We start from the raw sequence: 56,027 nt of genomic DNA on the forward strand, positions 1-56,027 counted from the left end.
TTACGGAAACCAGGCGCCATCTTCCCGACGAGGCGCCGAGCAGGAAACTTCCGCTCGCGAGATGCGCGCGGAAGACCTTCTCGTCCGGTGCTGCGACCGCCATTGCGTCAGCCCTCCACCCGCTTCCGCGGCACAAGATCGAGCTCAACAGAACACACCTTGCCACTGGTAAGAGCACCGATATGCACGTCGCGGTCAGGACGCTTTTGCGTGCCGCGGATTTCCAGCACGTGTTCCGCAGCGTCGCGCGGGGAAAGGCCGAATTTTCGTCGCGCCGCCCAGTGATGGACCCGCCCGATCGTGGCGCTCGGCGGGAATTTGCGCTTGGCAACTTCCCCGTTGAACCGCACCGATACCTCGACATGACGGCATCGCGTCACGTGGAGCTTGAGCGGGATGAGGATCGCCTCCTCATCGGTGCAAAGGGGGAGCAGCTCCTCCACGATGGTCTCCAGACCGAGCGGCGCGTGCGCGTCCTCAGCGAAGACCAGGAGCTCCTCAGGATTGCCGAGAGAAGGTGCGAGGTTCGCAAGAATCTCGGCGATCGAGTGGATCGGAGCCGCCTGGCCGACCAAGATCTCGGAAAATTCTCCACCCTGGATGAACACGTCGATTGACTTCATTGTATGTCCCTTATTTTCGCGCCGCCCGGCAATCGGAACAGCTGCTCAAAGGGTAAGTCGCGGCGTGTTGAAAAAACCGGAAGTCGGGACGATCAGTCCGGGACCGCCCTGCAGATGAAATAATGGGGGCAGCGTGGGCAGTCGTCAGATGGCTTAGCGGGGAAGGCCCCTTGCCCTAAGCCCGACAATGCGGCGGACGCTCGCTCCAATCGGTCCTGCATAACGCCATCCAGCTTAACGGGCATCTCATCGTCGGTGGACAGATAGCGAATCCGGAAGTTGCCCTTTCCGCCAAGCGTTTGTTCCGCGGCTTCGAGCATCAGAGCATGCAGCAGCCGCTGGTCAGGCGTCGATGGTGCTCGTCCCGTTCGCAACCGTCGGACGATTAGATTGCGGCCGGTCTGTTCGATCTCATCGATTTCCAACCGCACCGAATGCCCGCCAACGTTGACGGACACGGTTTCCGCGATGCGTATTCCCGAACGCGACCTATGCCGTTCGCGCTCAAGCATCTGTTCGGCTGAGGTCCGATAAACCAGTTCCAGCGGATTTCCCACGGGACCAGTCTCGGCCCAGCGCGCGTCGAACTCTGCCTTGATCTGAGCGGCATCAACCGCGCCGGTCTGTTGCGAGAGCCAGCGCAGCACTCGGTAGACAGTGCGGTGAAAATGGACGAAGCCGTTGTCTTGGCGCGACCGGCTCAGTCCGAGCACGACTTGATAGAGATAGCGACGAGGGCACTCGTCGTACGTCTCAATGTCGCGGCCGTCGTGCTCACGCCCGTCTACCTTCAAATCGGGCCGCAGCGGATCTTGCGCCCGCGCTGGCAAGGTCGTTGTCCAAGTGGGAGCAGAGTTTGGAGGGCGCGGCAAATGGGACGCGATCGCTTCCAGCGCCAATGAAGGTTTAGAGACACCGCGCTCGTTATACCGCTCCGCGCGCGACAGAGAGAGATGATCTCTTCCGCGAGATAGTGCGACGAAGAACAGGCATTCCTCTTCCTCGGCTTTTGAGTCCTCGACCGGCGTTTCAAGCATTCCATCGGGGGCGGGACACACCGAGCCGCCGCCACCGCTGAGCGGAAACATGCCCCTTCCCAGGCCCGGAAGATGAACGACGTCGAACTCCAACCCCTTACTCAAGTGGACCGTCATCAGACGGACCGCGTCAATCCCATCGACCGCGGCCGGCAGTTCGCGCAAGGAGCGATCGTCTCCGAAGACCGCAAGCCTCCTGATCCAGTCCAGAAATTGCCGTTTCGGGTCGGTTTGACCTGATGTGTCATTCTCCGCCGCGAATTGCAGCAACTGGTGAATCGCCAGCCGTCGCTGCTGATCTGCGGGTGTCACTCCGGGGAGATAATCGCGTACCAGTCCTCGTTCGAATAGAAGATCGAACAGCATCTGGCCAGGTCCGGTCTTGAAGCCGATTGCATCGAGGTCAACGCGCAGCTGGTGCAGAGCCTTCTTGCCGTCCGACGAAATGTCGGGCATGGCGTCCAACGCCTTAAGCGCCGCCAGCGGCGTCTTATCCATCTCATCTGCTACTGCGAGAAACTTCTGCACGTCCGAAAGCATCATGCGATAGCGCGGCAAGGTTGCCGCACGCATCAGCCCCGCACGATGGGGCTCGGAGACAAATGAGATTAGAGACAAAAGGTCCCTGACTTCCTCCCGCTCGAATATGTCCCCGAGATTGAGGACTGGAACGCCTGCCGCCTCCAACCCCGCTGCGATTTTCTGCAAATAAGAGTGGCCCCGGCAGAGGATCGCTTGATTTCTGTAGTCACGCCCTTGCGCGCGGTATTGATTGATGATTGCCGCGAGCCCAGCAATTTCACCCTCGCGATCACGCGCCACGTTGAAGTTAACCGGCGCCGTTCCAAGCCCGCGCTTGGCTTCAAGACTATTACCGCGACACCGTCCGATCTCCATCTGGTCGGCATACGTCACGAACGCATCAACGATCTGCTTTCGCGAGCGGTAGTTTATAGCGAGCGCCTTTCGCTTGGCGTTCGGATAATCCTTCTCGAAGTTGGTGGTGTTGGTCGGCGCGGCGCCGCGGAACCGGTAGATCGACTGCCGCGCATCTCCCACGACCCAAAGGGTCTTGCCTTCGCCTGCCAGCTCTTTCAGGAGCAACGCACTGGCGCGGTTCACATCTTGATATTCGTCGACCAGGATGTGCAGATATTGACCGCGGATTTCATCGCGAATCTCCGGATGGTTCCGAAGGATTTCAATCGGGCGGTTGATTAGGTCTGCAAAGTCAACAATACCCTCTGCGCGCAGGCGATCCTCATAGTAGCGGTAGACACCAGCGACCTCGGCCGTCTTCTGCGCGCGCAGAATGCGCTTCTCGTCATGATCTGCCGCCCGGCCCATGCGTTCGGCCGCATCCGCATATTTCTCGGGCGAGAAAACCTCATCCTTAGCCCGCGCGATCGCGCCGAGAATGTGACGGAGCGCGAAGGCTGGCTCGGACAGCCAGAGGAAGTGGTCGAGTTTGAGGTTTGTGAGCTCCCCTTCAAGAAATTGAAGCTGGTCAGCTTGGTCGAGAAGCTTAACGGGCTCTCGGATGCCTTCGAGGTGGCCGAATTTTCTGACGAACTCCAGCCCGAATGCGTGGAAAGTACCGGCCCATATTTCAGCAGCAGCATCTGCCGAGGTGGTGGCGATGCGTTCCTTGATCTCGCGGGCTGCCTTGTTGGAGAAGGTGAGAACGAGGATGCCTGCTGGCGGAACTCCCTTAGCCAACAGATGCTCGATGCGCGCGACCAATGTGCGTGTTTTTCCCGTTCCGGGCCCGGCTTCGGCGAGCAACGGGGAGCCTTCATGCTCGGCCGCCTCCTTCTGCGACGGATCGAGATCAGGCGCATCAGATGCCTTCTTCGTCTTTTCAGGCGACTCCGGGAGCAACAGCGCGACCGCGAGCTGTTGGTTCACCAGGCCAAGCGGAACGCCGACCTCGTCTGCGATTTGTTTGGCCGACTCGCCGAGCATGAACAGACGTCGCGCCTCGGGTGTCGGCAAAAGAAACTCACGCGCGAATACATTTGCAAACCGCTCGCGAAGTTCCTGCGGGCTATAGGCCTCGACGCGGCGGATGCCGGTTGGCGAGTTCTCTTCTGGGGCACCAGGGTCCGAGCCGCGTGCTACCACCGCTGGATCGATCGGAGTCTCGATCCAGAAATGGCCAAACTCGTGCGCCTCGACGTAAGCGGCCATGTCTGGGGCCAACTCGTTCGAGACATATACCGAGGGCGTAGCTCCCGAGCGGTGGAGCGCACCATCGCCGCCAGCCAAAAGCGGATGCTCAGCGGGAACAGCCTGAACCTTTGCATTTGCCGCAATGCGCGCCTGGGCAAGCAGTGCAGTCGCACTGCTTGCGCCCGCCGCGCGCGCCTTCATTGCATCATGCTTCTCGCGCGCCAGCTTCCGAACCGCACCGAAACTATCCATGTAAACTATCCTGGAGCCCGGGATCCGGCGGTTCGCTCAGCCACCGGTCTTGTTCTGGTTTGGACAATTGCGAGTGTCGGACCAGCATCGCGAAATCGACTTGAGCCGGAGCCGGACGAGTACGGGACTTGTGAGCCCCGGCAAGCTGCGGTCCAAGCCGAAAAAAATCGCGCAACGCGTCAAGCGGCCGATTCAATGCCTCAGCGACCAACCGGATTAGCAACGCTGGAAGCGTTGCAGGCTTGGCCAGTCGCATGATTAGGCTGTCCAGCATCGATCTGTCGATCCCAATCGCCCGTTCAAACGACTCGAAGTCATGCCCGGCCGCACGGATGGCGGTTGGGAGATCGGTCAACGGCTCTGCGCGGGCAGTGTCGTCGAGCATCGTCTGCACACGGCTCATGGTGCGATTGACGACCCGGTTGACATCCTCAGCCCGGATGGTGCGTCGCGGCGCGGCGACATCCATCGCTATCCAGTCGGAGGCGAAGTCCGAAAGCTCTCGTGCGAACTGGGGGTAAGCCTCCTTCCAGGCGCGCAACGTCGCGGCGTCCGGCGGGCTCGCGAGGGCGGCGAACTCGTCGAGTACATCATCAAGGTCAGGCTTCCTGTTCGGCATGGCGGTCATTTCTCCTCTCCTTCTAGTCCGACGGCGGCGGCCGCTTTCTTCAGCCACTCGTGCACGGTGCGGACGCTCACCTCGTGTTCCTTGGCAATCTCTTCCTGGGTCATCTCAAAGAAGTGGTACTTGATAAACGCGGCTCGGTGTTCGGCGTCTTCAATACGGTCCATCTGGCGCTGGAGGAGGGCACGCGCCTCCGCGCTCGGAATGCGGTCCGGCACCTCGTCAATCGGGTCGATGTCGCCGTCGGGCTCGATCCGCGTCATCGCGCCCTCGATGCGAGCCTGGCGCTTTCGATATTCCGATATCGAGCGCCGCTTCGCGTAGGCCGCGAAGAAGCGTCCCGCGATGCCGGCCTTGCCGGCTTTAATCGCGACGAACAGCTGCGCGAATATCTCCTGCGCCTGCTCCTCCGCTTCGTCTTCGCTCAGGTCCCACGCCTGCGAAAGCAGCAGAGGCGTTGCGGATTTCACGATGGCCTCGAACGATAACTTCAGCAACCTCTCGTTGCCCTTGGCGGAGGCGTCGGCGCAGGTGCGGACCAAGGCCTCCGTCGTCAACTCCAGCGAGCCGGCAATCACATCGCGAAGCACCTTGTTCAGCTCCGCCGGGTCGAGGTTCTCGAGGTGCGCGGTCTCGGTATCCACGTGGGCCAAGTGGGCCTTGGATTTTGCCGCATCCGTGCTGGGTCTTAGGGCCGGAACCCCCGGCTCGCCACCGGCACCATCGAGATCGTCATCCTCGATCTCGTCCACGTCGTGCTGTTCTGCCATTCGCGTCTAGGCCTCCGATTCTCTTGGCTCTCTTGGGCGCCTGTCTCCTCAGTCGCGGCCGCCCGGAAAAACCGGAAGCGGGCCGGCAACAATTTTTCGACCGCTGCGCTGCTTGACCATCAGGGCGATCTAGGCCAGAATAGGTCCTAGTTCGTCCTATTGTCAAGGAGCGCCCATGGTTTCGCCTCAGCCAGCGTTGCGGCCGTCTCAGCCTCACCTCCACCTCAAGGGATTCCAGTGCCCGGTGTGCGAACAGCCGATCCCGAACGAGAAGGCCGAGCAGGTCCGCTCGAGGATGGAGGCGAGGGAGCGCGAGCTCGCCGACGCAGTGGGCGCCCGCCTTAAGGAGCAGTTCGCCGTCGAGCGCGTGAAGATCGAAGCCAATGCGCGCGCGATGGTGGAACAGGCCAAGAAGGAGAGCGCCGTGGCGCTCGAGGCGGTGCGCAACGAGGCGGCCGCAAAGGAGCTCGCCGCTCGCCAGGAGGGGGAAAAGGTAGGACAGGCGGCTGCGCAGCAGCAGATCAACGCGCTCAGGCAGGCGAACACAGAGCTGCAGGCATCAACCAGGCAGCAGATCGAAACCTTGACCCAGGCGAACGTCGACGTGCGCGCTGCCGCTCAGCAGCAGGTCGCGCTCGCGGAGCGCGGAAAGACGGAGGTGGAAGCTGCGGCGCGCGAGCGCATCGCGGCCGCCGAGACGGCAAAAATCACCGCCGAGAACGAAGCCAAGGCACTCAAGCACAATCAGGAGACTGTGCTCAAGGAGCGGCTCCAGGAGCAGCGCGAGGTACTCGAGAAGGACAAAGCCGCCGCGCTGAACGCGAAAGACGCAAAGCACCTTGACGAGAACCAGAAGCTCAAAGATAAGCTGGACGAGGCACTACGCAAACTTGAGCAGAAGACGGCAGAAGAATTGGGCGAGGGCGCCGAAGTCGATCTATTCGAAGAACTCAAGTACCTGTTCGAAGGTGACCGCATTCGCCGCGTGCCCAAGGGGGCGCCTGGCGCCGACATCATCCACGAGGTCATCGAAAACGGGAAGGTCTGCGGCAAGATCGTCTACGACTCCAAGAAGCGCAACGCTTGGCGCAGTGAATATGCGACAAAGCTCTGTGAAGACAAGATCGCCGAAGGGGCCGATCATGCCATACTCTCGCTGCTCAAGTTTCCAGCTGAGGAGCGCCAGCTTGCCGTCCGCGACGGGGTCGTCCTCGCGAACCCTGCGCGTGTAGCCGTCATCGCGGAGATATTGCGCGATGATATCGTGCGGTCACACGGCCTGCGTCTGAGCGGTCAGGAGCGCGAGAAGAAGAAGGGAGAGCTGTATGCCTACATCACCGGCGAGCGCTTCCGCCAGCATATGACCTCGATCGAAGCGCAGACCGACAAGCTGCTCGACGTCGATGTCGCCGAGGAGAAGGCGCATCGCAAGGTCTGGGAAACGCGCGGCGGTCTCCTGAAATCCTTGCAAAAGGCGCATGGAAACCTGCGCGCCGACGTCGCGCGAAACGCGGAATAGGACATGAACACGGCAGAAGAATCGGGCGAACGCGGCAGGATCATCGGCCTTCAGGAGCGAAGGCTAGGTGCTACCATTCTGCGCACTTACCGCGCCAAGGTCGACTTGGACGACGTGCTGCCAAACGAACGGCAGCCACGACTCGGTCCGAAAGAGGATGATGAACTTCAGCGTCAGATCGAGGCAAATGAAGGTGTATTTGAGCCGCTACTTGTCGAGCCGCACCCGGTAGCTCCGGGCAAGTTTCGAATCATCGATGGCGAGCGGCGCTGGACGAATTCGAAGGCGCTCGCCGCGCGTGGACGCGAGCAGTTTCGCCAGATTCCAATTGAAGTCACAGATAGAACCCTATCAGACGACGAACGCTTGCGTGTCTGGATCTACATTCACCGACAGCGCAAAGAATGGGACGCCAAAGAAAAAGAAATGGTTGCGTACCGTCTTGTCGAACTCATTGGCAGAGCCGGCGCGGCCAACATTCTTGGTATCTCCGTACGCGAGCTCGATAAGCTGACAGAAGTGTTCGAGTTGTCTGAACGCTTCAAGGGACTGCGCGATCCCTCAGCTGCGATTACTTGGGCGCGCGAGCTGATGGGTGTTAGCAAGAAGCTACTCACCCCAACGGTTATCGATGCCGTAGTAGAAAAGGTTGCGCAGAAGCGCATCACAAATTCGAAAGACCTACGCAAACTGAGGGCAATTTTACCAGACCCGGTCGCGCGCGACAATTTCTTGAAGGAGGAAGGCGATCTTGAAACTGCCTCGCTGCGTTTGTCAGCGCACAACAAAAAAGAGAGAATCGGTCTGTCAGGTGAGCTTGATGCTGCCGTCGAGGCTATGAAACGTGTGCCTTGGACCACGTTGGCCGAGCTCAAGGGCGACCCGGATATCCTCAAGAAGATCGATGACGCCGAAGCGCTCCTCAAGACCCTTCGGAAAACGCTTTCACAATAAAGCGGCCAATTTCAGCTTCTGATCGATGGCGGCGGTCTGCCGCTGCCCCAACAATACGTACGGCGCCGGAAGTTAAGCTACCCATGGCACTGACTGCTTATTTCGATGAAAGCGCAACGCACGGGGCGGAGTCGCCGGTGGTATTGGTTGCGGGATTTATCGCCTCACCGGAACAATGGCTATTGTTCGAGCGTGATCTCGCATCCCTCTTCGCGGAGCATGCCGTTAAGAAATTTCATGCGAAGGAGTTTCGGACCCGGAAGGGAGACTTCAAGGGATGGCCAACGGGAAAGCGAGCACACTTCAATTCGTGCTTCCTAAAGCTCGCAGACGATCACTTATCCTATGGATTGTCGACCGTACTCCGATCCGAGCAGTATGAGAGGATCTATCGCGCAACCAACTTTCCTCCGAACGTGCGTCCCGACACACAGTACGGGCTCTGTGTTCGACCTGCACTTTGGAAGGCAATTGTTCTGCACAAGAATCGCAGGGAAGATTGGCCGATTAATATCGTCATGGAGGACAGTGCCCGTAATGCGGGCGATTCCATTAGGGTATTCGCCGAGGTGAAGGATTCCCTGACGGTCGAATACGCTCCTCTGTTAGGAGACTTCAATTTCAGTTCGAAGGCCGATTTGCCCCTCGCTATTTCGGATTCACTTGCCTACGCAATTTTCAGGCTTTCGGCGGGCTATTCAGCCCATCCGTCCGAACCGAATGCCGCTGTGGTGGGACCTGCGGATCCTCCATACTATGTATCAAAGATCCCGCTGTCGCGAACCCAGATCGACGAGAACGCCCCTGGCGATACTGCGTGACGAGCTTTGGTTACAACTTCGCTAAATGCGTTTCCGAGTCCAAAAATGAGTTCTGTCAAAGTACCGACATCACAATACGAAAGCCTCCTAGCGGTTCTGTGGTCAGCACTCGGACCGGATCGAAAACCTCTACTTATCGGCATTGATGGTAGAGAAGGCGCCGGTAAGACATCCTTGTCGAATTGGCTGGCCTGGCAACTTGGAATGCCCGTCATTCATCTCGATCTATTTCTAAAGTCGAGCGAAGCACCCGGTCCCATAGCGCGCCGCATCGCGGAACTCGATCGCTGCATCAAGGCACGAGGAGATCGGCCTCTTATCGTCGAGGGCGCCTTTCTTTTGGACGCGCTGAACGAGGTCGGGCGGTCTCCCGATTTTCTAATCTTCGTCGAAGTGGATTGTGCTCCATCTGCGCCAGGCAGCGCCGACTCCGACGTAGTCGATCCACGCGAATTCTCGTTAGCCAATCAAGTATTGGCTTACCTTGCGCGATGTACGCCGCTTAATCGAGCTAACTTCAAACTTAAGGTTCACTAGGCGCGCAGCGGCGGGTGTGGCGATCGACCGCGGCGGTCAAAACTAGCCACCAGCGCGAATATTTCCGTGAGCTACGCGCTTTGATCACCTTTCAGTAGACGCCAGATTGTTGGCTCTCCGATTGCCAAGCGATTCAAAGTCTAGCCGGCGCATTTAGGTCGCATCGAGGCCAACTCACTTTGAAGAACGAGAATCCTTTGTTGCACTACTGGTTACCAATTCAAAATCATCAGGATGAGCTCCAAATGTAGCCTCGAACATCGCCTTTGCCCAGGCGACTAGGTCGTCATTTTCTCGTCGACCAGTCAGCCAGTGAAAATCGTAGCAAAACGCTCCGTCCTCAAGAATCCATTGTCGTGTTAGATGGTAGAGTAGCGTCGAGCCGAAAAAGACATTGAGCGTCTCCTGCACGGCAGCTTGATCTCGCCCAGGTACTTTCCGTGGAAAGATGCCATCATCGTCCGGGCGGTCCGAGAACAGGGAAAGATTCCGAATAAGAAGTTCGCGATATTTGTCGGTGGCATTACTCCCCCCAACATAGGCGCCGGGCCAGCAAAAGAATTCGGGATGCTCGTATTTGTCACGGCAAAACGAAAGGAAATGGGAAACCATCACCCTAATCGGCTGGTTGCTACGCGAGAAGCGGAAGGTTTTCCATTCGCGCATCAGCGCGGCCGCGCCGACATCGTCATCCATCAGATTGACGATGGTCTCGAGTGCGGCCATCGGATGGTCATAGCCGCAACGAGACGTTAGTTCTCCGGCTACATTGACGTAGTCTTCGAGACTACGGGTCTGTATCGCGCGCGCCAGCGCTGGGCTGTCTTTAGCTGCCGCGCAGAGGCGGGTGAATCGAGCGCCCGGGTCGATATCGATAATGATGTCGTTGGGTCCATCAAGTGGAAAAGGGAATCCGCGCGTTGGATTTATTGCAAGATCGCAGATTAGTAGGAACAACGAAACCAACGGATCGTCGATGTACGTTGGCCAGTCAAATCCAGTCAACCGCCGGAATTCCTCAAAACCGGATACATAAGCGCCTTTAAAGTAGCCTGCATTGCGATAGTACTCGCAGTCGGCCGGACCGCCGACCGTGTGAAGAAACTGGAGCTGGTTGAAGCGCGCCTGACCTTCGAAGATATCTAGCAGTCCGACGCGGGCTCGCCGGATTGGCGACCCGTGATAGAAGCCTTCTTTACGCGCTTCTCGCAGTGTATTGAGTGGCTCTGTCCACTCTTCTGGATCCGGAAGCGAGCTCTGAGAGAACCCGCATGAGTCAATTAGGGCATGAAGGGTGTTTGCATAAGCTACGCCATACGAATGGCCGACGCATTCAAAATAGGGATCTTGAAAAAGTTGCGCTGCGTTTAGGGGCGTCACGGTCAACACTTTGTAGAACTCGGTGTCGATGGTGTTGTTGACTGCGCGGTTTGCCTCAATGAGCGCCTCGTCAGAAGCAGGCGTTCCTGCACGGAGCTCGTTCTCGGCCCATGTCTTCACGGACTTTTTAGGCCCGATCAGCTTAACGACGTCGCGCAGATGTTCCATGTTGGCGACGCACTGGGCTGGGTAGCAGAGGCTAAGTATCAGGCCCGCAGTCGAACCAACATGTTGCCACCAATGTATCGTCTCGTGTAGGTAGGTCGAGTACGCTGAAAGCAATTCGTCGGGATCATACCCATCGGTTTCGCCGACAGTTATCGCATCGACCAGTTCATGAATTCGCGGGCTAAGGCGCAAGACAAACTGGGTCGTGTGGTAAAGGCCCCGCGCATTTAGCACGGCATTGAATTCACTGGGTGCGACCAGCGTGTCGGCAACGGGCTCAGTCAGCGCGTCTCGAAGTTTATGCAACTGAAGAGAGTCGATCGTCGGCGTCATACCTGTTCCCCACTGCTTTCCTCTAGCTGTCAGTTACGCGCACCACTTGTGGACCCCGCGGGCGACGCCCCATCGATGATGATCTTGAGTATCGAGGTTGGCGAGCCCATGCCACGGTGATGTCTTGGCTAGCCACTGCTGGCCGGATCTGTCCTGCCGTCCGTGGCATGCTGTCTCTTCTCCTGGCCGCGTGGTCGGTTGACGCTCAATCAGACCGGCTTCAGGGCTAGGACAACTTCCTGCTGAAACGGTTACAAAGATATAAGCCATTGAAAATAATTAATAATCGGGTTCAAGGGGCCTTCTTTGGTTAGAACGATTGTTTGACAGCATCGCCAGCCTTGTGGCTTACTGTCCGCAGTCCTAGGACAGAGGACGGCACGTAGCGGATGAAAAGCCAAGATATCGTCATCTTGCTCAAGCTTGCGAGCCTTGAGCTTGGAGAGCCGGAGAGGGGTGTGCATTCGGGGTTGGATGCCCACCACGACGATCCCTTTTCTGCTCGCGGCTTAGGAGCCTCACTCGGAATAAGCAAGACGGAAGTCAATGCCTCGATCAACCGGAGTGTCTCGTCTGGTCTTGCAATTAAGGATCGGAATTCCGGAAGGCCAAAACCCAACCGCCGCAACCTCTACAACTTCATTGTCCATGGATTGAAGTTTGTGTTTCCTGCGATGCCCGGCGCCATGACACGAGGCGTTCCTACGGCTTTCGCTGCGGCGCCGTTAAAAGGCCTATTGGTCAGCGCGGGCGAGTATATTTACGTCTGGCCGTTCGCCAACGGTAAAGTCAAGGGACAATCGCTAGATCCTCTTTTCAAGAGCGTCCCGGAAGCCACCCAGAAAGATGCCCGTCTGTATGAATATCTAGCCCTTGTTGATGCCATTCGAATTGGAAACCAGAGAGAAGCAGGGCTCGCCGTCGAACGCATGTCAGAAAGGCTTTTGAAAAAATGACCAGCGTTAAAGGCCAACTCCTTGTCATGTTGGAAACCGTCGCCACGGCGCTTGGCGACGATTTGCGCGAGCGGCTCGTCTTTGTTGGTGGATGCACGACCGCCCTTTTCATTACCGATGAGATTACCCTCGAAGGCGTGCGAGCAACAGACGACGTGGATCTGATTGTTGATCTTGTGGGGCGCGCGGAGTGGGCGCAACTGCAAGAGCAACTTCGACAAAAGGGATTCGCAGAATCTGCAGAGGATGATGTAATTTGCCGGATGCGGCTCGGCGACCTCAAGGTCGACTTCATGCCCGACGATGAAAGTATCCTGGGTTTTAGCAATCGTTGGTACGCCAAGGGCATTGCAACAGCGGTCAATCATGTTCTGACCGACACCATCACCATCAAATGCCTCACACCAGAATTGTTCGTAGCGACAAAGCTCGAGGCGTATCTCGGCCGCGGGAATAATGACCTTTTAGGAAGCCGCGACATGGAAGACATTCTTCTTGTCGTCGATGGCCGGGAGGAACTCGTTGCTGAGATTAAAGCCGCAGACAAAGACGTTCGCGGCTACATTGCAGAGCAATTTAAAGCTTTGCTGAAGCACGATGATTTCGAACATTTTCTGGCAGGTAACATCAAGGGGCCAGAAGGTCGGGTCGACCTTGTGCGAGAACGCTTCCTGGCAATCAGCCAAAGCGATAGCGGAAGCTAAAATGGAACTGCTGCTAAACTGGCGCAGTCAGCAAGGAACGAAGACCGACGACAACCGAGATTATGGGGGAGCCGGCGTGCGCGCCGACGGGGTGCTTTGTCTCGTCCTGGACGGTTCGACCTCAGGACCTAACAGCGGAGAGCTTGCTCGCCAGTTCGTTTGTGAGGTCGTCGATTGGTACGTCACCACCGATGAAGTCATATCGGCACAAGCGCTCACCACGCAATTACGCAAAGTTCACGCGACGCTTTCCAAGCGCTTTTCTCAGGATGCGGCCAGTTACGTGATCGTGAGTCTACCAGAAAATGGACCGATACTCGTTCTTCACGCAGGTGATTGTTTGCTGGGACATCAAGCAGGAGAGCGCCCTCCCCAGTGGCTCGTCAGGCCTCATACATTAGCCAATGCTTTTGACGATATGCCGATCGCGGAGATCGCGCGTAGTCACGCCAGGCACCGGTTGACCCGCAGCTTTCGAGCTCGAGAATTCATGCTGCCCGACGTCGCCGAAGTTCAGGCGAGGCAGGGTAGCTCCGTCGTAGCTGCGACCGACGGGTTTTGGGCAGAGCTTAACTACGAACAGCAAGCCATGTTTATGGGAGGCCAAGGTCTTCCGACGACAGGCGGCGCTGACGATCGTAGCGCCCTCACAATTCGGATGCTCGTTGACGAGCCCGGCATAAAAGTCAGTTTCAACGAGCTCCCGTCAAACAACTTCTACCTTAACGGTGCTTCGCTTTGATCTGTGCCGGAAAAACAAAAACGCTTCCCAAACAGGTCGATATTGCGGATAGCAGACGCGCGCCAGTTGCTGCAAGAAGGGCTTTTTGGTGCCTAAAGCTGAAGCCGCACGATTCCGTGCGTTGGCGTTACTACTGAATTTTGGCCACAAGGACATTGGATCAGCGCATGACGTCCCCGTTCTTCGGAGAGAATAAGTCCAGCTGGACGGATATGTCTGACTACGTTGTCCACTTCGCAAGGGACTATGAGCAGAAGAGCGCTTACGAGAACGTGCTGAGCATCTTGGCAAGCCGCGTCATCAAGGCGAAAAACCCATTTGGCTTGGTGCGGGAAAAAGCGCCGGACCCAAAATCGCAGCGTGTCGTCTGTTTTAGCGAGATACCACTGCATCGCTTAAGGCGATTAGCAGAAGCCCGTTCCGAATATGGCGTCGTGTTCAGGAAGGATTTCGTAATTCATAGAGGCGCCAATCCGATCATGTATGCGTATAAAGACCATGACGTAACGGCAGCGCTGAAAAAGATAGCGAAGGGGGCAAAAAAAGATCCTGACCATCCAATTTGGACAATTACCCCGTTTGTAGACGCTCCGGGCAAGTACGGAAATAGTACCTATTTCTTCGAGTGGGAACGGGAATGGCGCAAGATCGGCCACTTCAAATTTTCTGAGGATGATGTGGCCTTCCTCATCATTCCCGAGAGTTCGCACAAAGCTGCTCGCGGATTCTTCGACAATGCAAAGATAGAGAATTTGGGCCCCTGCTACGACTGCCCTTTCATTGATCCATTCTGGAGCCTTAAAATGATCAAACCTCTTCTGCCCACGTACGCCGAGGAGAGCGAGTCTTAGCCCGCGGTGAGGGGACCCGTCTTTGGCTTTACCCGCATAGCCTGCTCGTTAATCTCGGGAACCTGAGCCGACGAAAGCCGCTAGACGTTGCGCGAGCGCAGGATGGGAGGTCTCGCACTCCCAAACCACAAGCACGCTCCAGCCTTGCGAGATTAGATTTGTCTGGTGGCGCTCGTCACGCATCTGATTGCCGGAAATCTTTGGCAGCCAATATTCCTGCCGCGCTTTTGGCCGGCGTAGGCCCTCGCGGCAATCATGTCCATGCCAGAAACATCCATGAACGAGGATCGCCTTTTTTCTTCCAATGAAGGCAATATCGGGTTTTCCGGGCAAATCGCGCCGATGTAGCCGATAACCGGTAAATCCGGCTAGGCGCAGGGCGCGCCGCACGACAAGCTCCGGCTTCGTATTTTTTGCGCGAATGGCCCGCATGTTGGCGCTGCGGCGTTTAGAATCCAGCTTGTCCATGCAAACCTAGTGTAGTTGCTCTTTATTGGTTCGAGAGAGTGCTGAGCCACCGCTCTAAGCTAATTAGACGACCGCTATCGATATGCTCGATCACACGTCTGCGCGAGTCCGTTGCGCGGCCGCCGTCTGCCGGCAATTCTCCATAGGCAGCCCGGATTCCATCAGTATTGATGTGGACGACGTGATCGAACATGAGATTATTGCGGAAGAGCACTTCGCACGCCCTCATCAACCGCGCTGGGTCAAATTCGTTCGTCACAAAAACATACTGGAACTTTTGGTTCGCGGATTCAGCGTTGCAGTATTCCTCATACTCTGTCGGAAATTGTTTCTCCCGGTCGGCGCGGACGCTCCATTTGGCGGTCACGATCGTTCGCATCGACGGCCGCACGATGGCGACATCGACCTTGTTTTCTTTTCCGCCGGACTTGGCTCTGTTGAATCCTGGAATTTCGTAGAGCAGACTTCGGGTGAAGACTTGGTCCTGCGGCACCTTGCAGGCGCGGCGCACTGTCTGGGCCAGAACGTCCTCAAAGCCTTCACCCACGAGGTTTTTGCGCTTATTCTGCACCGCCAGGTATTGCCGCACTTTCTGAGTGACTTCGTGCCAAACCTCTTCAGGAGGATCCTTGGCAAGGTAGCCGGCGATCGCGCTGCGGATGATGGCAGCAAGTTCCGGATCTGCGCCGGGCTCGGGGAAGCCACGTCCTTCATATCCATCACGCTGCTTGCCAGCGGCCTGAGTTAAACGCGCCTCCCGCCTGAGCATCGCGGATGCAAGATCTGCGCACGCCTTGATGAAAAGCCAATCGATCTCTTGGGCCAAGCCGGCAGGCGCAGTCCCTAGCTCAGTGCAAGTCCAGTCGTGAAAGGCAAGAGAACGCGAATACCAAGCCTTTCCCGGCTGCGACTTGTCGCTCTCGTAGCAATGAGCGAGGCCCGTGGTGGGGTCAGACCACAGCAAGAGCCGGTAGACGTGCCGCCATGCGGTCGCAGGGCTGATCTCTTCGCGGTCCGGGTTCTGAAAGTAGAGATCAATAAGCCGGTTTCTGTTTTCGGCGCCGAACGCGCGCTCTATGGCGTCTGCATCCTGCAGCAGGCCCGGCTCGTCAGTCATTCCCTCACCCCGTTCTGGCGCGAACCTCCTCCCGTTCGCGGTAGGTATTAAGCTCAGCCATTAGCAGTTGCGCCACGCTTTTGGCTAGCAGTGGCGGCACTGCATTGCCCACCTGGCGGTAGCGGGAGTGAGCCGGGCCGCCGTCGTGGCGCCCCTCGATCGGCCCCCGCCGGGAGTCGGTCGTGAACACAAAACGATCGGGAAACGACTGCAATCTAGCGAATTCACGAACGGAAAGAGCTCGAGCCGCTTGGTAGTGGTAAACCGAGTCGGCTTTTGTGTTGAGTGTCCATGCCCAAATTGAGGGGTGGAGGCGCCGGTATGCGTAGAAGTGCTTCCGCGACAGGCGGCCCGTTCCGTTGTCTTGTCCCCAGCGTTGTCCGGTCAGGAAGCGCTCTAGCAGCCGCTCCTCCAGATCCCGGTGATTCCCGCCCTGAGGGATGCCTTTGAGGCGCAGCTTCGTGTCCTTGTTGATTCGTGGCACTTGCACATTGGTGAGCACATTGCCGGCACCGGTGCGCATCAGACGCTGGTATGCGCTGGTGGGGCCGGCCAGCTCCTCCCAAGACATCTCGTCGTTCCGGTTTCCGACAGGCAGCGCCGCGAGATCGGAAATTGCCTGCATTGCCGAAACAGCGATCAGGTTTTCCGCATCTTGCAAAGCCTCGCCAATCCGGAGACTGAGGATGTGTTGCTGGACTGTTAGCTGATAGCGGGGCCGGCGGGAGCCGGTGAACCTCGCGAGCGCAATGGAATCCGCAGCCCCCGATCCAGCCAGGACTGGTGGTGACATGCCCGTTCCGCGGCGAACGCCGACGAACAGGAGTCGCTTGCGCGTCTGAGGAACCCCGAAATCAGCGGCGTCCACTACTTGGGCGACGATTTCATATTCACCGTCGAGCGAAAGGTCTGCGCGAATCTGTTCGCGGACGCCCATCTGGTCCATGCCCGTGACGTTCTCCATCACAAAAGCAAGGGGGAGGGCTTCACGAAGTGTCTCTACGAATTCCCGGTAGAGTGCATTCCGCGGATCATCGATGACGCGCGAATGGTTGCGCACCTGCGAAAACGCTTGGCAAGGAGGGCCGCCCACAAGCACGGTCGCAGAGCGGGCGGCTGAAAGCGTGCGCTCCTTTATGTCTGGAGCGCAGATGTTGCCGAGAATGATTTCGGCATCTGGAAAGTTGAGGGCGTAGGTCGCAAGCGCGTCTGGGTCATTGTCGGCACCGGCAAGAATCTCAAAGCCCGCTTGCCGAAAGCCCTCGGAGAAGCCGCCGGCACCACTGAACAGATCTACCACCGAGAACGCCGGTTTGATGACACTGCCAGCTAGGGATTTCGGTCCTCCGGACCCCCGCAACGCGATGACAGGCGCCTTCGTCGAGCTCATCGTTTTCCCCTGCCGCATCCGTTGTTCTTACTATGTTCTCTTATTCTTGGCTAGGCTTTGTGGCGGAGGCGCCAGACCTAGCCGGGAACATATCCTCTTGGCGGTCCCCACCGAATTTCCCTGTGGCCGCCACGCCGCGCGCCTTTCTGGGCTCGATATCAATTCTGGAAAGCACTTCCCGGTAATCGACCCCTTTTTCCGCCATCTCTCCCATAAGGGAGGCAATCACGGCCAAGTGGGACGGCACTTCACCACTCTTGGCATTATTGGAGATCGAGATCCGGTTCATACGGACGAGCTTGGCGAACTCCCTCACGGTCAGCCCCGCCTTTCCGAGTTGACGCAGGAATTCCTCATAGCTCATGGACGATGCGCCACGTCCTGCTGGTCATATTCAAATGATGACAGGTTATCCTGATATGTCAAGTAGTCATGTGGATATGACTTCCTTTGGGCTGTTTAAACATCCGCTTCATTGTGATAAAGTCACAAGTGATGATTTCACAAGCTGGAGGCTAGTATGCGCCCCGAACAATCGCGGACAGGGCGGGCACTTCTGAACTGGTCATTGGATGATCTCGCCTCGGCGTCCGGTATCCATCGCAACACGCTTTCGAACTTTGAAACCGGAAAATTTCAGGGGGATCCCGGTACGCTGCTGGCGGTGAGACGAGCTCTGGAATCCGCCGGCGTGCTCCTGGTGGAGGAAAACGGAGAGGGCGCGGGAGTAAGGTTGCGGAGATTTCGCGTCGGAGACGTTGTTCGCTTTCGCCCGCAAACCAACGTTCGTTATAGCTTCGATATCGCAGCCGATGAGCTTGGCACGGTGGTTGACGTTGAACCGCATCCTCCCCGAACAGGTCCGACGTACCGAATGGATGTCCAATTTGCGCGCACGCGTGTCCCTGGAGTTTTCAGATTTGAATACGAACTCGTCAAAGCGGTCCCTGCGCTGACCATCAAAAGCTTCATCGAGAGCGGAGGCCGCCAGATGATCCCTCCGGGGCATTTCTTGCCGAACCCCGCGCAAGACTCTCCGGCGCAACTCGAAACAGATCCGAGAAAGCTTCCTCAAGAGCTTGGCTCGATCATCCTCATACCCACGTCCGATATGAAGTTGAGACGTGAGGTCGACGCCCGCGGCTTTTTCGCGAAGGAGACTTCAGCGACGCTCGTTCTGATGTTTCGACAATTCCCGGACGGCGTGTCGCATACCGGGCCTTGGAGGTAACCGCGGAATTGTCGTCCGAAGCCGGGCCGGTCAGACGGAATCCTTTGCCATATTGAGAGGTTTCCGGCGTGAAAAATGGTTCGGCAGCTCGTTCGTTGCGCCAGGAATGCTGATGCTCCTGCGGGTGTTGTTTGTTTGAGCGTACGCTTTCCCCGCAAAAACAGCCGTCGTCCAGCCCCGCAGTTCCCTTCTAATTCTCAATGATGGAACCTATCTAACAAGGATTGCATCGCCGCCCTGTGTGCTACCCAGAGAAGGATCGCAATGGCTGCCGCTTCTGCTTATGTCCTTCATGTTCCCGAAGCACGCCGTGAGATCATTCTCGACCGCGCGGAAGAGAACCGATACTTCCCCGGCGCCACGGCGGCAGAGCCGGTCGACCGGTTTTCGCACGGTCGCAATGCCGCTCTCGTCGTTCTGGCGAGCTTCCGCGACGGGGCAATCACGCATATTGCGAATGGTCGAAAGGGCGCATCGGCCGGCACGGGTCTGGTCCGGCTCAATATGACGGACTTTCAAAGGTTCGATCGGCCTCTTCCCATCGAGGATTTGGTAGGGCTTGTTCCCCCGCGATTTCGCTCACCGCTTCGCCGCGTGCTCAACAGCGGCGGGTTAATTCCGCCGAAGACCTTCCGGGCTGTAGTGGACGCTCTGACGCAATTGGATGCGAGTCTTGCGTCGCGCCTTGCTCGGTTCTCAGAGCGTCGCGCCGAGGCCATCCGCCGCTTTACGCATAAAGAGCGAACGAACCTCGCGATCCAAAAAGAATCTCTGGGTCTTGCGCTCGATATCGCTGGAATGCCGCGAGAGGAAATTCTTTCTTGGTCGCCGACGCCTGATAAACCGGCCTCGTTCCTTGAAGGGCTACCCGCGGCACGGGTCCGAGAGGACGTAATGATCATCAAGGATTTCACGTCGGTGCCGGGCTTCGAAGCGGTGGGCGAAGCTACCAGTGTGGCCGCGATGACCTTCGAGAATCCACAGGATCGCAGGCTAAAGCTTACCGTGCTCATGGCAAATCGGCTGCCGCTCGAAGAGCAGACAGGGGCGGATCTCATCTACTACAACGAATTCTATCGCGCTTTCGTGCTTGTGCAGTACAAGGCGATGGCGAAAATCGGCGACGAGGCAGAGTTCCGCTGGCGGGATGGTGACCAGTTCGCCAAGGAAATCGAACGAATGGACGCGCTTTTGACCGAGCTTGCCCAATGTGCTCCGGATCATGCGCCGGAAGGCTTCCGCCTTTGCACCAATCCATTTTTCTTGAAATTCTGCTCGCGCGTTGTCTTCAATCCAGATGACAAGGGCCTGTTCTCCGGCATCTATCTGCCGCTCGACCTTTGGAAGTGCTTGCACGCGAACGGCCGGCTCAAAGGCCCGCAAGGCGGCAATGTAGTTAGCTTCGGCAATGTCGGAAGGAAGCTGTCAAACACCGAATTTATCGAGCTGGTCGCAAATTCTTGGGTTGGCACGACTATTCCGCAATCGACGGAACTTGCGAAGGTGATCCGGGCGGTTCTGGAGTCTGGCCGCACTGTGACGTTCGCAGTGAAACACCTCCCCGCACCGGACGATGCGGAGGAGAGGAATCCGACCGCGCCCCTCGACGTTTCCTCGCTGCGATTCGATGATGACCCGCGGCCGGATGATTGGCTCGATCTTGAAGACGTGGTGGAGTCCTGAATGGGGGTAGTTGCAGTTGCCCGCTAACGCTAAAGCCGCGCACAAAAATGACGCAGAATTGCTGCGACAGTTGAATTCTTCGCCGGGCAAGGCGGCGGACAGCGCCTCGCCGCGATTGGCGATTGCGTGTCTGGCGGGCCTTGCAGGAGGAATGAAGGTCAGTGGCGGAAACAGCAAAGTCTCTAATAGCGAGCTCTTGGAAGGCAACTAGGGTCCGAAAGCCAAAGCGTGGAGTGGTCGCCATTCTTGCAGGTCACTCGATCCTTCTCAACGATAAGCTTACGTCGGTTGCATTCCAAAATCACTTGGAGCTTTACGACGAATTTGTTGCTTGGCTTGCAGATCTTTCCGCCGTTCTGCTTTCCCGCAATGGCGATCTCAAACGAGAAGATTTCGCTTACGCCCATTTGGCGTCCGCCTTATGTTCGCTCGCTCTATCGGTTCGCCATCAAGCGTGCCTTGGTCATGACGTGGCGGCAAAAATCTTGGCTCGCTCCTTGGCAGAATATTCGGACGTCATGGCTTTACTGATCGTGCGGCCAGATCTGCGAGCCGAATTCCAAAAGGAGCAAGAGCCCGAGAAATTCTGGCGCAACCACGTTCAGCGAGGCAGGGCGAGAAGGGCGATCTTGGAGGCCTTGCCGCTGAAGGAACAAGCTCAGACTTGGTGGACGGAATATGAGACCTTCAGGAGGGAGGAAGGAAAGTTTCTGTCATCGACGGTACACCCCAGCTATGTCAGCGCCGCAATGATCATGCTTGCCGTCGACCACGAGAAAGAGCCGTGGCCAGGGTTTCTAGGGCGCGTGACGGACGCTTCAGTGCGTACGCTGATCTATGCCATGCAATGCCTCAGTCTCGTCGTGTTCCTGAGCCGGCTCCCCTTTGGGGACGAGAAATTTCAATTTTCCGCCGGGCTCCAGTTTGACCCGAAGAGCAAATTGCACCGGCAAATTGAAGCTCGACGATATGTTCTTGTTCGTATCCTTCGGTTCTTAGGGATGCGACGATCTGAAAAAGGGGTGTTTAAGTTGAAGGAACCAGCGGCGCTGAAGGAATGGGCGCTACAAGAGCTGCGCAACAAGCTTCATGGATAGTCGAGTGCGCCGAATTTCTGTTGCATTCATGCTCGCGCTTCTACCGGGCGCAGTGATAGCCGATGACTTTGAAGGGCTGGCTAGCGTGATTGACGGCGATACGTTGGAAATTCACGGAACGCGGATCCGGCTGTGGGGGATCGACGCTCCCGAGAGCAGCCAGCTGTGCCGCGGCGAAGACAGTCTGCAATATCGTTGCGGTGCGCAGGCTGCGAATAGGCTAGACGCCCTCATCGCGCGGCGCCCCGTCAAGTGCGCTCCGGTCAACCTCGACCAATATGGCCGCACGGTCGCCGCCTGTTCGGCCGGTGGCGCGGACCTTGCCGAATGGCTTGTGCTTAACGGGCTTGCGCTGGATTGGCCTCGATACTCGAAAGGCAGATATGGCGCCGCTCAGCGTGATGCCGAGCGAGCCGGCCGCGGAATCTGGAAGGGCAGTTACGTCGAGCCGTGGCTCTATCGCACCTGCATCCGCGCGAACGGAACGCCGTCTACTTGCTCGGATGACGCTAATTCCCATCCCTAACTGATAGAGATGGACGAGCCGGTTGGTAGGGCCGGTGACGCTAATTTTGTCTATCGTTCCGCTGACGGTGCCTGGCTAGGTCGTCGGTTTTTCCTGTCACGCCGCAGACCCGGGCAGGTCTTCTTTAACGCCGCGGGCCACGACCCGGAGCGTTGCGTCCGGAAGCGTCCGTTGCAGCTTCAGAGCTGCGTCTGGAGAGGCGGTCATCCAGGTATCGACCTCGTCAGCCGTCGTGAGAATCACCGGCATTGCTTTGGGGTGGATGGCGCCGACCTCGGCGTTCGGCTCCGTCGTGAGGAACGCGAAGAGGTCATTGGTGGTCTCGCCTTCCTTGACCTTCCGGACCGACGTCCAGTTGGTCCAGATGCCGGCGAAGCAGGCGAGGGGGCGGGTCTCGTCGAGCGCAAACCAGATATCGCCGCCTTCTGCCTTATTGAATTCGCTGAAGGAGTTGAACGGCACCACGCAGCGATTTTCGGCTCCTAGCCATCTCGTCCAGTGCTTGCTCTTCACGTTGCGGATATTTGTCGTGCCGCCGTCCGGCTCCATCCGCAGCAGTTCCTTGAAATCCACTGCCTTGCCCTTGGCCTGCAGTTTCTCGGCTCGCTTCTTCGTGGCATCCATCAGCGCCTTTGACGACGACGGCATTCCCCATCGCGCCGTAGCGAGCTCGCGGCCCTCGGCTCCGTTCCGCACGATCGGTGCTTTGTAGTCGGGAAAAACTCCCGGCATCGGCGCCAGATTTCCAACGTATCGGTTCACAACGCGGAACAGCGCGCTGATCGCGGCTTGGTTGGTCGTGATCGAATAGAGATTGCACATCGGTCAGGATTCGGTTCGAGGATGGCGCGGCTGCCATGTCAACTGTAGCAGAGTCGCGGATGGACGCCGGCCTGCCTTGGCGCATTTGCTGCACCGCAGCCGGCTAGCGAGATCGTGCACGAAGGTGGTCGGCGGGTGCTTCATCGCCGCGAGGTCCACGTCGCTCGGCGTCTTGCAGCGCGAGCACCTGATCTCCAGCCAGGAGAAGCCTCCGTTCACGGCCTGATCGATGGTTGGTGACGGATCGATCGGTTCGCCATCACTCCACATCCGCTCGTTCCAGCTTTCGCAAAGCAGCCTATCGGCTTGCTGGATCATCGCCTCGCCTTTGGCCCGCATCTCCGCCGATTGGGTAGCCAGGATGTTGGCCATCGCGCGTGCCTTGCCGAGCTCTTTCGCCAGAGCCTTGCGATCGCCGCCCGACAGCGGCGTAGGGTGATACTTCGGGGCCATCCGGACATCCAGGCGCAAAGAGATCGGATCGGCAAATCCTGAGCGACTACGGCGTCTCGAACGCTGGCCAGCACCCGTCTTCTTCATGCCTGCCGGTGCGCTGCTGGCAGATATTGTCGAGCAGCCGCTGTGCGACGTCTTTCCAGAGCGCGTTGGCGCCATACAAGCGGACAGCATCGGCGGTCTGGATTTCCACGGTCCGCTCGCAACGGCGGCAGGAGACACGCAGCACATGGCGCTGAATTTCGGAGAGACGCCGCTGCCGCATTTGGGCCTCGGTCGTGCCGGCGCGAGGGTCTTCGAGGACCGATTCCCAGTATCCGGCCGGAAGCGGCGCATCCGGAGCCGCAGAGGAGGGGCTCGGCCTACGGACGGCTTCAGCGGCCAGCTTTTCCATCTGCTTCGGGGTCGGCATGCGCCAGCTCGCGGGTCGGTCGGTCATGCCTGAATTAGAACATAACAAGAACAAATGTCGAGTCCGACTAGGGCAGCTGCTGAGAAAAATCCTCCCGTGGGACGGGTCGCGATGTCGGAACCAAGCCGGTTGGTTCGTCTTGAATCCGACATCAGTATCGGAGTTCCCCGGCATGGCCCCCCGCGCTAATTGGAAAGGCTTCCTGCGTCTTTCCCTCGTCACCTGTCCAGTCGCGCTCTATCCGGCCACCTCGGAATCCGAAAAGGTCTCCTTCAACCAGCTGAACCGAAAGACCGGCCATCGGATCAAGTACGCCAAGGTTGACGCCGACACCGGCGAGGAGGTCGACAACGAGGACATCGTCAAGGGCTACAAGGTTGATACCGATACCTTCATCGAGGTGACCAAGGAGGAGCTTGAGAACGTCGCGCTGGAATCGACGCGAACTATCGAGATCGACGAGTTCGTCGACCGCAGCGAGATCGATCCGCGATATCTCATTCGCGCCTACTACCTGCGTCCCGACGGCAAGGTCGGGCATGATGCCTTCGCCGTCATTCGGGAAACCATCCGCGAGATGAACAAGGTCGCAATCGGCCGCGTGGTGCTGACCAATCGCGAGCACATCATCGCGCTCGAACCGCTCGATAAGGGACTGATGGGTACGCTGCTGCGCTACCCCTACGAAGTTCGTTCCGCGGACGAGTATTTCGACGACATCCAGGACGTCAAAGTCACCAAGGACATGCTCGATCTCGCCAAGCACATCGTCAATCAGAAGGCGGGCCACTTCGAGCCGGACAAGTTCGAAGACCAGTACGAAACCGCGCTTATCGAGCTCATCAATCAGAAGCGGGCCGGCAAGCCCATCACCGCGAAAGCTCGCCCGCGAGGCGAGAACGTCGTGGACCTGATGGACGCGTTGCGCAAGAGCATCGGGCGGGACGCAGCGGGCCCGACAGGGGCACCGAAGAAGACAGCCAAGAAGCCGCGCAAGGCGGCCGCTGGGCAGAAGGAAATGCTGATGCCGATCACCGGCAAGAAAGCGGCGAAGGAAGCCGCAGCAAAGAAGCCGGCGGCCAGACCGCAGCGCAAGTCAGCCTAGCGTGTCGTGAAGCGTCCCGTGATGCCAGACGGCCGTTAGTTCGTTGTCCGCGGCGGGGAGCGATATGGCTGCGGCGAAAAAGACTTCCAGAAGATCGATGTTGAGTGCGGGCATTCTCGCATACCGCAAGGGCGCTCGCGGGCTCGAGGTTCTGCTCGTTCATCCCGGCGGTCCGTTCTGGCGCAAGAAGGATAATGGCGCTTGGTCCATTCCTAAGGGCGAAATCGATGGCGCGGATGCTCCCGAGCAGGTCGCGCGGCGCGAGTTTGCCGAAGAACTCGGCCCGAGTGCTTCGATTGGTCCACTTCGGGCGCTGGAGGAGGTCCGACAGCGAGGAGGGAAGCGCGTTATTGCATTCGCCGGAGAAGGCCGTTTTGACCCGGCGGCGCTGACTAGCAATACCTTCGATATCGAATGGCCGCCACGAAGTGGTCGACGGCAGAGCTTTCCCGAAGTCGACCGCGCGGAATGGTTTGATATCGAGTTCGCGCGGACCAAGATACTGTCCGGGCAGGTCGAACTTCTCGATCGTCTTTTGGCGATCGCGACTGAGAGCGACGGAAAATGATGTTCAGGATTGGAATCATTTCGGACACGCACGGGCTGTTGAGGCCCGAGGCGGAACGAGGCCTGACGGGCGTCGATCACATCATCCATGCCGGCGATATCGGGCGCCCCGAGATCGTCGACGCGCTTCGCCAGATCGCGCCTGTCACCGCCATCCGTGGAAACGTGGACAGCGGCGAGTGGGCCCACCAATATCCCGACACAAAACTCGTGCGCTTGGCGGGAAAGTCGATCTACGTGCTGCACGACCTGAAGACGCTGCAGATCGATCCCTGCGCCGGCATCGACGTCATTGTCTCCGGGCATTCCCACGTGCCGAAGATCGATACGGTCGGTGGCGTTCTTTATCTGAATCCCGGCAGCGCGGGACACCGGCGCTTCAAGCTGCCGATCACCCTTGCGACGCTCGAAGTCACGCGTGAGGGCGTGCGACCGGAAATCCACGACCTTGGAGGCGACTGAGCGCACCACTACGGAATTCACAGCGAAGGAGGCGAATGCATTAATTCGTTCCGTTGGCCGGTTACGCCCACGGAACCGCTATTTGCGCGAACGTTCTCGCTCGCGCACGACATCCTTGGCCCGCTTGTCGGACCTGAGCCCGAGATAGACCGGCTGGCGCAGTTCGCCCTTGCTTGTCCACTCCGCGAATTTGACCTCGGCAACCAGCGAGGGCCTGACCCAGGTCGTGGCGGCCTCGTCCTTCACTTTGGCAGGAAAGGGTGACTTGGAGGTCCTCAGCTTCGAGAGCTTGGCATGGAGGTCTTCCAGGGCCTTGTGGCTGAAGCCAGTGCCGACATGCCCGATGTAGCGCCATGCGTCGTCTTCCCGCACGGCGAGGACCAGCGCGCCGAAGTACGGCCTGGTGCGCCTGGGCGCCGTGAAGCCAGCGATCACCACTTCCTGTCGCTTTGCCGTCTTGATTTTCAGCCAATCCGGGGTCCGGCTTCCGGACGCATACGAACTGTCGGCGCGCTTTGCCATGATGCCTTCGAGACCCTTCCGCTCGGCCTCGGTGAAGAATTTCGTACCGTCCCCTTTGCGGTGAGGGCTGAAGGCGATCAGCTTGTCGCGCGGCAGGATTGCCTTCAACCGCTTCTTGCGCTCGAGAAGAGGCCGCTTGCGCAAGTCTGTTGCGTTCTCAAACATGAGATCGAAGGCGCAATACACGAGCTTCGCCTCATGGCGCAGCGCGTTTTGAAGCAACTGGAAATGCGAGACGCCGTCCTTTCCGATCGCGACGAGCTCCCCGTCGATCACGGCATCGCCCTTCACGTCCTCCAGCGCTTTGGCAACCTCGATATAGCTGCGGCTGATGATCTTGCCATTTCGGCTGTAGAGCGCAACCTTGCCTCGCCGGATTTCCGCGATCATCCGGAAGCCGTCATACTTGTCCTCGAAAACCCAGCCGGGATCGTCGAACGGCGCGTCGGTGAGCGTAGCGAGCATCGGCTGCAGGCGCTTGGGCAGGGTCGACGTCCGGCTCATTCGAGGCCAATCCTTAAGAGCACGTTGCGAAATGCATGGACGTCCTTCAAGGATTAGGGAACGCTTCGGAGCCGCGTCGTGTTCCGCAGACTCCGTGGCATGCGACGTTGACGCTCGATTAAGGAGGGCGGATAAGACCGATGGCGAGAAAACTGAAAACCTTTCAGACTTCGCTGGGCTTCTTCGATCTGGCGATCGCCGCTCCTTCCATGAAAGCGGCCCTCGAAGCCTGGGGCGCCAACAGCAATCTCTTCCACCAGGGCGCGGCGAAGGAAAGCGACGATCCGGACGTCATCGCTGCGGCCATGAAGAAGCCGGGCGTCGTTCTCAGGCGCCCGGTCGGATCCAACCGATCCTTCAGCGAGCAAGCCGAACTGCCCTCCGATCTCGGCGGCGACAGAAGATCGACGAACGCCCCGCGCAAATCGAAGGGCCAAATTGCGAAGAAGCCTTCCTCACGTCCCGTCGACAAGACGGCCGAGCGGAAGGCTGCGCTTGCCTACGAACGGGAGGAGAGGCGCCGGGAGAGTGAACGGGCGAGGGAGGAGGCCGCCAGGCAGAGAGAACGTGAGCGCCGTCAGCAGGCGGTCGACAAGGCGCAGGCTGCGCTGAACAAGGCGGAGCAGGAGCACGCGAAGCGGGCTGCCGCCATCCAGGCCGAGGTTGAGGCTCTCGCGAAGAGATCGCAAACCGAAGACGATCGTTGGAATAAGGAAAAGGAGCGATTGGAAGCTGCGCTGCAGCGTGCGCGGAGTTAGTATCTTGGCAGTTCTTGCTCGGCGGCACCGAGGGAAGGCAAAGGGTTGCCGTCAAGCGATCATCGTTCGGGGTCTGGTGCGCGCGCTGCGGCTCGGTTCACGGTGGTGTGGTCCCCTCGGTCCTCGGGAGCGAGCTCCATGACCGCTTGATGCAGCTCGGCCGGAATCGTCAGCGGACTTTCGGGGGGCTTGTTCGACCACTGCCAGAAGCGATCGAACGCATCCATCACAGGTCCTCCCGCAGGCCCCGGAAGAAGGGGTGGCGAACCTTTCCCTCGGCCGACTTCGCGCGATACTCGATCTCGGCCAGAAGCTTGGGTTCCACCCAGATGCCCTTGTGACCGATGCGCTTGGTATATGGCTGGGTCTTTCGAATGAGGGGTTTAAGACGTTTCTGCAGATCGGCGGCCGAGACCTTGTCGAAGCCGTGGTCGACTTTGCCGGCGTAGACCAGATCGTCGCCCTTGCGCCGGCCGACGTAGATGCCGTCCCATTTCGTCCCATCGAGTGCGAAGCCGGCAATGGTCAGTGTCTCACGCTGTACGCAGGTCTTTTTGACCCAATCATTCGTGCGTCCCGCTGGATAGGCGCTGCCCCGGACCTTCGAGACGACGCCTTCGAGGCCGAGCTTGCAGGCGTGCGCGAACATCTCGCGGCCGTCTATCTCGAAACTTTCGCTGAACTGGATGTCGGTGCCGCTCAGGATCTTCTTGAGTTCGGCTTTGCGCTGAAGGAGCGGTAGCTTCCGGATATCCCGGCCGTTCAGATAGAGCAGATCGAACGCGACGAGCACGATGCTCTTCGACTTGCCCTTGAGTTCGTTCTGCAGAACCGAGAAGTCGGTCGTGCCGTCGGCGGCGGGTACCACGATCTCGCCGTCCACCACCGCCGAGTTCGCCTTGATCCGCCAGGCATCATGAGCGACCTTCTTGAAGCGATGCGTCCAATCGTGGCCGCGCCGGGTGAAGATCTTCGCCGTCTCGTTGGCCAGATGGACCTGAACACGGTAGCCGTCGAACTTGATTTCGTGAATCCAGCGCTCTCCGGACGGCACCTTCTCGGTCGAGGTGGCCAGGGCCGGCTCGATGAAGCCGGGGAGAGGCGCCTTGACGCCGATAGCCTCCGGCTTTGTACGCTGAAACGCCACTGAAGAACTCCACGCTACAGCCGATTCAAATTGGCACAGTTCGAATCGTTCCGGAACCGGCGAATCCTTGTTGCGTTGCCTCGACGCCACAAACAGGAGGTATCCATGGCGGCAGCGAAGAAATCGAAGACGTCCCGCGGACGAAAGCAGGACCGGGCACAGGTGGCCCGTGGGCAGGACTACGAAGTTCGGTATGAGGCGAAGAAGACCGGAAGGTCGGCACCGGCGGTGAAAAAGGCTGTCAAAAAGGTCGGCAACGCGCGCAAGCGTGTGGAGAAACGGCTAGGCCGCTGAATAGGAGACGGGCTGGCGTCGATGTTTAGCGTCGGTCCTCCTCGTCAGGGGCGCATTCTGGGCAGCTATCACCAATCGAGTCCAGCACGTCGCGAATTGCGGCCTCCGCTGCTTGAGGGGAGACGTCTGCTGGCGGGTCCTGACGGGCGATATCGAAGGCGCGCTCTCGTGCATGCGGATCGGCGCGGTCTTGCATCCAACCGTGCTCCTGGCATTCGCGGATGGCGCCGGCTTCGTTCAGCACGTTGATCGCCCAACCGCGCAGGGTGCGGATCGCCGGCCGTCTCTGCTTGGTCATCAGCATTGAAAGGTTCTCCCACGCTGAGACGAATCGTTTAGTCCCGCAGACGTTCCCCATCGCTAACACACGACTGGGATTCGGGATCGTGGGATCTCGTGGTTCTTCGAAGGCTGAATTTTCAGCTTGGCGAGGTGCTAGGGTGGGCAAGAACGAAATGAAGAAGCCATTTTTCCAATACTTCAGACGTCCGAGCTCAGGTGGTTGCTCCTTGTCCGATTAGCGCGTGCGGCTGTCGCCGCACCGGGCTCTCGTGAAGCGAGCCGCGCAGCGTCTCGGTAGGGTAGGCGCGGGACACCTCGAAGAGGATATCCCTACGCCTCCCCCCAAACCGTGCGGGCACCTTTCAATGCACACGGCTTTCCGTACGCGCATGCTCTCGACCAGAGACGGCTGCACGGCATGACGGGCACAGGACAATGGTCTTGCGCCGCCAACCGGACCGTTTCCAGACCGTCAGCGATCCGCTTCGCAGGTCACCTAGGCGGCGGAGATGATGCATCTCGAATGGTCCCGTCGAATCGCTGCACGCTTCGCATTTGCGAGCGTTAAGTCGATCGATCAGATCATTTGGGCTTTTGACCCACCACGCACCTGCCGTGACGTTGTCGATAGTCGGACTTGTCCAATAGGCTCGGGTGAGATGCTTCAGTCTCCACAGCTTGATGCGCGAAGCTTACCACGGACTACGGAGCTAACCTCGTAGTCCGTGCCTTTCCACAGACGCGCCATGGTTCTTGCTCTCGTCGTCCGATGTCGCATCGCCAGCGTCTTCACAAGACTGCGGAACACGACAAGCTCCAGCAATCCCAAGGCGCTCTTGATGTCGTCGGCAAACGAATGGTAGTTCGCAAACCCACGGAACTCTGAGTTATAGGCGAGGACGGTTGCAACGTCGCTGGTTACCAGGAACTGCTCGCGCGGACTGCCGGTCTTCTTGGCGAGATCGCCATAGCCGTGTTGCTTGCAGAACTTGGTGACTTCCTTGCGCGGTACCCGCAGGCTGACATTGCCGGTGGTCGGCCGACGCATCACGCGCCATGTCCGTCCGACCGGTCCCTTGCGGCTGGATTTTCGTCCAGCCCCGTAGGATGTGTATGTCGAGATGCGATAGCTCAGGAAGGTCAATCCCTTTGAAGCGGCGTGAATCCCACTTTTCTCGGGCGACACGGTGAGCTTCAAGGTCTCCGTCAGGAATCGTTCGACGCAGGCCATGATCTCACACGCTTCCCGCTTGCTCCCGATCACGCCGATGAGGAAGTCGTCGGCATAGCGGCAGTAGCGGAGCCTTTTGAAGTTGGGGTCCATCGGATCGACGGAAGGCACTTTCCGTCTCTCCTTATTGATGGCTTTGATCTCCGCAAATGCAGCATCGATCTTCGCCCGATCCGCGCCTTCGGCACGGAGCCGTTCAATCTTCCGGCGGAGACTGAGGACGCGCCGTTCCAGCGCCACGTAGCGCGGGAATGGACGTCGCTCACGGCCTTTGTCGAAGTCCGCCTTCATCATCTGCATGTGCTGGTCCAACTCGTGCAGATAGATGTTGGCGAGCAAGGGCGAGACAACGCCGCCCTGTGGCGTGCCACTGTAAGTGCGTCCGTAGACCCAACCTTCCATGTAGCCTGCTTTGAGCATTCCTTCGATCAGACCAATGAACTTATCGTCATCGATCCGCTTCCTTAGAAGCCCAAGCAGGATGTCATGGTCGATGTTGTCGAAGAACCCACGCACATCCACTTCGACCAGCCACTTGCAGCCCGTCCAACTCTTCTTGATGAGCTTGAGTGCGGTATGACAGGATCGCCCCGGGCGGAACCCATGTGATTCATTGAGGAACACAGGTTCATAGATCGCTTCGAGTAGAATCCTGACCGCCTCCTGAACGAGCCGGTCTTCCACCGTGGGGATACCCAGCGGTCGTGCCTTGCCGTTGTCCTTCGGGATATAAACCCGCCGGACCGGCCGGAAGCGATAACTGCCATCTGCCACGCGCCTGGCGATGTCGGCGAGCTTCTCCAGCGACATGCCGTCGAAGGTCTTGCCATCTACACCGGGCGTCAGGGCTCCCTTGTTGCGGGAGACCTTTTCGTAGGCCCACTCGAAGAGACGCGGAGATCTCATCAGGCGGTGAAGGCCATTTACGCGCTTACCCGACCGCGACAAAGTCGGCAGTGATTCAATTCTTCTCTGGATGGTAACGGCCTGCATCAGCAGAACCTCTCCGTCGAAGAATCTCTTCTACGCATACTGCACATGCCGCTATTCGCGGCATCGTCCTTCCCCCGATCGGAGGCGCTTTCGGTCCGGTCGCCCGGCCTTATACGCATGATCGTCCGCCTCGCGGCGGCTGTCCCGGCCGTTACGCCGGGCATTTGGGTACTATGACGGCTCCGTCGCCATACAGGTCCTCGAAAGACCCTGTTGCAGGCGATCCCGTAGTTACGTGTGCGGGGAGTTGCGGTGTGTTTAGGTGTCCCATTCGTCTCCTTGACCCACGGATGGTGGTCGTCCCACGCGGACTGGTGGCAGTTCGCACTGGCCGGTGCGATCCACCCCGCGTGGCGTAGCGTGTCAGCCGCGTTCGCTACTGCCAGCCCTTTGGCGACTGGAAACTGGGATTCAGGCAATACAGCTTTCACCATGCACACCTTACTTTGTGCTCTCCACCGAGCTGCGGCGCCCGATTTCGAGACGTTTCCCGGCATGCTCTGGTCCCGTTCCTCTTTCGAGGTCTCAGTCGTTGCCGACACCGGTAAGCCGGGTAAGTAAGAGCCCAACCAGTAGGCTCCATTCTTTCGAACACTCCCTTCTTCTTCACGCCACAACGGCGCACGCCTTGCGGCTTCGATCCCTCGCGCTAGAGCTTTGGTGCTCCTCGCCGGGGGCACTCGGGAAAGGGGCTCGCCTGCGGCGATCGCTATCACTGCCCCGTTCCCGGGTGCCGCTATTGAACCGGTCTCGTCGCTGCACTCGGACCCGCGTGCCCCTTCGGGTCGCTATGCTCACTCTCTCCGGGTGCCATTTTCCGTTGCGGCGATGCGCCCTTGGGCGCACGCCTGATCGCGAATGAGGCCCTCGGTAGATGGCGCAAGGGCTGAGAGTAAGAGTGCAGGCTGGTTTTTCCGTGACGGGTTAGAAGTTGCGAGAGAGGCTCGCGGCGCCCGTCGCGGAGACCCGCGATGTCAAACACTACTGCTCGCGCGCGCGCCGGCCAGGACCGCGCGAACCTCTATAACGAAATCACCGACAAGATCATCGCCGAGCTTGAGGCCGGACGCGTCCCCTGGGTTCAGCCCTGGGGTACGTCCGCGGCGAAAGCGCCGCTGGCCATGCCGAAAAATGCGTCGACTAACCGGCAATACAGCGGCGTTAACATCCTCATACTCTGGGGCGCCGTGATTGAGCGCGGATTTTCCGGTCAAAGTTGGCTCACCTTCCGTCAGGCGCTCTCGCTTGGCGGACACGTTCGCAAGGGAGAGCGCGGCACCACTGTTGTCTATGCAGATCGTTTCGTGCCGAATGACGAAAAACGACGCGCCGCTGAAACTGGCGAAGACGCGCAGGCGATTCCATTCCTCAAACGATTTACCGTTTTCAACTCCGATCAGTGCGAAGATCTGCCCGACGGCATTGCCACCGCTGCGCCGCCACCGCCGGCTGGCCTCATCGAACCCACGGTCGACGCCCTGATCAAGGCCAGCGGAATTCCATTTCGGATCGGTGGAGATCGCGCATTCTATGCAACAGCCGAAGACTATGTGCAGGTCCCGCCGCCGCAGGCCTATTTCGAACCCATCAACTGGCACCGCACGGCCTTGCATGAACTCGGTCACGCGACTGGGCATCCCTCGCGCCTCAACCGCGACCAGAGCGGATCCTACGGTACGAAGAAGTATGCCTTCGAAGAACTGGTCGCCGAGTTGAGTTCCGCGTTCAGCTGCGCGTCGCTCGGGATCGTCCCGACCGTGCGCCATGCCGACTATATCGGCTCCTGGCTTGAAGTCCTGCGCGAAGACAATCGGGCCATCGTGCGGGCCGCCTCGCAGGCGAGCAAGGCCGCGGACTATTTGCTCGACTTCATTCCCAGGTCCGTTGAGCCCGCGTCGCTGGATTCGGCTGTCGCCAATCGCGAGCCGGCGTGATGCTCGGCCTCGCGCGAGAGTGAGAGGAGGGAAGGCTGTTCGCGACGGGTTGGAAGCCGAGAGAGAGTCTCACGGCCGCCCGTCGTGGAGAGCCGAAATGACGAAAGCCGTACAAAGGATCACGCTGTCGCCTTCCCGGGACATTCCGTTTAACAAGCTCGTGCTCAGCCAGTCGAACGTTCGCCGCGTCAAGGCCGGTGTCTCGATCGAGCAGCTAGCCGAGAGCATCGCGCAGCGTACGCTTCTGCAAAGTCTGAGTGTCCGGGCCGTCGTTGATGCAGATGGCCACGAGACCGGCATGTTCGAGGTGCCGGCGGGCGGCAGGCGCTATCGCGCGCTCGAGCTCCTCGTGAAACAAAAGCGGATGTCAAAGACACAGGCGGTGCCGTGCGTTGTGCGTGAAGGGGGCGTCGCCGCGGACGATTCGGTGGCCGAGAACGATGAGCGGGTCGGTCTGCACCCGCTCGATCAGTTTCGGGCCTTCCAGACTCTCCGCGATCTCGGCATGAGCGAGGAAGACATTGCCGCCCGGCACTTCGTGAACCCTGCGATCGTGAAGCAGCGGCTGCGGCTGGCGTCGGTGTCGCCGAAGCTGCATGAGGTCTATGCCGAAGACGGCATGACGCTCGAGCAGCTCATGGCGTTCTCAGTCACGGCCGATCACGCCCGCCAGGAGCAAGTCTGGGAGAACGTCAGCCGTTCCGGTTACGACGAGCCATACCAAATCCGCAGGCTGCTCACTGAGAACACCGTGCGCGGGTCCGATCGCCGGGCGCAGTTTGTGGGCCTCGATGCCTATCAGCACGCGGGCGGCGGAGTTCTGCGGGATCTGTTCGAGCACGACGACGGCGGCTGGCTTCAGGACGTCGTGTTGCTCGACCGCCTCGTAACCGAAAAGCTCAAAGCCGAAGCTGAGACGATCGCGACCGAAGGCTGGAAGTGGATCTCGGTCGCCGTAGAGTTCTCTTACGGTCACACTGAAGGCCTGCGAGAAATCGAAGGCAAGCCTGTCGATCTCTCGCCTGAGGAGCAGGCCACCATCGATGCCCTGAACGCCGAGCAAGCCAAGCTGGAAACCGATTATCAGGATGCAGACGAGCTGCCCGACGAAATCGACCAGCGTCTCGGCGAAATCGAGGCGGCACTGGCGGCATTCGAAAACCGGCCGATGCTCTACGATCCGACCGAGATCGCCCGAGCTGGTGTCTTCATCAGCATCGATTCCGAGGGGCGGCTCTCCGTGGACCGGGGTTACGTCCGTCCAGAGGACGAGGTGCCGGCAACTGATTGTGAGGTCGGGCAGGACGCCGGTGCGTTGTCGACCGAAGGTCAAGAAGAGGACGCTTCCGTCCAGCGGACGGTGATCGCGGTCGCGGGTAGTGCTCCCGATGCTGAAGAAGATGATGAGGATGCGGCCAGGCCTCTGCCCGATCGGCTGGTCACCGAGCTGACGGCGCATCGCACGCTGGCACTGCGGGATGCACTGGCAGAAAATCCTGCGATCGCGTTCCAGGCGGTGCTGCATAATTTCGTGCTGACGGCTTTTTACCGGTTCGCGTCATCCGGAAGCTGTCTCGAGATCGGCCTTCGCACGCCGAACTTTCCAACTCAAGCTCCGGGGCTGAGAGAAAGCGTCTCCGCCAAGGCCGTCGAGGCGCGGCATGAGGCCTGGAAGGCACGGTTGCCGAAGAGCGAGAACGATCTCTGGGATGCGCTGACGGCTCTCGATGGTGGTTCACAGGCGTCGCTGTTCGCCCATTGTGCATCATTTGCGGTCAATGCCGTCTATGAGCCGGCCAACCGCTACAATCAGGGCCGTGTCTCCGCTCACGGTGTCCGCACGCGTCTCGACCAAGCGGATGTGCTGGCGCGCGCGGTCGGGCTTAACATGGTGCAGGCTGGCTGGCGGCCGACCGTCGACAACTATCTCGGGCGGGTCACCAAGCCGCGCATTCTGGAGGCCGTGCGGGAAGCCAAGGGCGAGCCGTCGGCGCAACTGATCGACCATCTGAAGAAGGCTGCCATGGCCAAGGAGGCCGAGCGCCTTCTGGACGGCTCAGGCTGGTTGCCGGAGCCGCTACGTCTCGTTGATCCCGATGCAGCGCCGGTGGGGCAGGAGGGCGAAGCAGGTCCGCTGCCGGAATTCCTCGCCGACGATGAGGATCTGGAGAACGCCGGCGATGATGACCCGCAACAGCTCGACGCGGCTGAGTGACACAAAGCGGGATGGCTCCGGCCATCCCGCAGTTGCCTGGGGACCGGTGTGCAGCGCCGGTCCCCATTTTTATGGGCGAGGGCTGAGAGGGAGAGCAGGGCCGGGAGGGGTTTGAGCCGTCGGGTCAAAGGAGAGCGCCTGATGGTTCGCCCCGCTCCTGCTCTCTCGAGAAATCCAGTCATGACCGAATCTCTCGCGGGCGGCGCTGCCGCCGCGCCGCTCTCAATGCGTGCCGCTGCTACTCTCACCTCCGCCGCCGTCAGGGCGGCCCGACACCTCTTGACTGATCTCGAACGCGGCCGTCGCATCGATGCCGCCGTCCTGCGTAGCGCCATGGAGGCGGCATTCGGCGCCTCGGACGCGGACGGCGCCTGGAACTGGAAGACCGCCTATGACGTCTGCGAGGCGGCAACAGTTCTATTTCTTCGCAAGTTCGGTCCGGCCATGCGCGCCAAGGCTGGCTCGACGGCTGCCATGCTGCCAATGCTCGCGAGAATCGCGAGCTGTCTGCCGACCCATACGCGGCGTTCCGAAGACAGTCAGGCGTTTCAGCGATTCTCGACGCCGATTTCGCTTGGACTGGCGGCATGCACCGCTGCCTCTATTACGCCTGCCGACCGCGTTCTGGAGCCGTCCGCGGGCACAGGCCTGCTCGCAGTCTTTGCAGAGCTCGCCGGCGGCGCCTTGGTGTTGAACGAGTTGGCCGAGGCCCGCGCGGAGCTGCTCGATCAGCTATTCGCGGGCGTTAAGGTCACGCGGTTCGATGCCGCGCAAATCGATGATCACCTCGATGCGAGTGTCACACCTAGCGTCGTCCTGATGAACCCGCCGTTCTCCGCGGTAGCGAATGTCGATCGACGGATGGCGGATGCGGCTCTCCGCCACATCGCTTCGGCGCTGGCGCGTCTCTGCGACGGTGGGCGCCTCGTCGCCATCGCTGGTGCAAGCTTCGCGCCGGATAACCCGACATGGCGAGATGCCTTTGTTCGCCTCCAGGAACGCGGGCGCGTGGTGTTTTCTGCCGCCATTGACGGGACCGTTTACGCCAAGCACGGCACTCAGACGGATACTAGGCTGCTTGTGATCGACAAGCTGCCCGCTGCCGATCCGACGGCTTTTCCTGCCTCGCCAGGCATGGCGGCCGATGTCGCTACCTTGCTTGGCTGGGTGAATCTGCATGTGCCTCCAAGGCTGACCGTCACCACGCCATCGGAGATCGCTGCTATCGGGCGGCCAGCGATGTCGCAATTGGTCGGCGCCGTCGCACCACGCCCATCGTCCACTTCGAGAGACACCGCGCCAGTAGGCGCAGAACTGATCTACGAGACGGTCGAATGGTCCCCGCCGGAAGGCGCCCGGCTGACCGATGCGCTTTATGAGGAATACGGACTACAGTCGATCTGCATTCCCGGATCATGCGCACATCCGACCAAGCTCGTGCAGTCTGCCGCGATGGCGTCCGTTGCGCCACCGAAGCCATCCTATCGTCCGCACCTGCCCGCCAATGTCATGGACGACGGAGTTCTGTCGGATGCTCAGCTGGAGAGCATCATCTATGCCGGCGAGGCGCATTCCGAATTCCTGGCAGGCGCTTGGACGGTCGACACGACCTTTGACCTTGTGGCCGCCGCGCGCGACGACACCGAAAATGCCGTCCGCTTTCGCCGCGGCTGGTTTTTGGGCGATGGCACCGGGGCGGGCAAGGGGCGGCAGGTCGCCGGGATTTTGCTCGACAACTGGTTCAAGGGCCGCCGCCGTGCGGTCTGGATCAGCAAGTCCGACAAGCTGATCGAGGATGCGCAGCGCGATTGGTCCGCGCTCGGCATGGAGCGGCTGCTTGTTACGCCACTCTCGCGCTTCCGCCAAGGCACGCCGATCCGGCTCGCGGAAGGCGTCCTTTTTACCACCTACGCCACGCTACGGACCGACGAGCGCGGTGAGAAGCTTTCGCGTGTCAGGCAGATCGTCGAATGGTTGGGTTCGGACTTCGACGGAGTGATCGTCTTCGACGAGAGCCACGCCATGCAGAATGCGGTCGGGGGCAAGGGCGAGCGCGCCGACCAGGCTGCATCTCAGCAGGGGCGCGCCGGCCTGAGGCTCCAGCACGCCTTTCCAAATGCTCGTGTGGTCTACGTATCGGCGACGGGCGCAACCACGGTCCACAACCTCGCTTATGCCCAGCGCCTTGGCCTTTGGGGCGGCGCCGACTTCTCGTTTGCCACGCGTGCCGAGTTCGTCGAAGCCATCGAGGAGGGCGGCGTCGCGGCGATGGAGGTGCTTGCGCGGGACCTCAAGGCGCTCGGTCTCTATGCGGCTCGCTCATTGTCCTACGAGGGTGTCGCGTACGACCTCGTTGAGCACCAGCTTACGCCGGAGCAGGTTCGCATCTACGATGCCTATGCCGGTGCGTTCAGCGTCATCCATAACAATCTCGATGCGGCGATGCGGGCCGCCAACATCACCGGTGCAACTGGAACGTTGAACGGGCAGGCCAAGTCTGCGGCACGCTCCGCTTTCGAAAGCGCGAAGCAGCGCTTCTTCGGCCACCTCCTGACTTCGATGAAGACTCCATCGCTGGTCCAATCGATCGAGCACGATCTTGAGGCTGGACACGCCGCGGTCATCCAGATCGTGTCGACAGGCGAAGCGCTGATGGAGCGCCGGCTCGCCCAGATCCCGACTGAAGAGTGGGGCGACGTCCAGGTCGACATCACGCCGCGCGAGTATGTCCTCGACTATCTCGCCCACTCCTTTCCGGTCCAGCTCTATGAGCCCTTTACCGACTCTGAAGGTAACCTCTGTTCCCGGCCTGTCTACCGCGACGGCCAGCCGGTCGAGAGTCGGGAAGCCGTCGCACGACGCGAGCGCCTCATCGAGAAGCTTGCATCACTACCGCCGGTACCTGGGGCACTGGATCAAGTCATCCAGCGCTTCGGCACCGAACTGGTTGCCGAGGTGACGGGCCGCTCGCGCCGCATCGTTCGCAAGGGCGACCGGCTGGTGGTCGAAAATCGAGCCGGTTCGGCAAACCTCGCTGAGACATCGGCTTTCATGGACGACGTCAAGCGCATCCTCGTGTTCTCCGACGCCGGCGGCACAGGGAGGAGCTACCATGCCGAACTGTCGGCCCGGAATTACCGCCTGCGAGTCCATTACCTGCTCGAGCCCGGCTGGAAGGCCGATGCCGCGATCCAGGGCCTCGGCCGCACAAACCGGACCAATCAAGCGCAGCCACCGTTGTTTCGTCCCATCGCGACCGATGTGAAGGCCGAAAAGCGCTTTCTCAGCACCATTGCCCGCCGGCTAGACACGTTGGGTGCCATTACGCGCGGCCAGCGCCAGACGGGCGGGCAGGGCCTATTCCGGCCCGAGGATAACCTCGAAAGCCAGCATGGGCGCGATGCATTGCGCCAACTCTACATCTTGCTCGCGCGAGGGAAGGTCGACGGCTGCTCGCTTTGGAGGTTCGAGGATGCGACCGGTCTGAAGCTCATGGATGCGAATGGGCTCAGGGACGAGCTGCCGCCGATCACGACGTTCCTGAACAGGTTGTTGGCGCTCACCATCGACCTCCAGAATGTGCTGTTCACCGCCTTTGAGCAGCTCTTGACCGCTCGGATCGAGGGCGCGGTCGCGTCGGGTACCTACGACGTCGGGCTGGAAACGCTCCGTGCCGAAAGCTTTGTCGTCACTGACCGGCGGACGATCTACGCCTATCCGGGCACCGGCGCCGAGACCCGGCTGCTCACGATCACGCAGCGCCAGCGCAACCATCCTGTGGGTCTGGATGATGCTCTTGCTCATGTTTCCGATCGTCAGGCTGTCCTGCTAATCAATGAGCGCTCGGGACGAGCCGCCGTGCAGGTCCCGACGGCGAGCGTCATGCTCGACGACGGCGAGATCGAGCGGCGCGTCCGCCTGATCCGGCCGATGGATCAGCACACGGTCCCCTTGGACATGATGGCGGAGAGCTACTGGCTCGAAGCGGATCGTGAACGCTTCGCTGCGGCCTGGCTGGCGGAGCTTGCTGAGGTGTCTGAGTTCACGGAATCTACGATCAACGTTGTGGCGGGCTTGCTGCTACCAATCTGGAAGCGGCTGCCGAACGAATCGACCCGGGTCTATCGCCTTCAGACCGATGCGGGCGAACGCATCATTGGACGCAAGGTTTCGGCCGCGTGGGTCGCAAGCGTCCTTGCGACGGACGCGCCTGCGCTGACACCAGGCGCTGCCTTTGCCGCGCTGATGGAGGGACGGACCGTCCTCGAACTCGCGGAAGAACTCCAGCTTCGCCGCGTTCGGGTGATGGGGGCTTACCGCATCGAGCTGTCGGGCTTCAACGACACGATGCGCGATCGCCTGCGGGCTTACGGTCTCTTTGGGGAGATCATCTCCTGGAAGCTCCGTATGTTCGTGCCCACGGACACGAGCGGTGTCGAGATCCTGTCGAGAGTGCTCGACACCTATCCGGTGGCGCGCATCGGCGAGCGGGAGGCCGCCTGATGTCCCGCGATGCTTCCGAACTGGCACGCCGCCTCTCGCGCGAGGCTGAGGCGGTGTGTCGACACTATCTCTCCAATGGCAGGCGGGCGGGGCGGTACTGGCTGGTCGGCGACGTTCACAACACGCCGGGCCGCTCGTTGTTCGTGCGGCTGCACGAATCGCTGAAGGGACCCGCTGGGAAATGGACCGACGCCGCAACGGGCGAACATGGTGATCTCCTCGACATCATCCGCGAAAGTCTGGCCTTGCGAGACTTTCGCGAGGTCGCCGAGGAGGCGAGGCGGTTTCTAAAGCTGCCTCGTTCAGAGCCGCAATTCGCTCCGAAAACCATTCGTCCAGTCGTGCCGGCCGGATCGCAGGAAGCCGCTCGTCGGCTCTTTGCGATATCCAGCCCGATTGAAGCGACACTAGCTGAGGCGTACTTGCAGCGCCGCAGAATTACTTGCATCAACCATGGTGGCAGCTTGCGCTTCCATCCTCGTTGCTACTATCGACCAGACGAGCATTCGTCGATCGAAACCTGGCCGGCGATGATAGCCTGTGTCACCGACCTCGATGGACGGATCACAGGCGTACACCGCACTTGGCTCGATCCAGACGGTTTTGATCGCGTGCGGCTCGGCAAGGCTCCGATCGACACGCCGCGACGCGCCATGGGTGACCTTCTCGGCAACGCCGTTCGCTTCGGCGTGGTCGATGATGTGCTCGCTGCCGGCGAGGGAATCGAGACCATGCTGTCACTGCGTTACGCACTGCCAGCCCTGCCCATGGCCGCCGCGCTTTCGGCCAATCATCTCGCAGCCATGTTGCTGCCGTCTGGCCTGCGTCGGCTCTATATCGCCCGCGATGACGATGCTGCCGGAGATGCCGTACAGGCTATTCTTACGCAGCGCGCGGAAGAGGTCGGCATTGAAGCGATTGCGCTGTCGCCTCGGGTGGGCGACTTCAACGAAGATCTGCACATCTTCGGCCTCGAGGCCCTCCGGGCAGCGTTGCGGCTTCAACTCGTACCAGAGGACGTCGTCCGATTCCTGCATTCTCCGGCAGTAGCCGCGGAATAGCCGCGACGTGTCGCTCGGCGTCAGCAGGTCGGTCATAGCGAGGCCACTGCCGGAAGAGGACGCGACCACGGGCCTTCTAGAGGGCGATCGGACGGCAAGCGGTTCGGGCCGGCAATGGCTGCGACCGGCTATTTTCCGCCGCGCGTCGGCGATGGGAAGACACATTATTTATCTGCCCGGCGCGCTTTGCATCGCGAAGCAAAATAGCCGGCCTCCGCCATCCTCCGCTGCGCTTCGGCCCTCCGCTCTGCTCCGGGTTCTGGCCCGTTCCGCCTGCCGTCTGAGTGATCGCCACGAAGGCCGCGATGGTCGCGGCCGATCCGGCAAAGGATCGCCTTAATGACCGATCACGATGACATCGAACCGCCGCACGCCGCATCTGCGACCGAACACGTTCTTACCGAATTGCAGCTCTTCGGTTACCGCCCCTTCGACGACCAGCCTGATCCACGGCCGCTTCCCGAGGGCAGGATCATTACCGGTGCCGTCGCTGACATCTTCGATGCCCTGGTCGCCACGTTGAGCGACACGCGGCTCGAGCCGGACCTCGACGATCTGCTCTGGTCGACCGTCAACCTGTTCCATCGTGCCGTCGACCGCATCGGTCGCCAACTCGACGACAACGAACAGGCGCAACGCAAGAGTCAGCGCGAGCAGGACGGCTCCGAAGTTCGATCGGTCGAACTCGAGCGCGTGACGGCGGAAGGCATCACATTGATCGAGCGTCGCGACTGCCTGGAGCTCTTCCGCGACCAGGCCATCGAGCGCTTTGAGACACACACCGGTTCATTCTGGCGCCCTCGATCGGGATCGCTGGTCAACCACCGTACGCTGACCGCAGCGATGATCGACTCCCGCGACTTCATCGCGGCCAAGCGCCGCGCCGAGACCGAGGTCATGTTGCCGCCAGGACCGAAGATCGCACTCACCGGAGGGCTCGACTTCAAAGACCATCATCTGATCTGGGATCGCCTCGACAAGGTTCACGCCAAGCATCCCGACATGGTCCTGCTCCACGGCGGCTCCCCGAAGGGGGCCGAATTGATCGCCTCCAAATGGGCGACTACCCGTAAGGTGCCTCAGATCGCCTTCAAGCCCGACTGGACGAAACATGCCAAGGCAGCGCCGTTCAAGCGCAATGACGCCATGCTTGAACTCCTGCCGATCGGCGTCATGCACTTCCCGGGCACAGGAATCCAGGACAACTTGGCCGATAAGGCGAAGCGGCTTGGCATCCCGGTCTGGATGTTCGGCGGCGCGTGAGCGCCGCCTTCTCAACTGAAGCCTTCGAGGCGAAATTGCTCACGCCGCAACTCCGCCTCGTTTCGGTCTCATATCCAGAGTTGCGCCGTGGTGGTGGTGGAAGGCGCAACTCGTACATCTATGCACATGGAGCCACCACCATGCTCGCTATTGGGCTTGTTCTCAATACACTCGGCATCGGCCTATTCTGCTGGGCGATTTTCGCGCTCGCAGTGTATGCCCTGCCGTTTTTCGTCGCACTGAGTATCGGGATGACCGCGTTTCAGAGCGGTGCCGGCCTCATCGGCGCGCTGCTTCTTGGAACGACCGGCGGTGCGCTGACGCTTGTCCTCGGCCAGATCGCCTTTGCTGTTACTCGGTCCTTGGCCTTGCGCATCGCAATCGCGACAGCATTCGCTGTTCCCGCCGCCGTCGCCGGCTATCATGTGGTGTTCGCCGTGTCCCATATCGGGGTGCCTTCGCTGGCCTGGCGTGAAGTCTTCGCTTGCCTGGGCGCGGTTTGCATTGGCGTTACGTCATGGACGCGCTTGATTGTTTTGGCGAAGACCGGCCCGTTCGAGCCGGATGGGGTGGTGGAGAACCCGTCCTAACCAGTTCTTACGGCCACATGGCCCGAGCGGACGACCCTTTTCCGGCTTCATCGTCGAACAGGTGCGCGTAGATCGGCGCGATGAACGGGGGATGATCGAAACCTGAGCGCGGAGAGGCCGTCCTGCTCGGAACTCCTCGATCAAGCTGCCGACATTCGGTCTGGCCCACGCAGCCGCGGCAGAGCGATCCTACCTCGATCGATTCTTGGGAGACGATGCCGCCCTTTGCAGGAAATTGTTTCTCTTTCTGCCCTGAATGGTTCCGACCTCTTGTTCATCAAAACCGAGATAGCCACGCTTCTCCAGAGATTGTGGTTCAGCACGCGGACGCACGTGGCCTCGTTGATGGCTTGATCTGGCCGAAGACCGGCTTCGCCTCGATCGTCTGAGCCGCAACGCCGTTGATGCGACTTTCTTCCCCTGGGCTTCGCCCATTCCTCGCGAGACAAGAAAGTCGCCACAACGACGTCCTTCGCTGCGCTCCGGCCCGAGCGGGTGCGTCGCCGATCGTCCTCGGCCCTAGATCGCCATCGAGGCCGCGATGGTCGCGGGCTCGAAACACAACAGGAGAAGTGACATGGCTAACATCGGTTCTTTCAAGAAGGTCGGCAACGAATTCCAGGGCGAGATCGTGACCCTGAGCCTGAAGGCCAAGGGCGTCCGCATCGTCGCCGAGACCAACCGGTCCAACGAAAACGCTCCCAGCCACCGCATCTATGTGGGCCGGGCGGAGATCGGCGCAGCCTGGTCGAAGCGTTCCGAGGAGGGCCGCGATTACCTCTCACTCAAGCTCGACGACCCCTCGTTCAACGCGCCGATCTACGCGAACCTGTTCGACGACGAAGGCGGTGAAGGCTACACCCTGCTCTGGTCGCGGCCGCGCAAGACCGGCGAGTAAGAGCGCCCCACCAAGCCCCGTCCGGTCCGCCGGGCGGGGCGCTTCGCGGTCGGCCTGAAGGGGCTTACGATTTGCTAAGCCGCGGAGCCTTTTTGAGCAGGTCCCCCGGTTCGACCCCCAATGCTTCAGCAATTTGTCCGAGCACGGTGACGCTTGCTGATACATCGCCGCGCTCGATGGCGCCGACGTAACGGGCGCTTAAACCCGCGCGCTCGGCCAGCTCCTCCTGCGTCATTTGTAGATCGTGGCGTTTCCGACGCAGATTCACAGCCATGATCTCTTTGAGATCCATGGCGATATGGGAACTGAGCCGGAACGATCGTTCCTATTCGTGTCCGAACATGCTATCGAGGGTGGCGGCGTTACGTGCGCGACCGAACTCGGCCACCGATCTACCAAACGAATATTCAGGATTCGAACGGGGGGCGGAGGTCTGGATTGCGACCAAACCATGGCGTAGCCTATAGGCGTTCTAAAAGCGGGTATGATGCAGAAGCCATCCCTAGATCCAGACGTAGCTGACAGTGCGCCGAACGAGCCGCTGCTGACTGCCTATGACGAACAGCATGTCGTTACGTACATGCGCCTCCTGCAGGCGCAGGGCGAGGGGGCGGACTGGCGCGAAGTTGCTCGAGTGGTCTTGCATATGGACCCAGAGCGAGAGCTGGATCGTGCGCAGCGCGCATATCAGAGTCATCTTGCGCGCGCCAAATGGGTGACGGAGCAAGGACGACTCTTGCGCGGTGCCGGGTCGAAATAGAAGAAAATCACCGGCTGGCGGCTTGCAGGCAGAACTATTTTCTTTTGCTGACCGGTGGTCATTCCGGTGCACCACGTGGTGCCAAACTAGGGGCTTCCTACAACCGCCTCGTTCATACCTATTGCGGCGCAATCGTCGTTAGCAGCGTGCAATGGGGCGGAAGCAATGCCTGAATTCGACTGGCGGTCGCCGGATTCCTACAAGAGCCTACAAGACTGCGAAATCACCGACATCGCCTGGGAATGTCTCCGTCGTAACGCGGACTATCGACGCGAGTACGAAGCGATGATCGCAAGCAGCCCAGATGGTGAAGTGACCGAGGAATTCAGGAGGAAAGGGGTATCTGCTTTCGCCCATGACCCACAGAGGTCCTTCGACGAGCAGACGATCTTTTGGGCGCCTGAGGTTCTAGCGGCGGTCGTTCCGGTCAAGGTTGCCGGGGCTGCCGATCGCAGTTCAGCGTCTCAACCGCTGCTTGACCTTGCAGGAGGTCAGGTGCGCCGCGCCGCCGACGGCTGGCACGCCGTGCTGCGCATCGGTTCGGCGGACCACCGTGTCTGGTCCAAGGGCCCGCCGGTGCTCGGCGCGTCATATGCAGCCGACTTGCCGTTCGACGGCGATTTCGGCGCGCGTGCCTATGCAGCCCGGCGGCTGTGGCGCGCGATGAATGGACGCGCGCCGGGGCCTGCATTTCATCAACTATCGAAACATCGACGCGAACGCTTGAGCGCAGCGATCCGTGCGCTTGATGCTCACAGCGCCGGCGGTAGCTATCGCACGATCGCCGAGACGCTGTTCGGCAAAAAGCGCATCCCCGATCGCGCCTGGAAGACGCATGATCTGCGCAATCGAACAATCCGCTTGGTGCAAGGCGGCCTCGCGTTGATGCGTGGTGGTTACCGGAAACTCCTGCGTCCCGGGCGCAAAGACCAGTAGCGCAGTCCCTCAGGGGTGCCGAAAATCGCCCCTTCCATATTCGGCATCCCTCTCCGAGATCCTGCTCCTCCATGATGACCGCACACACGCCGGTCTAGCCAGTCGTAGTGCGCTGTCCTCCTGGAGTTCTTAAATGCCCGATCCGATGGCCGGTCTTCCCCCGCGATTCCTGCGTACACCTGAGGCCGCGCGCTATCTTGGCCTGTCCGGTCGCACGCTCGAGAAACATCGCACGTACGGTACTGGACCGACGTATCGGAAGATCGGCGGACGTGTTGTCTACGCCGTCGATGACCTGAAAGCGTGGGCCGACCGCGGCGTCAAGACATCGACGTCCGACCCCGGAAAGGGGACCGTGCTGCCGGCCAAGAAGCATCCCGCGCTGCGCCCGTATGCGGGTCAAGAACGCCGCTGATTGCCGCGTAAGAGCAGTGACCATGCGGCGCAAGCACCATTCCGAGCGCGACCAGCTTGAGCTCTTTCGGGCGCTGCCCGGTGATCTCGCGCCCCGCGATGCGCAGGATCTGATGGCATATCCGTTCTTTTCGTTGGCAAAGACCAAACGCACTGTGCCGATCGATTTCCGTGCCGGAGCGGTCGCAATTCGTGTCGAAGCCGTGCCTGAGCACGGCATGGCGACCATCTGGGATGCAGACGTTCTGATCTGGGCTGCGTCCCAGATCGTCGAAGCCCGTGACGCCGGCTTGAAGACGTCGCGCCTGATGGCAGCAACGCCATACGAGATTTTGACGTTCGTCGGCCGCGGCACCAGCGCGCGCGACTATGACCGGCTGAAGGCTGGTCTCGATAGACTTCAGTCAACGACCGTGCTGACGTCGATCCGCCAGCCGATGGAACGTCGACGGCATCGCTTCTCCTGGATCAACGAGTGGAAGGAAACGGCCGATGCAAATGGCCGTCCATTTGGGCTCGAGCTGATCCTGCCTGATTGGTTCTACGCCGGCGTCATCGATGAAGCGCTCGTGCTGACGATCGATCGCGCTTATTTCGATCTGACGGGCGGGCTCGAGCGCTGGCTTTATCGCCTCGTGCGCAAGCATGGTGGACGCCAGGATGTCGGCTGGAGTTTTGATCTTCTGCACCTCCATGCCAAGTCCGGCATCCTCTCGCCACTCAAGCATTTTGCTTACGACGTTCGTCAGATCGTCCAGCGCCAGACCTTGCCCGGCTATCAGCTCGTGCTCACGCGCGATCCAGATGGCACCGAGCGGCTGAACTTCACGCCTACGCCTGTCGATCCCTTAACGGCCCGCTTGCGCCGCCGCGGTCTCATTCCAAATTCGGAGGACAACCTGTGAATCAGCTCGTGCTATCGGGGACCGCAACCCTCGTGCTATCGGGGACCCGAACCTCGTGCTATCGAGGACCGGAATCGAGCTTAAGAGCTTGTTTCTCCGCGCTTTCCCGCTCCTCTAACTTTACTAACAGGAAATCCTTCGGATTTCTTCTAACGGAACAGGCCGAAAGCCGCATTGGCGGCGCCCCGCAACGGCAGCCCGACAGGCCAGCCTGCCTTTGCAGGCCATACACACTCTCGACCAAGCCCAAGCTCACGACCGCCAACTCCAGCGTCGGGGAGCCGTGGCATGAGTGATCTCACGGAAGTGGAAGTGTTGTGGCTCGAGAAGCGCATCGAAAACCGCGTTCGGTTCGGTCGCATCGTCGAGGAACGGAAGCTTGATCGCCATCGGCGTGTCCTGTCATTCGCGCCGGGTAGCATCTTTGCCTTCGTCCGTTGGACCTCGAACGACTTCGGCACGGCCATTTCGCGGATCGACATTTTGCGCGCAATCGCTCCGCGACAGCGCTGCTCGACCGTCCCTTATGTGACACCCGGCGGGGAGATTTTGCTGCGCCTGTCTGGCTGGCCGAAGGTCGAGCGAGTGCTGCAAATGATCGATGCCGTTGAGGCACTCGGCATCGATCCAGCTGATGTCGCGCCTGATCATTGGCATCACGTTCATAACCGTCTTTCCGTCAACGAAAACCCGCGCCCATATACAAAAGCGCGCCATCAGGCCTGGCTTCATCGCCAAAAGGTGATGCGATGACGGGCCGCCTAATGATGCTGGCTGTGACGACTGGGGTCGCTGCTGCGCTCATCGCGACGATCGTCCTGGAGCCGCTTCCGCTTTACATCTGGAACGTATCCGCAAGCGTGCCGATCGGTCTCTACCGCGTGCGACCGGCGGACCAATTTCAAGTCACTGAATTGGTCGCCGTGCAGCCGCCGGAGCCGCTCGCGACATTCCTCGACTTTAACGGCTATTTGCCCATTGGCGTCCCGATGCTGAAACGCGTGCTCACCCTTCCGGGGCAGAGTGTTTGCAGAACCGGCCTCACGATTTCGGTCGACGACATAGCAGTCGGCGAGGCAAAGGATCGCGACGGACGCGGCAGGCCGCTGCCGAGATGGCAGGGCTGCCGCGTCGTCGGAGACGGCGAGCTGTTTCTGATGAATTGGCAGTCTGACGATTCTCTTGATGGCCGGTATTTTGGATTCTTGCCGGCGTCGGCGGTGATCGGCCGTGCGATGCCGGTGTGGACGTGGGACGAGTGATTGTGCGTATTCGATGTGTTCTCCCTGTCATTCCCTTGTTCGATCGATTGCGGGACCATTCCTCCGCCTCGATCGATGTCTGCAAGGCTGGCGCGAGTCCGATCGCATGCTGGGGTCAGTTGGGCACGCGCGCTTGTGCTGTGGTTCCCCTGATGCTTCTTCTGACCGCGTGTGGCAGTGTTGCTTTGGCCCAGAGCGGATCAACCGCCCAGCCGGGGATCAGCCGGAGTGCTCACTCATTTGCCGGCTTCATCAATGAAGCCTCACAACGCTTTGCGATCGCGCCGAACTGGATCCGATCAGTCCAAAGCATCGAGAGTGCTGGTGACGTGCACGCCAGATCGCCAAAAGGCGCAATGGGCCTGATGCAAATCATGCCGGCGACCTGGGCGGAACTTCGAGAGCGCTACCATTTCGGGAACGACCCCTACGACCCGCACGACAACATTCTGGCCGGCACGGCCTATCTGCGCGAATTGCTCGATCGGTATGGCTCGCCTGGCGTGTTTGCCGCGTACAACGCGGGACCATCTCGCTATGAAGAGCATCTCGCAGGCGGCTCTCTGCCTGACGAGACGCGAGCATACGTCGCAAAGCTTGCAAATCTGCTTGCCATCGACCTGCCGCCGAAATGGACTTCCAGCGGACAGTCATCAGCAGCTGCGACGCTATTCGTCACGCGATCCGATCTCATGAAAACGCGCGATCAGATGCTGGCGCTCATGCCGTCGAGCGGTGTCAGGACCGCATTCTCGGCTTCCGATGTTTCGCGCATGGTTCCCCGGCCTATTGGCGTGTTCGTCCCTCGATCGGATTCGGGAGTATCGCAATGACCAGGAGTGCTAGTTCGCAAGCTGATGGCGTATGGGCGATGCCTTCGGCCCGCGCTCTACTCGTCGCTTCGCTCCTCACCGAGCCACCCTTCGGGTGTCTCGGCCCTTCGGGTAACGATCGCTATCGCAAGCGCTCGGAAGCCGTGGGGCCCTTGCGAGTTGGCTGCCAAGTTGCGGCGGCTATTTCGGGAACCGGCGAGAGACCACGACGCCACGACGGCAGGGCGGCTCTTCAAATCGGGCTTCGAGAGATCGGTGCACGGGAATAAGACGGCCGTGGCCGAATCCGGAGCCTGGTGCAACGACTTGGAAGGTCGTTGCCACACAGGAGAGCTCCGATGAAACTGTACGTTGGATTGGACGTCGGCCTTGAAGAAACCAGCGTTTGCATCGTCGATAGCGAGGGTCTTACGATCCGCGAAGTTAAGGTCAGCACGGAGCCAGAGGCGATCCGCTCCGCTGTGGAGGGTTACGCGGATCGCCTCGATAGGGTCGGGGTCGAGGCGTCATCGCTGGGTATCTGGCTGTATCGCGAACTGCAGTCAGCCGGGCTTCCAATCATTGTCGTGGAGGCGCGCCACATGCGCGTTTCGCTATCGACAATGCGCAACAAAACCGACCGAAACGATGCGCGCGGCATCGCGCAAATGATGCGGTTGGGCTGGTACCGCGCCGTGCATGTCAAGAATATCGACATGCAAAAAATGCGCACGCTGCTGACGAACCGGAAGCTGCTCAAGCGCAAATTGATCGACCTCGAGAACCATGTTCGGGGCGCACTGCGGGCCTATGGATTGCTCGTCGGAGCGGTCGCGAGAGGTGCCTTTGAGGCCCGCATCCGCGAGCTGATCGAGCACAGCGACCCGATTTTTGTGATGTCGATCCAGGTCATGCTGGACGTGCGTCGCGCCCTCCTCGAAGGTTACGATCGGCTGCATCGTGTGCTCCTGCAGGTGGTCCAGCATGATCCTGTTTGCCGGCGTCTGATGACGGTTCCAGGCGTCGGTCCGGTCGTTGCCTTGTCATTCAAAGTCGGCGTTGATGACCCTCATCGCTTTGCCCGATCCCGCACGGTGGGCGCCCATTTTGGCCTGACGCCGAAGCGCCACCAGTCCGGGACGTCGATCGATTTTGAGGGGCGCATCAGCAAACAAGGCGATATCTCCGTGAGGGAGGCGCTGTGTGAAGCTGCCGCAAGTCTGCTGCTACGGGTCAGAAAATGGTCGGCATTGCGGGCGTGGGGCCTGCGAATTGCCAAGCGGTCGAGCATGCTGTGTGCGATAGCCGCGGTCGCGCGAAAGCTCGCGGGTATTCTCCACCGGATGTGGGTCAGCGAGACCGATTTCCACGTCGGATTCGGTGCCAAGATCACGCAACGGCTGCGCCTAAAGCCGGCGCAGTAGCAGCTACATAGACGAGCATAGGAAGGCGCTGGGACTACTCCCAGCATGTTGAGGAGGGAACGAAATTAGAGATCCGCGCGCGCGGTGAGCGTCCCCTGGCGGGGCCGCGAAACGGGGAATGTCCGCTATCTCTTGCCTGCTGCCGCCCTTCGGGGACGAGAGCGCCGGACTGCTTGGACAGCCCTGTTCACGAACCTGATGAAGAGCATGCGACGGCCGAAGTGCTGAACGCGAAGGAACGCATGGACCCCGCCTGGTGAAGGCCACTGCAACGCGGTGTGGTGACGTTTGTGCGTCGTAGATGGAGGGAAGCAGCGATGCTTATTTTGCGAGGACTCGAGGAAAAACCTAGGAATGAGTTGACTTTGCCCGCCCGATTAGGAAGGCGAGATAAAAGGGGCTCGCCGGTCGAACCGCAAGCCATTGGCATGGCTTGGGTTCTGGCGTGCCGGTCGGTCGGGGCGCGTGCCGCGCTTTGCATTTTGACGAATGCAATCAAAGGCGTTTTCGGCACCGTGTGCACTTTTGATCGTTTGGAGGCCCTGCCGTGAGCGTGGGCGACAGCGACCTGCGTATTCGGCCTGGGCGCATCCGCAGTACCCGAGCGCCTAAGCCGAAGAGCTTCATCAACCAGGTGCTGAGGGCGGCGAAGAAAGCAGGACACACCTCGGGTCAGACCGTAGCTGGCAGGCGTTCGGCGGCCTATGGGCGCTCCACGTTTGGCCGCGGGCGCCTCGCGTTTAGCCGCGCCAGATTGTTCAGCCCGACGCGGCGCGTCGTGGTGAAGGCGCGCGTGGTTCGTCACAAAGGGCGAGCCTTCCGTTCAGCGCCACTGACCGCCCACCTCTCATATCTGAAGCGCGACGGCGTGACCCGAAGCGGGGAGCGAGCCGAGATGTTCGACGCCGGCAGTGACCGTGCCGATGGCGTGGCCTTCGCGCAACGGTGCCAGGACGATCGCCATCATTTCAGGTTCATCGTATCACCGGAGGATGCGGGCGACATGACCGATCTGAAGGCCTTCACCCGTGATCTTGCCAAGCAGATGGAGACCGATCTCGGCACGCGGCTCGATTGGGTAGCTGTCGATCATTGGAACACCGACAACCCTCACGTCCACCTTCTCGTTCGGGGAGTAGATCAGGACGCGGCGGACCTCGTGATCTCCCGCGACTACATCAGCCAGGGCCTGCGCTCACGCGCCGAGGAACTGGTCGCCATCGAGCTGGGTCCAAAGCCGGAGCGCGAAATCCGCAATTCGCTGGAGCGGGAAGTCAGGGCGGAACGATGGACGCGGCTCGATCGGGAGATCCGGCTTGCGGCAGATGAGGCTGGCTACATCGATCTCCGGCCCGAAAATCCGGGCACGCTCGATCCCGAGATCCGGAGATTGATGGTTGGCCGCCTTCAGTACCTTGAGAGGATGGGCCTTTCTGCATCCGCTGCACCAGGGGAATGGATGGTCGGGCTCGAGGCCGAGCGTAGCTTGCGCGACCTCGGTATGCGGGGCGACATCATCAAGACCATGCACCGCGCCTTTACCGAGCGTGGAGAACCCCGCGGCGTTGCCGACTTCGTCATCGAGGGTGGACAGCCGACGTCCCAGATTATCGGACGCCTAGTCGACCGTGGACTGCATGACGAGCTGACTGGCGAGGCCTATGCCCTGATCGACGGAACAGACGGACGGGCGCACCATGTGCGCTTTCGAGGGCTCGAGGCTTTCGAACATGTTCCGCCGGCCGGCGGCATCGTCGAAGTCCGACGCTTCGGTCAAGCCGGCGATCCGCGGCCGACCGTGGTGCTGGCGACCCGCTCCGATCTCGATCTTGCCGAGCAGGTCACTGCTAAAGGGGCCACTTGGCTCGACCACAGGCTGGTCGAACGCGACCCGATGCCACTTGCCATGGGCGGATTCGGCCGCGAGACCCGCGACGCCATGGAAGCCCGAACCGAGCATCTGATCCAGCAGGGCCTGGCGCGGCGGCAGGGCCAACGCATCATCCTGCAACGCGACCTCCTGGACACGTTGCGTCGACGCGAGCTGGACGAGGTGGCCGCAAAAGTCTCAGCCGACACCGGCTTGCCTCATGTGAACGCCGCCTCTGGGGAGCATGTGGCGGGCACGTATCGCCAGCGGCTGACGCTCGCCTCGGGACGCTTCGCCATGATCGATAATGGGCTCGGCTTCCAGCTCGTGCCCTGGTCGCGCGAACTCGAGAAGAGGCTCGGCCAACACGTCACCGGTGTCGTGAAGGACGGCGGTGGTATCGAATGGGGCTTTGGTCGCAAGCGCGACCTCGGCCTCTAGCAATCTCGCCAATTCAGTTGCGGAAGGACGCTCGGAATGTCCGGAACCAAAATCCTCTGGGGACAGGTGATCGTTGTCGGCCTGATCGTCTTGCTGGCCATCTGGGGAGCAACCGAGTGGACGGCCTGGCGACTTGCCTACCAGCCCGAGCTTGGCCGGCCCTGGTTCGAACTGTTGGGCTTCAAGATCTATTATCCGCCGATCTTCTTCTGGTGGTGGTTCGTCTACGATGCCTACGCGCCTCAGGTCTTTGTCGAGGGAGCCTTCATCGCGTCGTCGGGGACCTTTGTTTCGATCGCTGTGGCGATCGGCATGTCGGTCTGGCGGGCGCGCGAGGCCAAGAATGTCGAGACCTATGGGTCGGCGCGCTGGGCTAATGCGGAAGAGGTTCGAGCGGCCGGACTTCTCGGTCCGGATGGTGTGGTACTGGGCAAGCTCGATCGCGACTACCTCCGCCATGAGGGGCCGGAGCACGTGCTGTGTTTTGCTCCCACCCGGTCCGGCAAGGGCGTCGGACTCGTCGTTCCCTCGCTGCTGGCTTGGCCGGGTTCGGCCATCGTGCACGATATCAAGGGGGAGAACTGGCAACTGACCGCGGGTTTCCGCGCGCGGCATGGCCGTGTCCTGTTGTTCGACCCGACCAACCCGAAATCCTCGGCTTACAATCCGCTTCTCGAGGTCCGGCGCGGGGAATGGGAGGTTCGCGATGTGCAGAACGTCGCCGACGTCCTGGTCGACCCCGAAGGCTCTCTCGACAAGCGGAATCATTGGGAGAAGACCAGTCATTCGCTCCTGGTCGGCGCTATCCTCCATGTCCTCTATGCCGAGGTGGACAAGACCCTGGCCGGTGTCGCCGCCTTCCTGTCCGATCCGAAGCGGCCGATCGAGGCGACGCTGAAGGCAATGATGACCACCGCGCACCTTGGCGAGCAGGGCGCCCATCCCGTCGTCGCCTCGACTGCACGCGAACTCCTCAACAAATCGGAGAATGAGCGCTCTGGCGTCCTGTCCACCGCGATGTCGTTTCTCGGGCTCTACCGCGATCCCGTGGTGGCCCGGGTGACCTGCCGCTGCGACTGGCGGATTGCCGATCTGATCGCCGATCGCCGCCCGACGACGCTTTACCTCGTGGTGCCGCCCTCCGATATCTCGCGGACCAAGCCGTTGATCCGCCTGGTGCTGAACCAGATCGGCCGGCGCCTGACCGAAGATCTGCACGCCCGCGACCGCCGGCATCGTGTGCTGATGATGCTTGACGAGTTCCCAGCCCTTGGGCGGCTCGATTTCTTCGAGTCCGCGCTCGCCTTCATGGCTGGGTACGGCATCAAGAGTTTCCTGATCGCGCAGTCGCTCAATCAAATCGAAAAGGCCTACGGCCCTAACAACGCGATCCTGGACAACTGCCATATCCGCGTCAGTTTCGCGACCAACGACGAGCGGACAGCCAAGCGGGTGTCCGATGCACTCGGTACAGCGACTGAGATGAGGGCGATGAAGAACTACGCCGGGCACAGGTTAAATCCCTGGCTGGGGCACCTGATGGTCTCTCGGCAGGAGACGGCGAGGCCGCTGCTGACGCCAGGCGAGGTCATGCAGCTTCCGCCGATGGACGAGATCGTCATGGTGGCAGGGACGGCACCGATCCGGGCGAAGAAAGTCCGCTACTACGAAGATCGCCGGTTCACCGAGCGGGTTTTGTCACCGCCCGATCCGGCGAGCGCCGGCCGATCGCCGCGAACGGACGGATGGTCAGCGCTCGGAACGCTGAAGCCGACGGGAGGTCCAACTAACAGGGCCGCCGAGGCCGAGGAAGACACGGCGAACAGCGGCCTTCGTCGGGAGCCCGAACTCCCCGATCACGTCGCTATCGTCAGGGAAACAATCGAATCGACACCGGCAGAAGAATTTGCCGTCGTTCTTGACGACGATGAGGACGCGGTCCGCCAATCTCGACTGCTTCGTCAGCAGATGCGTGGCGTCGTCCGCCAGGTTGCCATGGACCCGAATGACGGTATGGAACTCTGAGGCATGCGCGACAGGATGAACGTTTACTTTCCGCCAGAGCTTCTGAAACAGATCTCGGAGCTCGCCGATCGCAAGAAGCTTTCACGGTCTGCCATCGTGGAAGCGGCTGTCGCATCGTTCCTGTCACCGGACGGAGCGGATAGACGGGAGGCAGCATTCACCCGTCGCCTGGACCGGCTATCGCGCCAGATGCAGAGGCTGGAGCGTGACGTCGGTCTGACGGCTGAGACCTTGGCCCTTTTCATACGGTTCTGGCTGACGATCACGCCGCCATTACCCAATGAAGTCCAGGCGGTCGCGCAGGCAAAAGGTCGGGAGCGCTTTGAAGGATTTGTCGAGGCGCTCGGGCGCCGTTTGCAAAAGGGACAGAGCTTCCTGCGCGAGATTCCAGAAGATATCCGCCATCAGGAACCGGCCGAAGATGCTTAATTGAACCCGTAGAAAGACCCTTTCGCCGGTCCCTTCTTTTTCTACGCCAGCCTACGACTGCAGCGATTTAGCCGAACCGACAAAAGCTGGACGCGCTATCGGCTCGAGTGAGCTGAGAGCAAAGGGGGCCAGCATGCAAATCTCAACAGCATGGCGTCGAATCGCGCGCGTTTTTCTCCCTTTTGTAGCTGGGTACTATCTCTCTTATCTGTTCCGAACGATCAATGCCTTGATGGCTAGCCATCTCAGCTCGGATACTGGGGTTGGGGCTGCCGATCTCGGGTTGCTTACGGCAGTGTATTTTCTTGTTTTCGCGGTCGCTCAGATACCCATCGGTATATTGTTGGATCGCTTTGGTCCGCGTCGCGTCCAGAGCATTCTGCTCTTGCTTGCCGCAGCAGGCGCCGGCCTCTTCGCGATATCGACTGACTTCCTCTCGCTTTTGATCGCGCGTGCAATGATCGGGCTTGGCGTGGCCGCGGCGTTGACCGCAGGGCTGAAGTCGATCGTCCTTTGGTTCCCCAGGGAGCGTGTCGCCTTGCTTAACGGCTACATGGTCATGCTGGGATCGTTAGGAGCGGTGACTGCCACGGTCCCCCTCGAATACCTGCTCGCCTGGATGGGCTGGCGGCAACTCTTTGAGGTCCTGGCGGCCGCTACCGGTGCGACGGCCATTCTCATCTATACCGTCGTGCCTGAGCGAGGCATTGTCCCATCAACGGCGCGCGTCACTCTTAGCTCCGTTTTCAGCGATCGAAGGTTCTGGCGAATGGC

General features: G+C 60.2%; 56 protein-coding genes (2 of these 56 only partly in view). 36 read left to right on the plus strand and 20 right to left on the minus strand.

The window, feature by feature from the left end:
• The 5 genes from XH96_RS08070 to XH96_RS08090 form a co-directional block, all read right to left on the minus strand.
• Positions 1-103: the start of a hypothetical protein gene (locus XH96_RS08070; RefSeq protein WP_194392022.1), read on the minus strand. It extends 365 nt beyond the left edge of the window; the window shows 103 of its 468 coding nt (coding positions 1-103); it begins with the start codon at positions 101-103; its stop codon lies off the left edge, out of view.
• A 4-nt stretch (positions 104-107) separates the two neighbouring features.
• On the minus strand, positions 108-623 hold the full coding sequence (locus XH96_RS08075; RefSeq protein WP_194392024.1) for a hypothetical protein: 516 nt from the start codon (positions 621-623) through the stop codon (positions 108-110).
• Between the two features lie 92 nt (positions 624-715).
• Entirely contained in the window at positions 716-4,084 is a 3,369-nt protein-coding gene (locus XH96_RS08080; RefSeq protein WP_194392025.1) for an ATP-dependent helicase, read from the minus strand.
• Positions 4,077-4,712, minus strand: a complete 636-nt coding sequence (locus tag XH96_RS08085) for a hypothetical protein (RefSeq protein ID WP_194392027.1) — start codon at positions 4,710-4,712, stop codon at positions 4,077-4,079. The genes XH96_RS08080 and XH96_RS08085 overlap by 8 nt, the downstream gene beginning before the upstream one ends.
• Positions 4,709-5,479: an RNA polymerase sigma factor gene (locus tag XH96_RS08090; protein WP_194392029.1), complete on the minus strand. Its 771-nt coding sequence runs from the start codon at positions 5,477-5,479 to the stop codon at positions 4,709-4,711. Before XH96_RS08090 ends, XH96_RS08085 begins: the two co-directional genes overlap by 4 nt.
• Before the next feature lie 295 nt (positions 5,480-5,774).
• Between XH96_RS08090 and XH96_RS08095 the strand changes: the two genes are divergently transcribed.
• The 4 genes from XH96_RS08095 (at position 5,775) to XH96_RS08110 (ending at position 9,310) form a co-directional block, all read left to right on the plus strand.
• The gene (locus XH96_RS08095) at positions 5,775-6,998 is read left to right on the plus strand and encodes a hypothetical protein (RefSeq protein ID WP_194392031.1); all 1,224 of its coding nucleotides are present in this window, start codon (positions 5,775-5,777) and stop codon (positions 6,996-6,998) included.
• Between the two features lie 3 nt (positions 6,999-7,001).
• A complete protein-coding gene (locus XH96_RS08100; protein WP_194392033.1) occupies positions 7,002-7,952 on the plus strand; it encodes a ParB/RepB/Spo0J family partition protein in 951 nt (316 codons plus the stop codon).
• Positions 7,953-8,035: 83 nt separating this feature from the next.
• Positions 8,036-8,773 (plus strand): hypothetical protein, encoded by a 738-nt coding sequence (locus tag XH96_RS08105; protein ID WP_194392034.1) that lies wholly within the window; start codon positions 8,036-8,038, stop codon positions 8,771-8,773.
• A 45-nt stretch (positions 8,774-8,818) separates the two neighbouring features.
• A complete protein-coding gene (locus tag XH96_RS08110) occupies positions 8,819-9,310 on the plus strand; it encodes a hypothetical protein (protein ID WP_194392036.1) in 492 nt (163 codons plus the stop codon).
• A 174-nt stretch (positions 9,311-9,484) separates the two neighbouring features.
• Here XH96_RS08110 and XH96_RS08115 read toward each other — a convergent pair whose 3' ends face one another.
• A complete protein-coding gene (locus XH96_RS08115; protein ID WP_194392038.1) occupies positions 9,485-11,191 on the minus strand; it encodes a hypothetical protein in 1,707 nt (568 codons plus the stop codon).
• A gap of 389 nt (positions 11,192-11,580) precedes the next feature.
• Between XH96_RS08115 and XH96_RS08120 the strand changes: the two genes are divergently transcribed.
• From XH96_RS08120 to XH96_RS08135, 4 genes are all read left to right on the plus strand, one after another.
• On the plus strand, positions 11,581-12,147 hold the full coding sequence (locus tag XH96_RS08120) for a hypothetical protein (protein ID WP_194392040.1): 567 nt from the start codon (positions 11,581-11,583) through the stop codon (positions 12,145-12,147).
• Positions 12,144-12,851 carry a hypothetical protein gene (locus tag XH96_RS08125; RefSeq protein WP_194392042.1) on the plus strand — a complete coding sequence of 236 codons (708 nt, stop codon included), beginning with the start codon at positions 12,144-12,146 and terminating at the stop codon, positions 12,849-12,851. Before XH96_RS08120 ends, XH96_RS08125 begins: the two co-directional genes overlap by 4 nt.
• Position 12,852: 1 nt before the next feature.
• Positions 12,853-13,593 (plus strand): protein phosphatase 2C domain-containing protein, encoded by a 741-nt coding sequence (locus tag XH96_RS08130; RefSeq protein ID WP_194392043.1) that lies wholly within the window; start codon positions 12,853-12,855, stop codon positions 13,591-13,593.
• Positions 13,594-13,760: 167 nt separating this feature from the next.
• Entirely contained in the window at positions 13,761-14,444 is a 684-nt protein-coding gene (locus tag XH96_RS08135; RefSeq protein WP_194392045.1) for an abortive infection system antitoxin AbiGi family protein, read from the plus strand.
• A gap of 48 nt (positions 14,445-14,492) precedes the next feature.
• On the opposite strand, the gene XH96_RS08140 is transcribed toward XH96_RS08135, so the two are convergent.
• Genes XH96_RS08140 through XH96_RS08155 form a run of 4 tightly spaced genes read right to left on the minus strand, consistent with a single transcriptional unit; the run spans position 14,493 to position 17,783 of the window.
• Positions 14,493-14,912, minus strand: coding sequence for a very short patch repair endonuclease (locus XH96_RS08140; RefSeq protein WP_194392047.1), 420 nt, complete (start codon positions 14,910-14,912; stop codon positions 14,493-14,495).
• Between the two features lie 22 nt (positions 14,913-14,934).
• Entirely contained in the window at positions 14,935-16,029 is a 1,095-nt protein-coding gene (locus XH96_RS08145; RefSeq protein WP_194392049.1) for a hypothetical protein, read from the minus strand.
• Between the two features lie 4 nt (positions 16,030-16,033).
• Entirely contained in the window at positions 16,034-17,419 is a 1,386-nt protein-coding gene (locus tag XH96_RS08150) for a DNA cytosine methyltransferase (protein WP_194392050.1), read from the minus strand.
• Positions 17,420-17,459: 40 nt separating this feature from the next.
• Positions 17,460-17,783, minus strand: coding sequence for an XRE family transcriptional regulator (locus tag XH96_RS08155; protein WP_194392052.1), 324 nt, complete (start codon positions 17,781-17,783; stop codon positions 17,460-17,462).
• Positions 17,784-17,939: 156 nt separating this feature from the next.
• Between XH96_RS08155 and XH96_RS08160 the strand changes: the two genes are divergently transcribed.
• The 4 genes from XH96_RS08160 (at position 17,940) to XH96_RS08175 (ending at position 21,956) form a co-directional block, all read left to right on the plus strand.
• The gene (locus XH96_RS08160) at positions 17,940-18,650 is read left to right on the plus strand and encodes a helix-turn-helix transcriptional regulator (RefSeq protein ID WP_194392053.1); all 711 of its coding nucleotides are present in this window, start codon (positions 17,940-17,942) and stop codon (positions 18,648-18,650) included.
• Between the two features lie 264 nt (positions 18,651-18,914).
• Positions 18,915-20,333, plus strand: a complete 1,419-nt coding sequence (locus XH96_RS08165; RefSeq protein WP_194392055.1) for a hypothetical protein — start codon at positions 18,915-18,917, stop codon at positions 20,331-20,333.
• Between the two features lie 233 nt (positions 20,334-20,566).
• Complete coding sequence (locus XH96_RS08170) at positions 20,567-21,430, plus strand: hypothetical protein (protein ID WP_194392056.1); 864 nt, start codon at positions 20,567-20,569, stop codon at positions 21,428-21,430.
• A 28-nt stretch (positions 21,431-21,458) separates the two neighbouring features.
• On the plus strand, positions 21,459-21,956 hold the full coding sequence (locus XH96_RS08175; RefSeq protein WP_246790154.1) for a thermonuclease family protein: 498 nt from the start codon (positions 21,459-21,461) through the stop codon (positions 21,954-21,956).
• Between the two features lie 96 nt (positions 21,957-22,052).
• On the opposite strand, the gene XH96_RS08180 is transcribed toward XH96_RS08175, so the two are convergent.
• From XH96_RS08180 to XH96_RS08190, 3 genes are read right to left on the minus strand one after another with little or no spacing between them, the layout of a single operon-like run.
• A complete protein-coding gene (locus XH96_RS08180) occupies positions 22,053-22,778 on the minus strand; it encodes an SOS response-associated peptidase (protein WP_194392060.1) in 726 nt (241 codons plus the stop codon).
• Positions 22,779-22,781: 3 nt separating this feature from the next.
• Positions 22,782-23,231 carry a hypothetical protein gene (locus tag XH96_RS08185; RefSeq protein ID WP_194394070.1) on the minus strand — a complete coding sequence of 150 codons (450 nt, stop codon included), beginning with the start codon at positions 23,229-23,231 and terminating at the stop codon, positions 22,782-22,784.
• A 46-nt stretch (positions 23,232-23,277) separates the two neighbouring features.
• A complete protein-coding gene (locus tag XH96_RS08190) occupies positions 23,278-23,673 on the minus strand; it encodes a hypothetical protein (protein ID WP_194392062.1) in 396 nt (131 codons plus the stop codon).
• A gap of 145 nt (positions 23,674-23,818) precedes the next feature.
• Here XH96_RS08190 and XH96_RS08195 point away from each other — a divergent pair, with 145 nt between their 5' ends.
• The 3 genes from XH96_RS08195 to XH96_RS08205 all read left to right on the plus strand — a co-directional run bounded on the left by XH96_RS08195 (position 23,819) and on the right by XH96_RS08205 (position 25,780).
• Complete coding sequence (locus XH96_RS08195; protein WP_194394071.1) at positions 23,819-24,751, plus strand: Ku protein; 933 nt, start codon at positions 23,819-23,821, stop codon at positions 24,749-24,751.
• 64 nt (positions 24,752-24,815) lie between these two features.
• Positions 24,816-25,319: an NUDIX domain-containing protein gene (locus XH96_RS08200; protein ID WP_194392063.1), complete on the plus strand. Its 504-nt coding sequence runs from the start codon at positions 24,816-24,818 to the stop codon at positions 25,317-25,319.
• A complete protein-coding gene (locus XH96_RS08205) occupies positions 25,316-25,780 on the plus strand; it encodes a metallophosphoesterase family protein (protein WP_194392065.1) in 465 nt (154 codons plus the stop codon). Before XH96_RS08200 ends, XH96_RS08205 begins: the two co-directional genes overlap by 4 nt.
• Positions 25,781-25,858: 78 nt before the next feature.
• Here XH96_RS08205 and ligD (XH96_RS08210) read toward each other — a convergent pair whose 3' ends face one another.
• Positions 25,859-26,806: a non-homologous end-joining DNA ligase gene (gene ligD, locus XH96_RS08210; protein ID WP_194392067.1), complete on the minus strand. Its 948-nt coding sequence runs from the start codon at positions 26,804-26,806 to the stop codon at positions 25,859-25,861.
• A 140-nt stretch (positions 26,807-26,946) separates the two neighbouring features.
• On the opposite strand from ligD (XH96_RS08210), the gene XH96_RS08215 reads away from it, so the two are divergent.
• Entirely contained in the window at positions 26,947-27,564 is a 618-nt protein-coding gene (locus tag XH96_RS08215; RefSeq protein WP_194392069.1) for a cell envelope biogenesis protein TolA, read from the plus strand.
• A gap of 59 nt (positions 27,565-27,623) precedes the next feature.
• Here XH96_RS08215 and XH96_RS08220 read toward each other — a convergent pair whose 3' ends face one another.
• On the minus strand, positions 27,624-27,791 hold the full coding sequence (locus XH96_RS08220; protein ID WP_194392071.1) for a hypothetical protein: 168 nt from the start codon (positions 27,789-27,791) through the stop codon (positions 27,624-27,626).
• Positions 27,791-28,711 (minus strand): non-homologous end-joining DNA ligase, encoded by a 921-nt coding sequence (ligD, locus tag XH96_RS08225; RefSeq protein ID WP_194394072.1) that lies wholly within the window; start codon positions 28,709-28,711, stop codon positions 27,791-27,793. The genes XH96_RS08220 and ligD (XH96_RS08225) overlap by 1 nt, the downstream gene beginning before the upstream one ends.
• Positions 28,712-28,816: 105 nt before the next feature.
• Between ligD (XH96_RS08225) and XH96_RS08230 the strand changes: the two genes are divergently transcribed.
• Positions 28,817-29,005 (plus strand): DUF3606 domain-containing protein, encoded by a 189-nt coding sequence (locus tag XH96_RS08230; RefSeq protein ID WP_194392073.1) that lies wholly within the window; start codon positions 28,817-28,819, stop codon positions 29,003-29,005.
• A 25-nt stretch (positions 29,006-29,030) separates the two neighbouring features.
• On the opposite strand, the gene XH96_RS08235 is transcribed toward XH96_RS08230, so the two are convergent.
• From XH96_RS08235 to XH96_RS08240, 3 genes are all read right to left on the minus strand, one after another.
• Complete coding sequence (locus XH96_RS08235; protein WP_194392075.1) at positions 29,031-29,309, minus strand: hypothetical protein; 279 nt, start codon at positions 29,307-29,309, stop codon at positions 29,031-29,033.
• A gap of 340 nt (positions 29,310-29,649) precedes the next feature.
• Positions 29,650-29,805 (minus strand): hypothetical protein, encoded by a 156-nt coding sequence (locus tag XH96_RS39795; protein ID WP_371740011.1) that lies wholly within the window; start codon positions 29,803-29,805, stop codon positions 29,650-29,652.
• A 146-nt stretch (positions 29,806-29,951) separates the two neighbouring features.
• Entirely contained in the window at positions 29,952-31,511 is a 1,560-nt protein-coding gene (locus tag XH96_RS08240) for a reverse transcriptase domain-containing protein (RefSeq protein ID WP_194392077.1), read from the minus strand.
• Positions 31,512-32,482: 971 nt separating this feature from the next.
• Here XH96_RS08240 and XH96_RS08245 point away from each other — a divergent pair.
• From XH96_RS08245 to XH96_RS08275, 7 genes are all read left to right on the plus strand, one after another.
• Positions 32,483-33,445 carry an ArdC family protein gene (locus XH96_RS08245; RefSeq protein ID WP_194392078.1) on the plus strand — a complete coding sequence of 321 codons (963 nt, stop codon included), beginning with the start codon at positions 32,483-32,485 and terminating at the stop codon, positions 33,443-33,445.
• 97 nt (positions 33,446-33,542) lie between these two features.
• A complete protein-coding gene (locus XH96_RS08250; protein ID WP_194392080.1) occupies positions 33,543-35,660 on the plus strand; it encodes a ParB/RepB/Spo0J family partition protein in 2,118 nt (705 codons plus the stop codon).
• A 180-nt stretch (positions 35,661-35,840) separates the two neighbouring features.
• The gene (locus XH96_RS08255; protein WP_194392082.1) at positions 35,841-40,163 is read left to right on the plus strand and encodes a bifunctional class I SAM-dependent methyltransferase/DEAD/DEAH box helicase; all 4,323 of its coding nucleotides are present in this window, start codon (positions 35,841-35,843) and stop codon (positions 40,161-40,163) included.
• Positions 40,163-41,224 (plus strand): toprim domain-containing protein, encoded by a 1,062-nt coding sequence (locus XH96_RS08260; RefSeq protein WP_092220527.1) that lies wholly within the window; start codon positions 40,163-40,165, stop codon positions 41,222-41,224. Before XH96_RS08255 ends, XH96_RS08260 begins: the two co-directional genes overlap by 1 nt.
• A gap of 339 nt (positions 41,225-41,563) precedes the next feature.
• On the plus strand, positions 41,564-42,487 hold the full coding sequence (locus XH96_RS08265; protein WP_194392084.1) for a DUF2493 domain-containing protein: 924 nt from the start codon (positions 41,564-41,566) through the stop codon (positions 42,485-42,487).
• A complete protein-coding gene (locus tag XH96_RS08270; RefSeq protein ID WP_347337505.1) occupies positions 42,484-43,077 on the plus strand; it encodes a hypothetical protein in 594 nt (197 codons plus the stop codon). Before XH96_RS08265 ends, XH96_RS08270 begins: the two co-directional genes overlap by 4 nt.
• Positions 43,078-43,654: 577 nt before the next feature.
• Positions 43,655-43,975: a DUF736 domain-containing protein gene (locus XH96_RS08275; protein ID WP_092220534.1), complete on the plus strand. Its 321-nt coding sequence runs from the start codon at positions 43,655-43,657 to the stop codon at positions 43,973-43,975.
• Between the two features lie 64 nt (positions 43,976-44,039).
• Here XH96_RS08275 and XH96_RS08280 read toward each other — a convergent pair whose 3' ends face one another.
• The gene (locus tag XH96_RS08280) at positions 44,040-44,267 is read right to left on the minus strand and encodes a helix-turn-helix domain-containing protein (RefSeq protein WP_092220538.1); all 228 of its coding nucleotides are present in this window, start codon (positions 44,265-44,267) and stop codon (positions 44,040-44,042) included.
• A gap of 195 nt (positions 44,268-44,462) precedes the next feature.
• Here XH96_RS08280 and XH96_RS39055 point away from each other — a divergent pair, with 195 nt between their 5' ends.
• The 12 genes from XH96_RS39055 to XH96_RS08345 form a co-directional block, all read left to right on the plus strand.
• Positions 44,463-44,735, plus strand: coding sequence for a DUF2285 domain-containing protein (locus tag XH96_RS39055; RefSeq protein WP_246790155.1), 273 nt, complete (start codon positions 44,463-44,465; stop codon positions 44,733-44,735).
• A gap of 165 nt (positions 44,736-44,900) precedes the next feature.
• Positions 44,901-45,671, plus strand: a complete 771-nt coding sequence (locus tag XH96_RS08295; RefSeq protein ID WP_371740013.1) for a DNA -binding domain-containing protein — start codon at positions 44,901-44,903, stop codon at positions 45,669-45,671.
• 133 nt (positions 45,672-45,804) lie between these two features.
• Complete coding sequence (locus tag XH96_RS08300; RefSeq protein WP_092220543.1) at positions 45,805-46,086, plus strand: AlpA family transcriptional regulator; 282 nt, start codon at positions 45,805-45,807, stop codon at positions 46,084-46,086.
• Between the two features lie 22 nt (positions 46,087-46,108).
• Positions 46,109-46,990 carry a replication initiator protein A gene (locus tag XH96_RS08305; RefSeq protein ID WP_092220545.1) on the plus strand — a complete coding sequence of 294 codons (882 nt, stop codon included), beginning with the start codon at positions 46,109-46,111 and terminating at the stop codon, positions 46,988-46,990.
• A 288-nt stretch (positions 46,991-47,278) separates the two neighbouring features.
• On the plus strand, positions 47,279-47,743 hold the full coding sequence (locus XH96_RS08310; protein WP_194392089.1) for a DUF2840 domain-containing protein: 465 nt from the start codon (positions 47,279-47,281) through the stop codon (positions 47,741-47,743).
• Positions 47,740-48,252: a S26 family signal peptidase gene (locus XH96_RS08315; protein WP_194392091.1), complete on the plus strand. Its 513-nt coding sequence runs from the start codon at positions 47,740-47,742 to the stop codon at positions 48,250-48,252. The genes XH96_RS08310 and XH96_RS08315 overlap by 4 nt, the downstream gene beginning before the upstream one ends.
• Positions 48,253-48,254: 2 nt before the next feature.
• Positions 48,255-49,085 carry a lytic transglycosylase domain-containing protein gene (locus XH96_RS08320; RefSeq protein WP_092220557.1) on the plus strand — a complete coding sequence of 277 codons (831 nt, stop codon included), beginning with the start codon at positions 48,255-48,257 and terminating at the stop codon, positions 49,083-49,085.
• 338 nt (positions 49,086-49,423) lie between these two features.
• A complete protein-coding gene (locus XH96_RS08325; RefSeq protein ID WP_092221147.1) occupies positions 49,424-50,488 on the plus strand; it encodes an IS110 family transposase in 1,065 nt (354 codons plus the stop codon).
• Positions 50,489-51,035: 547 nt separating this feature from the next.
• A complete protein-coding gene (locus XH96_RS08330) occupies positions 51,036-52,799 on the plus strand; it encodes a DUF3363 domain-containing protein (RefSeq protein ID WP_194392092.1) in 1,764 nt (587 codons plus the stop codon).
• A gap of 36 nt (positions 52,800-52,835) precedes the next feature.
• Positions 52,836-54,824 carry a conjugal transfer protein TraG gene (locus XH96_RS08335; protein ID WP_092220448.1) on the plus strand — a complete coding sequence of 663 codons (1,989 nt, stop codon included), beginning with the start codon at positions 52,836-52,838 and terminating at the stop codon, positions 54,822-54,824.
• Positions 54,825-54,827: 3 nt separating this feature from the next.
• On the plus strand, positions 54,828-55,253 hold the full coding sequence (locus XH96_RS08340) for a CopG family transcriptional regulator (protein WP_092220450.1): 426 nt from the start codon (positions 54,828-54,830) through the stop codon (positions 55,251-55,253).
• Between the two features lie 133 nt (positions 55,254-55,386).
• A protein-coding gene (locus XH96_RS08345) for an MFS transporter (RefSeq protein ID WP_092220452.1) crosses the window boundary here: on the plus strand, positions 55,387-56,027 show its start. It continues 688 nt past the right edge of the window; 641 of the gene's 1,329 nt are visible here — the first part of the coding sequence; its start codon is at positions 55,387-55,389; its stop codon lies beyond the right edge, outside the window.

It is taken from the genome of Bradyrhizobium sp. CCBAU 51765 (assembly GCF_015291725.1).
In the GTDB taxonomy this organism is placed as follows: Bacteria; Pseudomonadota; Alphaproteobacteria; order Rhizobiales; family Xanthobacteraceae; genus Bradyrhizobium; species Bradyrhizobium liaoningense.

Excerpts from the sequence above, each read along its gene's own strand:
- XH96_RS08075 (WP_194392024.1), bottom strand. The coding sequence starts at position 623 with ATGAAGTCAATCGACGTGTTCATCCAGGGTGGAGAATTTTCCGAGATC.
- XH96_RS08080 (WP_194392025.1), bottom strand. The coding sequence starts at position 4,084 with ATGGATAGTTTCGGTGCGGTTCGGAAGCTGGCGCGCGAGAAGCATGAT.
- XH96_RS08085 (WP_194392027.1), bottom strand. The coding sequence starts at position 4,712 with ATGACCGCCATGCCGAACAGGAAGCCTGACCTTGATGATGTACTCGAC.
- XH96_RS08090 (WP_194392029.1), bottom strand. The coding sequence starts at position 5,479 with ATGGCAGAACAGCACGACGTGGACGAGATCGAGGATGACGATCTCGAT.
- XH96_RS08095 (WP_194392031.1), top strand. The coding sequence starts at position 5,775 with ATGGAGGCGAGGGAGCGCGAGCTCGCCGACGCAGTGGGCGCCCGCCTT.
- XH96_RS08100 (WP_194392033.1), top strand. The coding sequence starts at position 7,002 with ATGAACACGGCAGAAGAATCGGGCGAACGCGGCAGGATCATCGGCCTT.
- XH96_RS08105 (WP_194392034.1), top strand. The coding sequence starts at position 8,036 with ATGGCACTGACTGCTTATTTCGATGAAAGCGCAACGCACGGGGCGGAG.
- XH96_RS08110 (WP_194392036.1), top strand. The coding sequence starts at position 8,819 with ATGAGTTCTGTCAAAGTACCGACATCACAATACGAAAGCCTCCTAGCG.
- XH96_RS08115 (WP_194392038.1), bottom strand. The coding sequence starts at position 11,191 with ATGACGCCGACGATCGACTCTCTTCAGTTGCATAAACTTCGAGACGCG.
- XH96_RS08120 (WP_194392040.1), top strand. The coding sequence starts at position 11,581 with ATGAAAAGCCAAGATATCGTCATCTTGCTCAAGCTTGCGAGCCTTGAG.
- XH96_RS08125 (WP_194392042.1), top strand. The coding sequence starts at position 12,144 with ATGACCAGCGTTAAAGGCCAACTCCTTGTCATGTTGGAAACCGTCGCC.
- XH96_RS08130 (WP_194392043.1), top strand. The coding sequence starts at position 12,853 with ATGGAACTGCTGCTAAACTGGCGCAGTCAGCAAGGAACGAAGACCGAC.
- XH96_RS08135 (WP_194392045.1), top strand. The coding sequence starts at position 13,761 with ATGACGTCCCCGTTCTTCGGAGAGAATAAGTCCAGCTGGACGGATATG.
- XH96_RS08140 (WP_194392047.1), bottom strand. The coding sequence starts at position 14,912 with ATGGACAAGCTGGATTCTAAACGCCGCAGCGCCAACATGCGGGCCATT.
- XH96_RS08145 (WP_194392049.1), bottom strand. The coding sequence starts at position 16,029 with ATGACTGACGAGCCGGGCCTGCTGCAGGATGCAGACGCCATAGAGCGC.
- XH96_RS08150 (WP_194392050.1), bottom strand. The coding sequence starts at position 17,419 with ATGAGCTCGACGAAGGCGCCTGTCATCGCGTTGCGGGGGTCCGGAGGA.
- XH96_RS08155 (WP_194392052.1), bottom strand. The coding sequence starts at position 17,783 with ATGAGCTATGAGGAATTCCTGCGTCAACTCGGAAAGGCGGGGCTGACC.
- XH96_RS08160 (WP_194392053.1), top strand. The coding sequence starts at position 17,940 with ATGCGCCCCGAACAATCGCGGACAGGGCGGGCACTTCTGAACTGGTCA.
- XH96_RS08165 (WP_194392055.1), top strand. The coding sequence starts at position 18,915 with ATGGCTGCCGCTTCTGCTTATGTCCTTCATGTTCCCGAAGCACGCCGT.
- XH96_RS08175 (WP_246790154.1), top strand. The coding sequence starts at position 21,459 with ATGCTCGCGCTTCTACCGGGCGCAGTGATAGCCGATGACTTTGAAGGG.
- XH96_RS08180 (WP_194392060.1), bottom strand. The coding sequence starts at position 22,778 with ATGTGCAATCTCTATTCGATCACGACCAACCAAGCCGCGATCAGCGCG.
- XH96_RS08185 (WP_194394070.1), bottom strand. The coding sequence starts at position 23,231 with ATGGCCCCGAAGTATCACCCTACGCCGCTGTCGGGCGGCGATCGCAAG.
- XH96_RS08190 (WP_194392062.1), bottom strand. The coding sequence starts at position 23,673 with ATGACCGACCGACCCGCGAGCTGGCGCATGCCGACCCCGAAGCAGATG.
- XH96_RS08195 (WP_194394071.1), top strand. The coding sequence starts at position 23,819 with ATGGCCCCCCGCGCTAATTGGAAAGGCTTCCTGCGTCTTTCCCTCGTC.
- XH96_RS08200 (WP_194392063.1), top strand. The coding sequence starts at position 24,816 with ATGGCTGCGGCGAAAAAGACTTCCAGAAGATCGATGTTGAGTGCGGGC.
- XH96_RS08205 (WP_194392065.1), top strand. The coding sequence starts at position 25,316 with ATGATGTTCAGGATTGGAATCATTTCGGACACGCACGGGCTGTTGAGG.
- ligD (WP_194392067.1), bottom strand. The coding sequence starts at position 26,806 with ATGAGCCGGACGTCGACCCTGCCCAAGCGCCTGCAGCCGATGCTCGCT.
- XH96_RS08215 (WP_194392069.1), top strand. The coding sequence starts at position 26,947 with ATGGCGAGAAAACTGAAAACCTTTCAGACTTCGCTGGGCTTCTTCGAT.
- XH96_RS08220 (WP_194392071.1), bottom strand. The coding sequence starts at position 27,791 with ATGGATGCGTTCGATCGCTTCTGGCAGTGGTCGAACAAGCCCCCCGAA.
- XH96_RS08230 (WP_194392073.1), top strand. The coding sequence starts at position 28,817 with ATGGCGGCAGCGAAGAAATCGAAGACGTCCCGCGGACGAAAGCAGGAC.
- XH96_RS08235 (WP_194392075.1), bottom strand. The coding sequence starts at position 29,309 with ATGCTGATGACCAAGCAGAGACGGCCGGCGATCCGCACCCTGCGCGGT.
- XH96_RS39795 (WP_371740011.1), bottom strand. The coding sequence starts at position 29,805 with ATGCATCATCTCCGCCGCCTAGGTGACCTGCGAAGCGGATCGCTGACG.
- XH96_RS08240 (WP_194392077.1), bottom strand. The coding sequence starts at position 31,511 with ATGCAGGCCGTTACCATCCAGAGAAGAATTGAATCACTGCCGACTTTG.
- XH96_RS08245 (WP_194392078.1), top strand. The coding sequence starts at position 32,483 with ATGTCAAACACTACTGCTCGCGCGCGCGCCGGCCAGGACCGCGCGAAC.
- XH96_RS08250 (WP_194392080.1), top strand. The coding sequence starts at position 33,543 with ATGACGAAAGCCGTACAAAGGATCACGCTGTCGCCTTCCCGGGACATT.
- XH96_RS08255 (WP_194392082.1), top strand. The coding sequence starts at position 35,841 with ATGACCGAATCTCTCGCGGGCGGCGCTGCCGCCGCGCCGCTCTCAATG.
- XH96_RS08260 (WP_092220527.1), top strand. The coding sequence starts at position 40,163 with ATGTCCCGCGATGCTTCCGAACTGGCACGCCGCCTCTCGCGCGAGGCT.
- XH96_RS08265 (WP_194392084.1), top strand. The coding sequence starts at position 41,564 with ATGACCGATCACGATGACATCGAACCGCCGCACGCCGCATCTGCGACC.
- XH96_RS08275 (WP_092220534.1), top strand. The coding sequence starts at position 43,655 with ATGGCTAACATCGGTTCTTTCAAGAAGGTCGGCAACGAATTCCAGGGC.
- XH96_RS08280 (WP_092220538.1), bottom strand. The coding sequence starts at position 44,267 with ATGGATCTCAAAGAGATCATGGCTGTGAATCTGCGTCGGAAACGCCAC.
- XH96_RS39055 (WP_246790155.1), top strand. The coding sequence starts at position 44,463 with ATGCAGAAGCCATCCCTAGATCCAGACGTAGCTGACAGTGCGCCGAAC.
- XH96_RS08295 (WP_371740013.1), top strand. The coding sequence starts at position 44,901 with ATGCCTGAATTCGACTGGCGGTCGCCGGATTCCTACAAGAGCCTACAA.
- XH96_RS08300 (WP_092220543.1), top strand. The coding sequence starts at position 45,805 with ATGCCCGATCCGATGGCCGGTCTTCCCCCGCGATTCCTGCGTACACCT.
- XH96_RS08305 (WP_092220545.1), top strand. The coding sequence starts at position 46,109 with ATGCGGCGCAAGCACCATTCCGAGCGCGACCAGCTTGAGCTCTTTCGG.
- XH96_RS08310 (WP_194392089.1), top strand. The coding sequence starts at position 47,279 with ATGAGTGATCTCACGGAAGTGGAAGTGTTGTGGCTCGAGAAGCGCATC.
- XH96_RS08315 (WP_194392091.1), top strand. The coding sequence starts at position 47,740 with ATGACGGGCCGCCTAATGATGCTGGCTGTGACGACTGGGGTCGCTGCT.
- XH96_RS08325 (WP_092221147.1), top strand. The coding sequence starts at position 49,424 with ATGAAACTGTACGTTGGATTGGACGTCGGCCTTGAAGAAACCAGCGTT.
- XH96_RS08335 (WP_092220448.1), top strand. The coding sequence starts at position 52,836 with ATGTCCGGAACCAAAATCCTCTGGGGACAGGTGATCGTTGTCGGCCTG.
- XH96_RS08340 (WP_092220450.1), top strand. The coding sequence starts at position 54,828 with ATGCGCGACAGGATGAACGTTTACTTTCCGCCAGAGCTTCTGAAACAG.